Consider the following 57,068-nt stretch of genomic DNA (forward strand, 5'->3'; position numbering starts at 1 on the left):
ATGGCCCGGCAGATGAGCCGCTCGATGCGCGAGCTGCGCACCGCGGCCTTCGCCGTCGCCGAGCAGCGCCTGCCGATGCTGGTCGACCAGCTCTCCCGGACCGAGCCGGGCCGCGTGGACACCCGCGTCCAGCCGATCCCGATCGACACCCAGGACGAGATCGGCGAAGTCGCCCGCGCCTTCGACCAGGTCCACCGCGAGGCCGTCCGGCTCGCCGCCGAGCAGGCCATGCTCCGGGGCAACGTCAACGCGATCTTCACCAACCTCTCGCGCCGCAACCAGTCGCTGATCGAGGGCCAGCTGACCCTCATCACCGACCTGGAGAACAACGAGGCCGACCCGGACCAGCTGGAGAACCTCTTCAAGCTGGACCACCTGGCCACCCGTATGCGCCGCAACGGCGAGAACCTCCTGGTCCTCGCCGGCGAGGAGCCGGGCCGCCGCTGGGACCAGCCGGTCCCGCTCGTCGACGTGATGCGCGCCGCTTCCTCCGAGGTGGAGCAGTACGAGCGCATCGAGCTGGCCGGTGTCCCTGAGGCCGAGATCCACGGCCAGGCCGTGACCGACCTCGTGCACCTGCTCGCCGAGCTCCTGGAGAACGCCACCACGTTCTCCTCCCCGCAGACCAAGGTCCGAGTCACCGCGACCCGTCTGCCCGACGGCCGCGTGATGGTCGAGATCCACGACAAGGGCATCGGCCTCACCGCCGAGGACTTCGCGGACATCAACCACAAGCTGGCCAACCCGCCGACCGTGGACGCCGCCGTCTCGCAGCGCATGGGCCTGTTCGTGGTCGGCCGTCTTGCCGACCGGCACGGCGTCCGGGTCCAGCTGCGCCCCTCGGGCGAGCAGGCCGGTACGACCTCGCTCGTCATGCTGCCGGACGCGATCACCCACGGTGGTGGTGGCGAGCAGCTGCCCGAGAACGACTTCACGGTCTCGCAGATCATCCCGCACCAGCAGCAGCACGCCTTCGAGCCGGTGCAGCCGCAGATGCGGACCGCCGCGGAGCTCGGCTTCGACGACTCCCGCTACGAGCAGCCGGGGGACGAGCGCCAGCTCGACCCGGTGAACCGTTCGCTGCAGCGCGAGGAGCGCAGGGCGGCCCTGGAGTCGCAGGCGCACGGCGGTGAGCGTCCGCTGTTCCGTGACGAGGTCGACCCCGCGCACCAGGGCTACGCGCCCCAGGAGCAGGAGTACGGGCAGCAGGGCTACGGGCAGCAGGAGCAGCAGTACGCCCAGGAGTACGCGGGCGACTACGGCCAGCCCCAGCAGCCCCAGCCGCACGAGGGTTACGACTACCCCCAGCAGAGCTACGACGGCTACGGCCAGCCCGCCGGCGGCTACTCCGAGAACGGCTATGCGGAATCCGGCTACCCGGCCCAGGAGGCCGACCAGTCGGCGTACCAGCACGGCTACGAGCCCCAGGGCCAGCAGGCGGAGTGGCCCGGTCAGGGCGCGTACCAGGGTGGCTACGAGCAGAGCTACGGAGCGGAAGCGGAATCTGTTCCCAGCGCTCCCGAACCGGCCGCCGACCGCGTAGGCTTCGACCGTCCGGGTTCGACTCCGAACCCCACCCCGGACGCCGGCCACGCGATGACCGACGCCGGTCTGCCGCGCCGCGGCAGCACCGCCGCGCAGGGCCCGCAGCCCACGCGGCAGACGGCCCAACAGCCGGCGCAGGCTCCGGTCACGGAGCCGGCGCAGGGCCCGCAGAACGAAGCCGACGGTTCCGACGAATGGCGCTCGACGAACGACGAGCGCTGGCAGCGGGCCGAGAAGCTTCGCGACCCGAAGGCCGGCGGAGTCACCTCCTCCGGGCTTCCGAAGCGGGTTCCCAAGGCCAATCTGGTCGAGGGCACGGCGGAGCAGACCCCGCAGGGCGGCCCCCAGGTCTCCCGATCCCCCGAGGACGTCCGGGGCAGGTTGAGCAACCTGCGCCGCGGTGTCCAGCAGGGACGCAGCGCGGGAACGGACACGAACGGATCGGGCCTCGGCCCGGGCAGTACCTACAACCAGGAGCGTTAGTGTGAGCATGAGCCAGGCGGCGCAGAATCTGAACTGGTTGATCACCAACTTCGTGGACAACACCCCCGGGGTGTCCCACACGGTGGTGGTCTCCGCCGACGGTCTGCTCCTTGCCATGTCCGAGGGGTTCCCCCGGGACCGTGCCGACCAGCTGGCGGCCGTCGCCTCCGGGCTGACCTCGCTGACCGCGGGCGCGTCCCGGATCTTCGAGGGCGGTGCGGTCAACCAGACGGTCGTGGAGATGGAGCGTGGCTTCCTCTTCATCATGTCCGTGTCCGACGGCTCCTCGCTGGCCGTGCTCGCGCACCCGGAGGCCGACATCGGTCTCGTGGGTTACGAGATGGCTCTGCTGGTCGATCGTGCGGGCAGTGTCCTGACGCCTGACCTCCGGGCGGAACTGCAGGGAAGTCTTCTCAACTAACAGACAGACAGTGCGTTTCACGCCACCGCCCCGTAAGGTGCGGTGGCGCGGCTCCACAGGGACATGGACCGCGAGGCAGTCGGAGGAGGAGACGTGGGGACACCCCCGGGCGGACACCCGTACAACGGTTTTGACGCGCACGCGCAGGCAGACGGCACGGCGCAGAACCGGTTCAACTTCCCCTCTGCCCCCAGCAGACAGGGCGCCCAGCAGCCCTACCAGCACCCGCAGGCGCAGCAGCCGCCGATGGGTGGGCCCGCTGCCCAGCGGAACTCGGGCGGCGCGCGCGGTGCGGGCGGCGGCCAGAGCGGGAGCGGGAACCACAACCCGCTCGTGCGCCCTTACGCCATGACCGGCGGCCGGACCCGGCCGCGTTACCAGCTCGCCATCGAGGCGCTGGTCAGTACGACGGCCGATCCGTCCCGGCTGCAGGGCCAGTTGCCCGAGCACCAGCGGATCTGCCGGCTGTGCATCGAAATCAAGTCGGTGGCCGAGATCTCGGCACTTCTCTCCATCCCCCTCGGCGTTGCCCGGATCCTCGTCGCCGACCTGGCGGAGGCCGGACTTGTCGCCATTCACCAGCCCGGCGGCGACGAGTCCGCCGGCGGCCAGCCGGCCGTGACACTGCTCGAAAGGGTGCTCAGTGGACTTCGCAAGCTCTAGCGGCGGCGCGGCCCGTTCAACCACCAGCGCGAAGATCGTGGTGGCGGGTGGCTTCGGCGTGGGCAAGACCACGTTCGTCGGCGCCGTCTCGGAGATCAACCCGCTGCGTACCGAGGCCGTCATGACGTCTGCGTCCGCGGGCATCGACGACCTCACGCACACCGGCGACAAGACGACGACGACTGTCGCGATGGACTTCGGCCGCATCACCCTGGACCAGGACCTGATCCTGTACCTCTTCGGTACACCCGGTCAGGACCGCTTCTGGTTCATGTGGGACGACCTCGTTCGCGGCGCCATCGGCGCCATCGTGCTGGTCGACACCCGCCGGCTCGCCGACTGCTTCCCGGCCGTCGACTACTTCGAGAACAGCGGCCTGCCGTTCGTCATCGCCCTCAACGGCTTCGAGGGCCACCAGCCCTACAACCCCGAAGAGGTCCGCGAGGCCCTCCAGATCGGTCCGGACACGCCGATCATCACCACCGACGCCCGCCACCGCGCGGACGCCAAGAGCGCGCTGATCACCCTCGTGGAGCACGCGCTGATGGCCCGCCTGCGGTAGGTCACGTACGGACTTGCCGTACGAAAGGGCCCTCCGCACCGTTCAGGTGCGGCGGGCCCTTCGTCGTACCCGGCCCCGGCCGGGAGAGTCCTCGGGCGTACGGCGAAGGCCCCCCGTCCCTTGCGGGAGCGGGGGGCCTTCGGTGGCGCTGAGCGTCAGCCCTGCCAGGAGTGGGAGGGGCGGAAGCCCGACTGGCGCTCCAGGCGGCGCCAGCCGGCCGTGGAGCGGCCGGACGGCGTGGTGTCGTCCGCCGGCTGGGCGGCGGCGCGGGCGAGGAGGACGGCGGTGATCGCGGCCAGTTCCTCGGGGTCGGCGTGGCCCTTCTCGACACGGAGAAGGTTGGCTGTGGCAGGCGTGGTCACGTCGGTGACTCCTCTTACTGAGGCGGGTTGCCGTGCTTGCGGGACGGCAGGTCGGCGTGCTTGGTGCGGAGCATGGCGAGGGACCTGATGAGGACCTCCCGCGTCTCGACCGGGTCGATCACGTCGTCGACCAGTCCGCGCTCCGCCGCGTAGTAGGGGTGCATCAGCTCGGCCTTGTACTCCTTGACCATGCGCGTCCGCATGGCCTCGGAGTCCTCGGCCTCGGCGATCTGCTTGCGGAAGATGACGTTGGCGGCACCTTCGGCGCCCATCACCGCAATCTCGTTGGTCGGCCAGGCGTACGTCAGGTCGGCGCCGATGGACTGGGAGTCCATGACGATGTACGCGCCGCCGTACGCCTTGCGCAGGATCAGGCTGATCCGGGGCACGGTCGCGTTGCAGTACGCGTACAGCAGCTTCGCGCCGTGGCGGATGATTCCACCGTGCTCCTGGTCGACGCCCGGCAGGAAGCCGGGTACGTCCAAAAGGGTGACGATCGGGATATTGAAAGCATCGCACATCTGGACGAAACGGGCGGCCTTCTCCGAGGCCTCGATGTCCAGGACACCCGCGAGGGACTGCGGCTGGTTGGCGACGATGCCGACGACCTGGCCGTCGAGGCGGGCCAGGGCGCAGATGATGTTGCGGGCCCAGCGCTCGTGGATCTCGAGGTAGTCGCCCTCGTCGACGAGCTCCTCGATCACCTTGTGCATGTCGTACGGGCGGTTGCCGTCGGCCGGGACCAGGTCGAGCAGGACGTCCGAGCGGCGGTCCGCCAGGTCCTCGGAGGCCACGGTCGGCGGGTTCTCGCGGTTGTTCTGCGGCAGCATCGACAGGAGGTAGCGCACCTCGGCGATGCAGGTCTCCTCGTCGTCGTACGCGAAGTGCGCGACGCCGCTGGTCTCGGCGTGCACGTCCGCGCCGCCGAGGCCGTTCTGGGTGATCTCCTCGCCGGTGACCGCCTTGACGACGTCCGGTCCGGTGATGAACATCTGCGAGGTCTCGCGGACCATGAAGACGAAGTCCGTGAGGGCCGGGCTGTACGCGGCGCCGCCGGCGCACGGGCCGAGCATCACCGAGATCTGCGGGATGACGCCCGAGGCGCGGGTGTTGCGCTGGAAGATGCCGCCGTAGCCGGCGAGGGCGGAGACGCCCTCCTGGATACGGGCGCCGGCACCGTCGTTCAGCGAGACGAGCGGGGCGCCGGACGCGATCGCCATGTCCATGATCTTGTGGATCTTGGTGGCGTGGGCCTCACCGAGGGCGCCGCCGAAGATCCGGAAGTCGTGCGCGTAGACGAAGACCGTACGGCCCTCGACCGTGCCCCAGCCGGTGATGACACCGTCGGTGTACGGCTTCTTGGCCTCCAGGCCGAAGCCCTGCGCGCGGTGCCGGCGCAGCTGCTCGACCTCGTTGAAGGAACCGGCGTCGAGCAGCAGCTCGATGCGCTCGCGAGCGGTGAGCTTGCCCTTGGCGTGCTGCGCCTCGGTCGCCCGCTCGCTCGGCCCGCGCCGGGCCTCCTCGCGCAGGGCGTGCAGCTCGGCCACACGGCCTCGGGCGTCGGTCGGCTCGCTCGGGATCTGGTCCACAACGGTCATGTACTGACCCTACGAAGTCGACCAAGGAAATCCCGCCGTCGACTCCGTACAGTCTCCCGAGCGGAATCCTGGTGGAGTAAGACAGAACCGGGGTCAGTGAGGACCGAGTCGACAGCCGGAGGGCCCCTCTGGTTGTGGGTTTCCCACATAGCCGCGTGCCTGGCCGTCGGCGGTGAACGTCGGGCGCCCCACCGTACCCGTAGAGGTGCGGTGGGGCGCCCTTCGCCTTCCTCCGGTCAGCCGCCGCAGTGGAAGCGCGCGTTCCCCCAGTCCGCGTGGTCGTTGCCGTTGCCGTCGCCGCCGTCCCCCGCCACCAGCTCGACGTAGGCGGCTCCGGTGACGTCGGCGGTGAGCGACCAGGCCGGGTCGGTCGCCTTCAGGACCGGGGACGCGACCTTCTCCGTGCCGTCGGCGAGGACGCTGAAGCTGACCGTCCCGCGCGTGGTCTGGACGTCGTCCACACCCACCTCGGCGGTGAAGGTGGTGCACTTCCCGCCCAGGTAGTAGCGGACCTTGGCCGGGGCGTGGGTGCCCAGGCCCTTCGCGTACGTCACGCCCCCGACCTTGAGCGGGGCGCCGTCACCGGTGCCCGTCTCGCCGTTGGAGCCGTCGCGTTCGACCGGCCCCCAGCCGTTCGTGGCCGAGGTCCACTCCAGGTCGCTCGCCCAGCTGTCGGCGGTGGGCGCCGGGGGCAGCGTACGGACCGTGGTGGCGGCGGTCAGTTTCCGCGCCTCTCCCCCGACGGTGTACGTGAGCGTCGAGCCGAGGGCGTACGGCTGGTGGGCGGCGTCCGCCGGGGGTGTCACCTGCCAGGTCGCGGTCGCCTTCGCGCCGGCGGCGACCGTGCCCAGGGCCACCGGGGCGGCCGGTTCCGCGGTCCAGCCCTCGGGCAGCTCCAGGGCGGCCGAGGCGCCGGGGACGGCGCCGCTCTCGTCGTTGGTGAAGGTGGCGGTGACCTGGTTCGGACGGCCCGGCTCCAGGGTCTCCGGGGCGGCGATCGCGAGCGTGCCGCAGGCGGCCTTCTCGGGCGCGGGGCCGAGGTCGGTGACGGTGAAGCCGTCGAGGACGAAGTCGGCGCCGTCGGGGGCGTCGGCGCGCTTGCGCAGCCCGGTCCAGGTGTCGCCGCAGCCGGCCGTCACGGTCTCGGAGAACTGCCCGGTGGTCCGCTGCTGCCCGAGGGGCGTACGGCGGGTCTCCACCGAGGTCCCGTCCGCGCGGTCGTAGCCGGTGACCCATTCGTAGGCGCCCGCGTGGCTGGACTGGTGGTCGTACGCGATCCGGTAGCTGTGCCCGTCCTTCATCGGGACCGTCCAGGGCGCGGTGCGGTAGACCAGGCCGCTGTTCTCGTCGTGCGACTTCAGCGACTCGGCGCCGCCGATGACGTCGTCGATCAGCTTCCCGTTCCAGCCTGACTGGGTGTACGGGGCGTGCAGCTGGGCGATGTGGGTGCGGGGGTCGGTCGTACCGCCGGAGTCGCCCTTGAGGAAGGGGCCCCAGCCCTGGTCGACGGCCTCGAAGTCCTCGTACGCGAGGGCGTCCGGCTTGGTGGCGGGGTTGTTGGCGACGATCCGGACGTCGTCGATCCGGACGGTGGCGTCGGAGCCGCTCGCGGCCTGGATCTTGAGGGTGGTGGAGCCGCCGGCGGGCGCGGTGAAGGTGACCTTGGCGCGCTGGAGGCGGGTGCCGTTCCAGTCGGAGGCGGCGACCCGGTCCTCGACGGCCGAGCGCTCCACGGTGACGGCCTTCCCGCCGACGGAGAGCGTGGTCGGGCGGGTCTTCCCGGGCTCGACCTCGATCAGCGCGGAGGCGGTGTAGCGGGCGCCGGGGGTGAGGCCGGTGATCCGCTGGTGGACGGAGGCGGCGGCGGAGCCGGTGAGTGCGGCGCTGTTGCGGCCCTGGTCGTCGGTGTCACGGGCGACCGTGCCGGTCTTCGACCAGGACCGGAGCCGCTCGTCGTTGAAGCCGGGGTCGTCGACCGGGGTGCCCTGGCCCCAGCGCGGGTCGCGGGGCTCGGGGGCGCGGTCGGGGTGGAGGACGTAGGGCTGACCGGCGACGGCGTCGAGCGTGATCGTCCCGTTGACCGGCCGGACGGTGGCGGTCTTCACGCGGCCGTTGTCGGTGAGCTTGTGGACGGTGTACGAGCGGGTGCCGGCGGGCACGGCCCAGGTCGTCTTCCCGCCGCTCTTGTTGTAGTGGTACAGCTTCTTCCCGCCGTCCCAGGGCAGGAGGTAGTTCTCGCCGTCGAGGACCTTGCGGCCGTTCTCGTAGAACGTGCGGCGGCCGTCCTCGACGGTGCCGCGGACACCGCCGGTGAAGGTGAGGTCGTTGCCGTTCCAGCGGGTGATCTTCTGCTGCTGGAGGTACTTGGCGGGCAGGTTCTTCTGCCAGATGTTGGCGTAGAAGTGGTTCCAGTCGGTCTCGCCGGTCCAGCCCTCGAAGTCCTCGAGGGCGGTCTGGCCGAGGACCGGGTGGTTGTTCCAGACGTCCTTCTCGCCGTTGCGGATGAAGCGGACGATCTGGGAGTTGAGGCCCTTGTTGGTGGCGCCGCCGTAGTTCAGGTCGTTGGCCCAGTGGGACCAGAGCGAGGCCCGCTCGAACTTCTCGGACCACTCGGTGGCGACGTTCCAGCCCTGCCCCTGCACGGCCTGCATCGTCTTGTCGGCGATCCAGCCGTGCGTGTAGTAGACGTCGATGTAGAGCATCGACAGGTTGGGGTCGGTCTCCTCGCGGAGCTGCTGGAAGCGGCGGGCGAGGTCGCCGCTGTTGATGTCCCGGCGCTGGTCGATGTAGTAGCTCTGGTTGAGCCAGTTCCAGCCCGGCTTCGTCCTGTCGACGAGCGTCTCGCTGAAGTTCTTCGCCTCCGGGTACGACTCGGTGGCGTTGACGTGGACGCCGAAGCCCGCGCCCCACTTCCTGCCCTCCTTCAGGAGGGTGTTGAGGTCGGCGAGGCCGCCGGCGCGCTTGTTGTAGTTGCCGCCGTAGTCGGGGTGCGCGGAGTCGTGGCCCTCGGAGCCGTACCCCTTGAGCAGCGCGAACTGGCCGAGTCCGTCGGTGGCGAGGGAGATCCGCTTGACGTCGTCGAGGGTGCGCAGGAAGGGGTGGGTGGCGTTGGAGGCGAAGTTGAACGGGATGTGGGCGATCACCCGGTCCGGGGTCTCCTCGCTGCCCGGGGCCTTGATCCCGATGGCGGGGAAGGCGAGCGCGCCGTCCTGCCAGTCGGTCTTCCCGTCGGCGTTGGCGTCGGGGGTGACGACGACCTTGGCCCAGGGGAGGTTGTCGCCGCGCTCGGGGGCGGGGGCGCCCTCGCCCCGGTAGGTCCACTGGCCCGACCAGACGCCGACGCGGGTCTCGGTGCCGTTCTTGCGGGCCTGGTGCCAGAAGCGGGCGCCGTCGCGGGCGCTCTGGCCGGAGGGTTTGTCGTACGAGGAGTTCGACTCGACGGCGGCGGCGAGGGAGCCGGTGTTGACGAGGGCGTAGCTGGCGCCGGTCGCCGTGGGCTCCGCAGGGGTGGCGTCGGTGATGTCGGCGAAGACGTCGGCGGTACGGGTGGAGTCCGGGTCGAGCCGTGTGAAGGCGGTCTCGGCGCCGGCGTCCGAGGAGCCGACGGAGACCAGGTCGTGGCCGGGTATGTCGATCGTGCCGACGCGGAAGGCCTCGGTGTCGCGGACGGCGGTGACCTTGAAGGTGGTGGCCCGGCCGCTGACGCTCAGGCGCGCGTCGATCTCGACGCCCGGCAGGTCCGGGAAGGCAAGGGTGTACGCGGCGGAGGTGCCGGTCAGGACGGGGGCGCCGGTGGCGCGGACGGGGTGGGCGATGCCGTTGAGGACGACCTGGGTGACCGGGGCCGTACTGCCGAGGAGGCGGGCGCCGGTGGCGCGGTCCGTGTACGAGAGGACGCGCGGGAAGTCCTGGGCGACGGCGACGGAGAGCCGGTCGGAGCGGATGAGGCTCTCTGCGGTGGCGTCCGCCGAGCCCTCCTCCTGCGCGAGGGCAGGTCCGGACAGGGCGAACACGGCGGACGACGCTGCGGCGAGCGCGCAGGCGGCACGGATTCTTCGCGACTTGGGGAGGGGCATGGGGACTAGTTGGGCCCGTGCGGCGGGCACCGTCAACGAGATCGCGGCCCGGGGGCTCCGGCAGTCCAAGAACCGCTTGCGGTTAGTCCAAGCGGGTGGACATCCGGCGGACGCGGGTGGACTTCGACCAGAGATGTTGAATGTTGAACGGAATAGCGCTACGGTGGTTCTCGTTGAAGGTTCAACGAACTGGAAACCGGGTCCGGACCCCCTCCGGCACCCCTCCGGAACTCCGTCCCCCAAGGAGCACGTCATGGGCATCTTCGGCCGCAAGACCAACGACACCGCCACCGCCGTCGCCACCCTCCCCGTCGACCCGGCGCTGGCCGCGCTGACCGGTCAGTACGCGATCGACCCGGCGCACAGCAGCATCGGCTTCACCGTCCGTCACGCGATGGTCACCAACGTGCGCGGCTCCTTCGCCGAGCACGAGGGCACCCTGAACCTGGACGGCTCGAACCCGGGCGCCTCCTCCGCCACGATCGACGTCAAGATCGCCTCGATCGACACCGGCATCGGCGACCGTGACGGCCACCTGCGCAGCGGCGACTTCTTCGACGCCGAGCAGTTCCCGCTGATGACCTTCCGCTCGACGGAGGCGGCGCAGCTGGGCGGCGACAAGTACCGCGTGACCGGAGACCTGACGATCAAGGACGTGACGAAGCCGCTCTCCATCGACCTGGAGTTCAACGGCACCGCCACGGACCCCTACGGCAACGAGCGCGTCGGCTTCGAGGGCTCGGCCGAGATCCTCCGCTCCGAGTGGGGCCTGACCTGGAACGCGGCGCTGGAGACCGGCGGTGTGATGGTCAGCGACAAGGTGAAGCTGAACTTCGACATCTCCGCGATCAAGGCCGCCGCCTGACCGTTCGCGACCGCCGCGGCTCTCGCGGCTCCCGCGACTCTCGCGGCCTGTGCATACGAGCGCGCCCGCCTCTCCGTTCCGACGGAGGGCGGGCGCTCGGCGTTCCGGCGGCGCAGGCGTTGCCAGTGGCGGCCGGGCGTTGTCAGTGGCGGCCGCTAGCGTCGAGGGCATGGAATTCCGTATCGACAGCAGTGAGTTGACCGATGCCGTGGCCTGGGCCGCGCGTGTGCTTCCCGCGCGGTCGCCCGTGCCCGTGCTCGGGGGGCTGCTTCTGGAGGTGAGAGACGGGCGGTTGCGGGTCTCCGGGCTCGACTACGAGGCGTCGGCGCGCATCGACGTCGAGGCGGAGACCGTGCGGGAGGGCCGGGCGCTGGTGCTCGGGCGGCGGTTGCTCGACATCTGCAAGGTGCTGCCCAGGGGGCCGGTGGAGGGCGCGATCGAGGGGGCGCGGCTCTCGGTGACCGGCGGGGACGCCCGCTTCGGGCTCTCGCTGCTGCCGCTCGACGACTATCCGGCGCAGCCGGAACTGCCCGCGTTCCGGGGCGTGGTGGAGGCCGAGGCCTTCGCGGCGGCGGTCGGGCAGGTGGCCGTGGCGGCCGGCCGGGACGACTCGCTGCCGGTCCTGACGGGGATCCGGCTGGCCCTGGACGGTACGAGGATGACGCTGGCCGCGACCGACCGGTACCGGTACGCGGTGCGGACGTTGGAGTGGAAGCCGGAGGGCGACGGGGAGGGCGAGGCCGGTGCGGATGTCGTCGTGCCCGCGCGGCGGCTGACCGAGATCGCCCGCTCGCTCGCCTCGGCCGCGGGGACGGTCCGGCTCGCCCTCGACGGCGGCTCGATCGGCTTCGAGAGCGAGGGGACGCGCACGACGACCCGGCTGCTCGACGGGCGACTCCCCCGCCACGACAAGCTGTTCTCGCTCGGCGAGCACGCCGTCGCCGTGACGGAGCGGGCCCCGCTGGTCGAGGCCGTGAAGCGGGTCGCGGTGGTCGCGGAGGGCGACAGCCCGGTCCAGCTCGCCTTCACCGGCGACGCCGTGCACCTCCAGGCCGGGTACGAGGACGACGTGGCGTCGCAGCGGCTCGCGGCGGTCCTGGAAGGGGCGGAGGCGATCACGGTCGCGTTCAACCCGGGGTATCTGCTGGACGCGCTCGGCTCCTTCGACACCGAGTCCGTACGCGTCCATCTGCTCGGCCCCGGCCAGCGCGCCCTGATCACGGACCGGGCGGACGGGATCCACCAGCACCTGTTGATGTCGGTGAAGCCCCTGGTGTGACCCCCGCCGGTCCTGGGCCCGGGTGCCTGGGGCCCGAGTGCCTGGGCCCGGGTGCCTGGGGGTGACGCCGACTGCCCCGACTGGAGTCCACGAGTGGTGGACGTCTCCCCGCGCGCCCAGGCTGGCGTACGCAGTGCCCGCCCCGGCGACACGGGGCGGGCCCAGGACGTCAGGGAGACGGGTTCACATGACGGCACAAGGCGACGGTCCGGGCTGCCCGCCCTCCGTTCACACGAGCGGCGGGAGCGGGACCGGACGAAGGCGGGCGCGCACCACGACGGCGCTCGTCGCGGCGGGACTGGCCTTCCTCGGCACCGCCGGCATGACACCCGGCGGCGCCGCCCCACCGACCGTCCGTGAGGCCGTGTCAGGACCGCCCGGCCGGTTCGTGCCCGGCCCCTGCCCCGCCACACCCGAGCCCGTCCCCGGGCGGTGCGGCGTCCTGGAGGTGCCCGAGAGCCGCACCCACCGGAGCGGGCGGACCGTCCGGCTGGCCGTCGCGATCATCCCGGCCGCGTCGGCGAAACCGGCCGAGGACCCGGTGGTCTTCATGACCGGCGGCCCCGGAGGCGACGCGATCGGGGACATCCCCTTTCTGATCGACGCCGGCGTGAACCGGGACCGCGACCTGATCGTCATGGCCCAGCGCGGAACGCTCCACACCCGGCCGAACCTCGCCTGCCCGGAAGTGGACCGGTTCTACGCCGACGCCGTGGGGCTGCGCTACGACGCGCCGTCGACCGGGCGCCTCCTGGTCCGCGCGACGAAGCAGTGCCGGGACCGTCTGACGGCCGACGGAGTCGACCTCCGCGCCTACAACACCACCGAGAACGCCGCCGACTTCGCCGCCCTGCGCAAGGCGCTCGGCATCCCCCGGTGGAACGTCTACGGCTACTCCTACGGCACCGACCTGGCCCTCACCTTCCTGCGCCGGCACCCCCAGGGCATCCGCTCCGTGGCGATCGACTCCGTCGTGCCCCCGCAGATCGTGAGCCTGCCGTGGACCTGGGACAGCGCCCAGGAGGGGATCGGCGCGATCCTCGACGCGTGCGCGGCCCAGCCCCGCTGCAAGAGCCGCTACCCGGACCTCCCCCTCACGCTGACGGAGCAGGTCCGGCGCCTCGAAGCGCAGCCCCTCACGCTGACCGTGCCCCCGCCGGGCGGCGGCGACCCGGTGAAGGTCGTCCTCGACGGGGGCGCCCTGGTGAACCTGCTGGTCGCCAACGCCGTCCCGGCCGTCGACGTCCCCGCCGCCCTCGACGAACTCGCCCACGGACGCCCGGAGCGCTTCGCGCGGGCCCGCGCCGCCGGAGCGACGCCCGTCATCGGCGAGTTCGCCCACGGGCTGACCCAGTCGGTGGCCTGCGCCGAGTGGGTGCCCGGGTACTCACGCTCCGACCTGCTGAAGGCGGGCCGCAGGGCCTTCCCGGGCTGGCCGGACTCGGTCCTCGCGCAGGCGCCGCAGCTCCCGTTCGAGCACGAGGTCTGCCGCGCCTGGAACGTCCCGGACCGCACCGCCGTCCAGCGCGTGACGACCTCAAGCGAGGTGCCCGCGCTCATCGTCAACGGGACCTTCGACGCCAAGACCGGTGCGAAGTGGGGTCCGTACGCGGGCCGCACGCTGCCCCGCTCGACCGCCGTACGCGTTCCGGGCATCGGCCACTGGGTGGTGCCCCAGTCGCCCTGCGCGCAGAGCGTCCTGGGCTCCTTCCTCGCGCGCCCGACCTCGCCCGACACGAGCTGCGTGGCGGGGCTCGAACCGAAGCCGTTCACCATCACCCCTGAATCGGAGCGCACATGATGTCCCTCGGACCACTCCGACACCGGCGGCGCGCGGCGCGCCGGTTCCCGGCCGCGCTGGCCGGAGCCACGGCCGGTGCCCTCGTCGTCGGCCTGGCCGCGATGCCCGCCCGAGCCGGATCCGGCGACGGAGCGCCGATCGGCACGGTCGCCCGGAAAGCCGGCGACGCCCACTTCAAGCCGGGCCCCTGCCCGAGGACGGCGGACCCGATCCCCGATCTGGAGCGAGCCCGCTGCGGAACGCTCACCGTGCCCGAGAAGCGATCACGGCACAAGGGGCGAAGGATCACCCTCGGGGTCGCGATCATTCCCGCGGTCACCAGCACACCGAAGCCCGACCCGATCGTGTGGTTCGCCGGCGGACCCGGCGACGACGCCGTCTCCGAGATCCCGATGGCGCTCGCCGGCGGCCTGAACCGCGACCGCGACGTGATCTTCATGTCCCAGCGCGGGACCTACTCGGCCGACCCGGAACTCACCTGCCCGAACGTCGACGAGTTCAACGCGAGCGCCCTCGATCTCGTCTTCGGCGCACGGTCCACCGGACGCCTGCACGTCGAGGCGTTGCGGGAATGCCGCGACAGCCTGGTGAGCCGCGGGGCCGATCTCAGCGCCTACAACGGCACCGAGAGCGCGGCCGACTACGACGGCCTGCGCAAGGCACTGGGCCTCAAGCGGTGGAACGTGTTCGGCATCTCCTACGGCACCGACCTGGCGCTCCAGTACATGCGTCTGCACCCGAAGGGCATCAGGTCGGTCGGCATCGACGGCGTCCTGCCACCGTCCCTGGCAGGCGGCGCCGTGACCTGGAAGGCCGCGCGAGAGGGCTTCGACGGCATCTTCAAGGCATGCGCGGAGCAGCCCGCCTGCAACACCCGCTATCCGAACCTCAAGGCCACCTTCGAGCGCCTCGTGGTCGAACTCGAGGCCCGACCGGTCACCACCACCGTCACGGTCCCGGGCCAGCCGGAGCCGGTGAAGGTCGTGCTGGACGGCGGAGTCCTGGTGAACTGGCTGACCTCAGCCAGCCACCTGGCGGCCGGAGTGCCCCGTTCCCTCGACGAACTGGCCCACGGCGACCCACGGCGGATCGCCGAGCAGTGGGCGGGTGGCAAGCTCAGCCCGCAGGCCATCGGCCGGGTGGCCCACGGGCTCTCCTACGGCGTCTTCTGCAGCGAGTGGACACCGTACGAGAGCGAGGCCGACGTGCTCCGGGCAGGGCGGCGCCTGTTCCCGTCGTTCCCCCGCTCCGTGCAGGCCAACGCACCGCAGCTCGCCTGGCTGCACGCGGACTGCCGGGCCTGGAACGTCCCCGCGGCACCGCCCTCGATCCGGGACCTGACCCGCAGCGACATCCCGACGTTCGTCCTGTCCGGAGGGTTCGACTCCCAGACCGCGCCGAGCAACGGACCGTACGCCGCCCGCACACTGAGCCGTTCCATCGCCGTCGAGGTCCCCTACGTCGCGCACGTGGTCTTCGCCGAATCGACGTGCGCGCAGACGATGACCGTCTCGTTCTTCGACCGTCCGGACGCGCCGGACACGAGCTGCCTCGCCGGTCTCCAGCCACCCCGGTTCGAGATCGCACCGTGAGGGTGAGGGGACTCTCGTAGCGCGGGCTGTCTAGAACCCTCCGCCGCCGAAGTCCCCACCACCGCCGAAGTCCCCGAAGCCGCCACCGCCGCCGAAGTCGCCGGAGCTGAAGTCGGCTCCGGAGAAGTCGCCGCCCGCGAACTCCCCGCCGCCGTACTCGCCGGCGTAGGCGGGGGTGGCGAGCATCGAGCCGAGCATGGTGCCGACGAGGAGGCCGGGGAGCATGCCGCCGCCGAAGTAGCCGCCGGCCCAGGGGCCGTAGGCCGGTCCCGCCTCCCAGTACGGGCGGCGGCCGTCGTAGGTCTCGACGGTACGGGCCATGGGCTCCTGCCCGTCGTCGAGACGGGCGGCGTCGGCGGCGCAGACCGGGACCTCGCGGGCGGAGCCGCCCGCCGGGGTCCACGTCCTGTCCTCCAGGGACGGGCCGTGGCGCGGGTCGAAGAAGCAGGGCGGACGGCGCTCGGGCAGCGCCCGGGACTCGCGGCGCGCGGCGAGGACCGCGAGCGAGTAGCGGCCGTCGTCCAGGGCCTGGGTCACCGGCTTGACGTCGTGCGGGCGCGTGGCGGAGCCCATGAGGGACTTGGCCTTGTCGTACGAGTCGAGGGCGCGCTCGTAGTCGCCGCGCTTCGCGTCGTCGGCGCCGGGCTCCGCGGGGTGGAAGTCGAGGCGTTCGAGCTCTTCGCCGAAGGCGGTGATGTCCTCGTCCACGACGACCCGCAGCTTGTCGAGGGCCTCGCGCTCCTCGGCCTCCTTGCGGAGCCGCTTGCGGCGGACGATCGCGTACGCGGACGCGCCGCCCGCTGCGACGACCGCGCCGAGCGTGATCAGGCCGCCCACCGGGACGCCGTCGTCGGCGCCGACCGAGCCCCAGGAGGAGGGGGCGTTGCCGCGCAGGGTCGGCAGGGCCTGGTCCACGAAGTTGTTCAGCTCGGTGGCCGCGTCGACCCCGGGCTGGCGCACGGCGGTGACCAGGTTGTCCACGGCGTTCGCGGACATCACGGTGCGGTCGGCGCCGGCGTCGAATCCGTCACCGAGGCGGACCGCGTAGAGCCCGGTCACCCCGGTCTCGGTGCGCAGATTGCGCAGCAGGTTCTGGGGCGGGTACTCGCTGTTCGCGGGCAGCACGGCGACGAAGAGCGGCTTGTCCGCGTCCTTGATCTTCTGGGCGAGGGCATTCTCCTCGGCCGTGGAGAGCTGGTCGCGCGCGCCCGGATCGACGTACACCGGCCCCTGCTTCAGGGCCGCGCCGGCGTCCGGAATCCCCATGATCCCGGTGGTCCCGGCCCCCGCTGCGGGGGCCAGGACCAGGAGCAGCAGCATTGCCAGCCCGGCAAGGGCCGACAGAAGGTGGAACGGCCTGGTCCTCATACCATCGAAACTACCCCTAAAGGGTGACTACGAGACATTGAGGACCCTCCCGGCTTCCACTCGGCCTTCCACTGAGCTCCACTGAGCTCCACTGAGCTCCACTGGGCCTTCTACTCGGCCGGCTCGATCCCGACCCGCAGCAGCCCGTACGTGAACGCGTCCTCCAGCGCCTGCCAGGACGCGGCGATCACGTTCTCCCCGACGCCGACCGTCGACCACTCGGCGTTGCCGTCGCTGGTGGTGATCAGGACGCGGGTCGTGGACTCCGTGCCGTGGCGGCCCTCCAGGATGCGGACCTTGTAGTCCACCAGCTCGAACTTGGCGAGCTGCGGGTAGATCCGCTCCAGACCGACCCGCATCGCCCGGTCGAGGGCGTTGACGGGGCCGTTGCCCTCGGCGGTGGCGACGATCCGCTCGCCCTTGGCCCAGAGCTTCACGGTGGCCTCGTTGGCGTGGGTGCCGTCGGGCCGGTCCTCGACGATCGCGCGCCAGGACTCCGTACGGAAGTAGCGGCGGGCGCGGCCCTCGGCCTCCTCTCTCAGGAGCAGCTCGAAGGAGGCGTCGGCGGCCTCGTACGTGTAGCCCTTGAGCTCGCGCTCCTTGACCCGGTCGACGACCCGGGCGACAAGCGCGCGGTCGCCGCCCAGGTCGACGCCGAGCTCCTTGCCCTTCAGCTCGATGGAGGCGCGGCCCGCCATGTCGGAGACCAGCATCCGCATGGTGTTGCCGACGAGCTCGGGGTCGATGTGCTGGTAGAGGTCCGGGTCGACCTTGATCGCGGAGGCGTGCAGCCCGGCCTTGTGGGCGAAGGCCGAGACACCCACGTACGGCTGGTGGGTGGAGGGCGTGAGGTTGACGACCTCGGCGATGGCGTGCGAGATCCGGGTCATGTCGGCGAGGGCGCCCTCGGGCAGCACCTTCTTGCCGTACTTGAGCTCCAGGGCGGCGACCACGGGGAAGAGGTTGGCGTTGCCGACCCGCTCGCCGTAGCCGTTGGCGGTGCACTGGACGTGCGTGGCGCCCGCGTCGACGGCGGCGAGGGTGTTGGCGACGGCGCAGCCGGTGTCGTCCTGGGTGTGGATGCCGAGCCGGGCACCGGTGTCGGCGAGGACGGTGGCGACGACGGCCTGGATCTGGGCGGGGAGCATGCCGCCGTTGGTGTCGCAGAGGATCACGACGTCGGCGCCGGACTCGGCGGCGGCGCGGACGACGTCCTTGGCGTACTGCGGGTTGGCCTTGTAGCCGTCGAAGAAGTGCTCGCAGTCGACGAAGACGCGGCGGCCCTGCGAGCGGAGGTAGGAGACGGTGTCGCGGACCATCTCCACGTTCTCGTCCAGGGTGGTGCGCAGGGCGAGCTCGACGTGCCGGTCGTGCGACTTGGCGACCAGGGTGATGACGGGGGCGCCGGAGTCGAGGAGCGCCTTGACCTGCGGGTCTTCGGCGGCCCTGCCGCCGGCCCTGCGGGTCGCGCCGAACGCGACGAGCTGCGCGTTCTTGAACGTGATCTCCTGCTGGGCGCGGGCGAAGAACTCCGTGTCGCGCGGGTTGGCGCCGGGCCAGCCGCCCTCGATGAAGCCGACGCCGAAGTCGTCGAGGTGTCGCGCGATGGTCAGCTTGTCCGCGACGGTGAGGTTGATGCCTTCACGCTGGGCTCCGTCGCGCAGCGTCGTGTCGAAGACGTGGAAGCTGTCGTCGAGACGCGAGCTCTCGTCGTTCTCCGTGGTCATGGCTCTGATGGCTCCTGTCGGATGTGGCTCCGGAAGGTCTGGATCCACTTGCCCCCATTCTCACGCGCTGTCCGTTTCCGGCGGTGGTGGGGCCGGAAAACGAAAAAACCCCTCGCGGGTGCGAGAGGTCTGCGCGCGGGTCTGGGGCACGGTGTCCACTGCCGCGGGGGTGGAGTCGCGGTTCAGCGGCCACTGCGGACCGGCGCGCTGCTGCCGATAATCATGGGGGTAGCGAGCACGCGGGCAGTCTGCCACATCTGTACGGGTGACGGGATGACGGTCTCAGGATGCGGGCGGTGGTGGGGTGGTACGGGTCCCTGTATGAGCACTCAGCCACCTTCCGGCCCCCCGTCCGGCCCGCCGGCGGGACCACCCCCCGGGCCACTCGGCCCGAGCTCGGGCGGCGGCAGCATCCCGCCGCCGGGGTCGGGCGGCGGACACGTCCCCCCTGGCTCGGGCGGCGGAGGCGTCCCCCCTGTTCCCCCCGGCGGCTCGGAGCCCCCTCCCCCGGACGGCGGCCGACGCCGCCGCACTCTCCTGATCGCCGGGGCCGGCGTGGTCGTCGCCCTCGGCCTGGCGGTGGCGCTCGTGGCGATGCTGCAGGGCGGCGGTGACGACGACGGCGGGTCGGCGGCGAGCACGTCCCCGTCGCCCTCCGTCGCGGTGGACGACGAGGCGGCCCGTGCGAGGGCCCACACCCTCGCGGTCGCCGTGGCCCTTCGGCCCGAGGACTGGGGGCCCGCGTACAAGCGGAGCGACCCGTACGAACAGGACCCGGCGAGCGAGTACGAGGTGTCGAAGGACTGCAAGGGGTTCACCCAGGCGGCCCGCTCGGGCACGCTGGCCGCGGTCGCCCGCTCGGTCATCAACAACCAGACGCAGCTCATCGGGACCACCGACGTCCGCGTGTTCGCGGACGTGGCGACGGCCGAGTCGTTCATGGACGACTCGCAGGAGACGACTCGCCGCTGCCCGACGCAGCAGTTCGACAAGGTGCGCTGGGCGGACGTCCGCCAGGCCACGGCGCCGGACGTCGCCGGCCTGGAACAGGTGACGACCGAGGAGGGCACCCAGACGGCGGACGCCACGGGCGCGAAGACCGACCTGCCCTACGTCCTGCACACCGGCCGGCAGGGAGCCACCGTGGTCAGCGTGATCGCCTACGAGACACGGGCCAACGCGGCCACGCTGACCAGGAGCTCGACCGACGTCCTCCAGAAGCTCCAGCAGCGGCTGGGGGCGGCGACGCAGCAGTGACCCCGGTCAGACGGCGGAGGTCGGCGCCGTCTCCCGCGTGCCCTTCGGCTCCGCCGTCTTCCGGCCCACCCTCCCCAGATCGATGTCCCGCGTCTCCCGCATCGCCAGGTACACGACCAGCGACACCGCCGCGCACCCCGCCACGTACCAGTAGTAGCCGGACTCGATGCCCGCGTCCTTGAACCACAGGGCCACGTACTCCGCCGTGCCGCCGAAGAGCGCGTTGGCGATGGCGTACGGGAGGGCGACGCCGAGCGCGCGGATGCCGGTCGGGAAGAGTTCCGCCTTCACGCACGCGTTGATGGAGGTGTAGCCGGTGATGACGACCAGCGCGAGCAGCGAGAGGCCGAACGCCGGCCAGAAGGAGCCCGCGTGCTGGAGCATCGTCATGATCGGCACGGTCAGGAAGGTCGAGCCCAGCGCGAAGGTGATCAGCAGCGGCCGGCGGCCGATCCGGTCCGACAGACGCCCGGCCAGCGGCTGCAGGCAGGCGAAGACGATCAGCGCGCAGAAGGAGACCAGGGTCGCCGTCTGCTTCGGCAGCCCCGCCGAGTTGGAGAGGTACTTCGTCAGATAGGTGGTGTACGTGTAGTAGGCCAGCGTCCCGCCCATGGTGAGCGCGATGACCAGGAACGCCTCCCGCTTGTGCGCCCACAGCGCCTTCATCGTGCCCTTCTCGCCCTCGGCCACGCCGTCGTCGGCGGTCTCCTCGTACACCTCCGTCTCCAGCATGTTCCGCCGCAGGTAGAAGACGACGGCCGCGCCGAGCGCGCCGATGATGAACGGGATGCGCCAGCCCCAGCTGTGCAGCGCCTCCGTCGACATGGTGCGCTGGAGGACGATCTGCAGGCCGAGGCCGAGGATCTGTCCCGCGGTCATCGAGACGTACTGGAAGCTGGAGGCGAAGCCACGGTGCTGCGGCGCCGACGCCTCGGTCAGATAGGTCGCGCTGGCCGCGTACTCGCCGCCGACCGAGAGGCCCTGGAGGAGGCGCGCGATCAGCAGGACCGCCGCGCCGCCGTAGCCCGCGACGGAGTACGTCGGGGCGACGGCGATCAGCAGGGCGGAGGCGGACATCAGCGTCACGGTCAGGGTGAGCGCCGCCTTGCGGCCCTTGCGGTCGCCGACCCGGCCCAGCAGCCAGCCGCCGACGGGGCGCATGAAGAAGCCGACGGCGAAGATGCCGGCGGTGTTCATGAGCTTGGCGGTGTCATTGCCCTCGGGGAAGAACGCCCCCGCGAAGTACGTGGCGAAGCTCGCGTACACGAACCAGTCGAACCACTCGACCATGTTGCCGGCCGACCCGACCCAGATCTTCTTCCAGTGCTCTCGTCCCATGATCCGGAACCGTGCCGGACGTGAAGCGGGCGCAACAAGGGTGGAGGGGGCAACGATCGGGTCTACTTGCGTACGTTACGGTCGCAGCAGCAGGGTTTCGGCCACGAACTCCCGTACGTGGGCGAGGACTTGTTCGCGGCTGGTGCCGGGGATGCCGACCGCGACATGGACGCTGAACCCGTCGAGCAGGGCGCGCATCCGGGTGGCGTACCGGTCGGGGTCGACGGGCCGGAACTCGCCGCGCGAGACGCCCTCGGCGATCAGCGCGACGAGGTCGCGGTGCCAGGCGCCCTCGATGGCGGCCTGCCGGGCGCGGGCGTCGTCGTCGGCGTTCTGGGAGCGGTTCCAGACTTCCAGCCAGAGCGTCCAGTGCGGGTCGCGGGGCCCGTCCGGCACGTAGACGTCGACGTAGCCGTCGAGGCGTTCGGCGCAGCTTCCGGGCCGGGAGAGCAGCGCGCTGCGCTCGGCGCCGAGCCGCCCCTCGCTCCACTCCAGGGTCTGGAGCAGCAGCTCGTCCTTGGTGCGGAAGTAGTAGAGCAGGTGCCCGCTGCTCATCCCGACCTCGCGCCCGAGCCCGGCCATGGTCAGCCCGTCGAGCCCGCGCTCGGCGACGGTGGCCATGGCGGCGGCGAGGACGTCCTCCCGGGGCGGCGCCGCCTGGTTGCGGCGCCGGCGCGAGGCGGAGGAGGACGCCGAGGAAGACGCCGAGGAGGACGCCGGGGTGGGGCCGGAGGAGGAAGCGGAGGAATTCGGGCTGATGCTGCTCACTCGTACGTTCTACCCGATCGTCTCGGCCTCGGTGTCGCGGACCCGTTCCTCCCCGGTGCCGACGAGGCCGCACGCGGTCGCCCCGCGTGCGGCCGTCGCCGACCGGAGCCGCGGGTCAGACCTTCGGCTGCTGCTGCGTGATGCAGTGGATGCCGCCCCCGCCCGCGAAGATCGCGCGCGCGTCGACCAGGGTGACGATCCGCTCCGGGAACAGGCGGCGGAAGATGCCCGCCGCGATCTCGTCGTTCGGGTCGTCGAAGCCGCACAGGACCACACCGCCGTTGCAGAGGTAGTGGTTGATGTACGAGTAGTCGACCCAGTCGCCCTCCTCGTCCTTCAGGACGGTCGGGGCCGGGATCTCCACGACCTCCAGCTGACGGCCCTTGGCGTCCGTCTGACGGCTGAGGATGTCGACGTACAGCCGCGAGCGCTCGTAGTCCGGGTGGGCCGGGTCCTGCTGGCTGTGGACGACCACGGTGCCGGGCCGGGCGAAGGCGGCGACGATGTCGACGTGGCCCTGGGTGCCGTACAGGCCGTAGTCGCCGGTCAGGCCGTGCGGGAGCCAGATCGCCTTGGTCGTGCCGAGCTTGGCGTGGATCTCCGCCTCGACCTCGGCGCGGCTCCACTCGGGGTTGCGGCCCGGGCCGAGCTGGACGGTGTCGGTCAGCAGGACCGTTCCCTCACCGTCGACGTGGATCGCGCCGCCCTCGTTGACGAGGGGGCTGTCGACCACCCGCACGCCCGCGAGGTCGGCGACATGGCGGGCGATCTTGGAGTCGTGCTCCCAGCGGGCCCAGTCCTGGGCGCCCCAGCCGTTGAACACCCAGTTCACGGCGGCGAGGGCGGTGCCGTCGCTGACGAAGGTGGGGCCGATGTCGCGCATCCAGGCGTCGTCCAGCTCACGCTCGACCAGGTCGATCGCGTCGCCGAGCAGGGCGCGCGCGGACTCCAGCTGGCCGGGGCCGACCACCACGGTGACCGGCTCGAAGCGGCGTACGGCGCGGGCGACGGACGCCCACGCGGTGCGGGCCTGGGCCAGCTCCTCGTCGTTGGTGAAGGTCGGGTTGGAGCCGGGCCAGGCCATCCAGGTGCGCTCGTGCGGGGCCCACTCGGCGGGCATTCGGAAGGTCATGGGAGGAGTCCTCAGAGGAAGTAGAGACGGTTCAGGGACATGGATTCGACCGGTTCGGAGCGGATCGGGTCGCCGTCGAGGGACACGAGTCCGGTCCGGCCGTCCACCCCCACCTGGCCGATACGGGTGTTGAGGAGCAGGTCACGGGGGCCGATGCCCCGGGTCCCGCGGACGGCGACGCGACGGCGCCTGGTCGGCAGCCGGTCGGAGCCGAGGTCGACGGCGGCCTGGGCGACGAACGCGACCGAGATGTCGGCCGGGGTCGCTCCGTGGGCTCCGAACAGCGGTCCGAGGACGAGCGGTTCGCAGGTGTCGGTCGCCGCGTTCGGATCGCCCACGACCCCCCACGCGGGGAAGCCGGACTTCAGCACCATCTGGGGCTTGGCCCCGAAGTACTGCGGCCGCCACAGCACGATGTCGGCCATCTTGCCGACCTCGATCGAGCCGATCTCGTGCGCGAGGCCGTGGGCGATCGCCGGGTTGATGGTCAGCTTGGCCATGTAGCGCAGCACGCGCGCGTTGTCGTCGTGCGCGCCGTCGCCCTCCATGGGGCCCAGCTCGGCCTTCATCTTCCCGGCCATGGCGAAGGTCCGGCGTACGGTCTCGCCGGCCCTTCCCATCCCCTGCGCGTCGGAGGAGGTGATCCCGATCGCGCCCAGGTCGTGCAGGACGTCCTCCGCCCCCATCGTCCCGGCCCGGATCCGGTCCCGCGCCATGGCGGCGTCGCCGGGCAGGTCGGTCTTCAGGTCGTGGACGGAGACGATCATCCCGTAGTGCTCGGCGACCGCGTCGCGGCCGAAGGGGAGCGTGGGGTTGGTGGAGGAGCCGATGACGTTCGGTACGCCCGCCATCTTGAGGACGTTCGGTACGTGGCCTCCGCCGCAGCCCTCGATGTGGAAGGCGTGGATCGTCCGGCCGTCCAGGACCTTGAGGGTGTCCTCGACGGACAGGCACTCGTTCAGGCCGTCGCTGTGCAGCGCGACCTGGACGTCGTACTCCTCCGCCACCCGCAGCGCGGTGTCCAGGGCACGCGTGTGGGCGCCCATGTCCTCGTGGACCTTGAAGCCGGAGGCCCCGCCCTCGGCGAGCGCCTCGACCAGCGGCGCCGGGTCGGAGGACGAACCCCGGCCCAGGAAGCCGATGTTGACCGGCCAGGCGTCGAAGGCGCTGAAGGCGTGCTTGAGGGCCCATGGCGAGTTGACGCCAACCCCCCAGACAGGACCGAACTCCTGTCCGATGATGGTGGTGACACCAGAGGCGAGGGAGGCCTCCATGATGCGCGGGGACAGCAGGTGGACATGGGTGTCCACGGCACCGGCGGTGGCGATGAGCCCCTCGCCGGAGACGATGGACGTGCCGGTGCCGACGACCACGTCGACACCGTCGAGGGTGTCCGGGTTGCCCGCGCGCCCGATGGCGTGGATCCGGCCCTCGCGAATACCGATCGACACCTTGCGGATGCCCTGGACGGCGTCGATGACGAGGACGTTGCTGATCACGACGTCACAGGTCTCGCGGACGGCCGCGGCCTTGAGGTGAAGTCCGTCGCGCGCGGTCTTGCCGAAGCCGGCCAGGAACTCGTCGCCGGGCTTCTGGGAGTCGGCCTCCACGCGGACGACGAGCCCGGAGTCGCCCAGGACGATCCGGTCGCCCGCGCGGGGTCCGTGCACCGATGCGTACTCGTACGGGTCCATCACTCGCCCTCCTTCGTGGGCTCCACGCCCAGGTAGCCGCAGGCCGCCGCGCGCCGCAGGGCCTCGTCCTTCGCGCCGGGCGCGTCCAGCGGGCCGTCGACCAGGCCCGCGAAGCCGATGGCGATCCGTGCGCCGCCGATCGGGACGAGACCGATCTCCGCCTCGCCGCCCGGGTCGAAGCGGAACGAGGACCCGGCGGGTACGGCGAGCCGCATGCCGTAGGCGGCGGCGCGGTCGAAGTCCAGGCGTGGGTTGGCCTCGAAGAAGTGGAAGTGGGAGGTGACGCTGACCGGCACGGTCGCGGTGTTGCGGACCGTGAGGACCACCGCCGGGGGCTCCTCGGCCTCGGTGGGGCCCGGCAGCAGCGCGCCGGGGGCGCCGTCGCCCAGGGAGGGACCGCCGATCGGGTCGGAGACGACCGCGAGCCGCGAGCCGTCGTCGAAAACGGCCTCGACATGCACTTCGGTGACGACATCGGCCACACCCGGCAGCACGTCGTCGGGGCCCAGCACGGACCGGGCCGCGGCGATCGCCTCGGCGAGCCGCCGGCCGTCGCGGGCCGCCTCGCAGACGGTGTCCGCGATGAGGGCCGTCGCCTCCGGCACATTGAGCCGAAGGCCCCGGGCCCGGCGGGCCCGCGCGAGCTCGGCGGCGCCGAAGAGCAGCAGCCGGTCGCGTTCCGTGGGGGTCAGTCGCACGTCCACACACCTCCTGTTTGAGTGACACTCTAAACGGTGAACGCGAGGTATCCAAGGATTGACGTACGCGTCAGTAGTGCGTCACATTGAGCGCCACTCTAAAGCTCACCACTCCCGAGCATCCCTGACACTGTCCGCCCGCTTGCCCCGCAGGAGCGCCCATGCCGATCGAACAGCGCGGAGTCGACACCATCCCCGAAGCGGAACGCACCAGCGGCCCGCGTGACCTCCTGGCCATCCTCCTCGGCTCGAACCTCTGCCTCGGAGTGATCGTCTTCGGCTGGCTGCCGGTCTCCTTCGGCCTCGGGCTCTGGGCGTCCGTGAGCGCCGTGGTCACCGGCACGCTCGTCGGCGTCGCCGTGACGGCCCCGCTCGCGCTCGTATCGCTGCGCACCGCGACGAACCTGTCGACGTCCAGCGGCGCCTTCTTCGGCGTGCGCGGCCGGCTCGTCGGCTCGGTGGTGGGGCTGCTGCTCTCCCTCGGCTACACGGCCCTGACGCTGTGGATCGGCGGGGACGTCGTGGTCGGCACTCTCGCCCGGCTGACCGGCCTGCCGACCGGCGGCGCCACGCACGCGGTGGTGTACGCGGTGCTCGCCGCCTGCACGGTCGTCGCCGCGGTGTACGGCTACGGCCTGCTGCTCCGGCTCAGCAAGGCGCTCGCGATCGGCATGACCCTGCTCCTCGGCCTCGGCCTCGTCGCGTATGGGGGCGACCTCACCGTGGCCCCGGTGGCCGACACCCCGTACCTGCTCGGCTCGTTCTGGCCGACGTGGGTGCTCGCGGCGGTGGCGGCCGGACTGAGCGGCCCGGTCGCCTTCATCACGCTGCTCGGCGACTACACCCGCTACATATCCCCCGCGCGGTACAGCTCCAGGACCGTCTGGAGGACCACCTGTATCGGCCTGGTCGCCGGTCTGCTGATCCCTCAGCTCTTCGGTACGTACACGGCGTTGGCCGCGCAGGGCGCCCTCGACTACGCGGGCCCGCTCGTCGCGGCCTCCCCCGCCTGGTACGTGCTGCCGCTGCTGCTCGCCGCGACCGCCGGCACGGTCGGCAACGCGGGCCTGATGCTGTACTCGATGGGCCTCGACCTGGACGCGATCCTGCCCCGGGCGACCCGGGCGCGGGCGACCCTCGTGGTGGCGGCCGTGGCGACGGCCTTCGTCTTCCTCGGCCACTTCGCCTCGGACGCGCAGTCGGCGATGACCTCGTTCGTCCTACTCCTGACGGCGATCGGCACGCCGTGGGCGGTGATCACGCTGATCGGTCACGCGCGTTGCCGGGGCATGTACGACCCGGAGGCGCTCCAGGTCTACAACCGCCGGGCACGGGGCGGCGCGTACTGGTACACGGCCGGCTGGCACCCGCGCGCGACGGTCTCCTGGGCGCTGGGTGCGGGCGTGGGCCTCGCGGCGGTGTCCACGCCGCTGTACGAGGGGCCGCTGCTGGCCCTGACGGGCGGGATCGACTGCAGCTTCGTGCTGTCGGGGCTCGTCGGCGGCGCGCTGTACGCCGTACTGACGCCCGTCTCCGGGGCCGCGCGCGCCGCGCGGACGGCCCCGGAGGTCCTGGTCGACTAGTCGACCACTCGACAGGAGTACGGGCTGCCGACTCGGGCTGCCGACTACTGGCCCAGCTGGTGCGTCCAGCCGTGCACGTCCTCGGACTTGCCGGTCTGGATGGCCAGCAGCGCGTCGCGGAGCTTCATCGTGACCTCGCCGGGCTGCCCGCCCGACTGCTGCCACTCGCCGCGCGCCGACTTCACCGTGCCGACCGGCGTGATGACCGCGGCCGTGCCGCAGGCGAAGACCTCGGTGAGGGTGCCGTTCTCGCTGTCGGCCTGCCACTGGTCGATGGAGACCCGGCCCTCCTCGGAGGTGTAGCCGAGGTCCTTGGCCAGCTGGAGGAGCGAGTCACGGGTGATGCCCGCCAGAAGGGAGCCCGTGAGCGTCGGCGTGACGATCCTGTCCCCGTACACGAAGTACAGGTTCATCCCGCCGAGCTCCTCGACCCACTTGTGCTCCACGGCGTCGAGGTAGGCGACCTGGTCGCAGCCCTTCCCGGCGGCCTCGGCCTGGGCCAGCAGGGAGGCCGCGTAGTTGCCGCCGGTCTTGGCGTCGCCCATGCCGCCAGGGACGGCGCGGACGCGGTCCTCGGAGAGCCAGATAGAGACGGGCTTCACGCCACCGGGGAAGTACGGTCCGGCCGGCGAGGCGATGACGACGAAGAGGTACTCGTTCGCCGGCCGCACACCCAGGCCGATCTCGGTCGCGATCATGAACGGGCGCAGGTAGAGGGAGTCCTCGCCGCCGTGCGCCGGGACCCACGCCTTGTCCTGCTGGACGAGGAGGTCGCACGCCTCGATGAAGGTCTCGACCGGCAGCTCCGGCATGGCGAGCCGGTTCGCGGAGGCCTGGAAGCGCCGGGCGTTGGCGTCCGGGCGGAAGGTCGCGACGGAGCCGTCGGGGCGGCGGTAGGCCTTCAGGCCCTCGAAGATCTCCTGGGCGTAGTGCAGGACGTTCGTCGCCGGGTCGAGGGAGAGCGGGCCGTACGGCACGAGCTGGCCGTCGTGCCAGCCACGGCCCTCGGTCCAGCGGATGGTCACCATGTGATCGGTGAAGTGGCGGCCGAACCCGGGGTTGGCCAGGATCGCCTCGCGCTCCGCGTCGGACAGCGGGCTGGAGGAGGGCTTGAGCTCGATCGTGGGCGTCGTCGTCATCAGTGGTAGTCCTTCACCGGTTGTGTGTGACGGACCGCGCTCACGCCGCTATCAGTGCTCTGCTAGGACGTCCGAGCTTCCCCGCATGCCGCGGCCCCACGTTCGATTATCGCCCGTGGAGAGCCGTGCGGGAAACGGTGTGATGCGGTCCAGGGTTGATGGTGGCACCCCGCGACCGCATAGGTACAGCCGCCGGGTGCTCGATGCGACCCGGCGGCTGTGTGTCGTTCAGTCGGCGGATCAGCTCGCTACGCGTACCGCGAGCGCGTCGCCGATCTCGTCCGTCGTACGGACGGAGTCGCCGCGCTCGGTCAGGTCGGCGGCGACGGCGGCCTCGATGCGGCCGGCCTCGGTCTCGTAGCCGAGGTGGCGCAGGAGGAGGGCGACGGAGAGCACGGTGGCCGTCGGGTCGGCCTTGCCCTGGCCCGCGATGTCGGGCGCGGAGCCGTGGACGGGCTCGAACATGGACGGGAACTCGCCGCTCGGGTTGATGTTGCCGGAGGCGGCGACGCCGATGCCGCCGGAGACGGCCGCGGCGAGGTCGGTGATGATGTCGCCGAAGAGGTTGTCGGTGACGATCACGTCGAACCGCTCGGGCTGCGTGACGAGGAAGATCGTCGCCGCGTCCACGTGCAGGTAGTCCGTGGTGACCTCGGGGAACTCCTCGGCCACCTTGTTGAAGATGTTGGTCCAGAGGTGACCCGCGTACGCCAGGACGTTGTTCTTGTGGACCAGCGTCAGCTTCTTGCGCGGGCGGGCCTGGGCGCGGGCGAAGGCGTCACGGACGACGCGCTCGACACCGAAGGCCGTGTTGACGGAGACCTCGGTGGCGACCTCGTGCGGGGTGCCGGTGCGGATCGAGCCGCCGTTGCCGGTGTACGGGCCCTCGGTGCCCTCGCGGACCACGATGAAGTCGATCTCGGGCGCGCCCTTGAGCGGGGTCGAGACGCCCGGGAGCAGCTTCGACGGCCGCAGGTTGACGTGGTGGTCGAAGAGGAAGCGGAGCTTCAGCAGGAAGCCGCGCTCCAGCACACCGGACGGCACCGACGGGTCGCCGATCGCGCCGAGCAGGATCGCGTCGTGGCGCTTGAGGTTCTCGACGTCGGCGTCGGTGAGGGTCTCACCGGTCGCGTGGTAGCGCTTGGCGCCGAAGTCGTACTCCTCCGTCTCCAGCTTCACGTCCTGCGGGAGCGCGGCAGCGAGGACCTTGAGCCCCTGGGCCACGACCTCCTGGCCGATGCCGTCGCCGGGAATGACTGCGAGATTGATGCTGTGAGACATGTCGGCACCCTACTCCTCGTCCCATCGACTGACACTCATCGTCCACGATGCGGACGGCGGGCGCGGCGTGGCGCGTAGCGCACGCCGGGAGCGGCGGGCGCTACGCGCGCGACGGTCTCGGACGGATGTCCGTTCGGTCAGTGGCCCGTGGACCCGCCGTTGTCACGGCGGTCGAGGGCGCGCTGGAGGGCGGCGGCGGCGTTCTTGCGGGCGTCGTCGGCGCTCGGGCGGGCGACGGAGTGGCGGACTCGACGTGCGGTCTCAGCGGCCATGGGGGATCGACTCCTTGAGATCAGTGGTGATCCGAGATCAGTGGTGATCGAAGGCGCCGGAAGGGGCGGGGAGCGGGCCCGCAGGGGTTGCCTGCACGAGGGGCAGCGCGCTCACGACCGCCATTCGCTGATGGAGCGAGACGTTCGGCTCCTACAAAGCTAGGACAGCCGGGCGCATCTGTCTCCACAGTTACTCGGACTTCCTACTATCTGAGACGGCTCCGGGGCGGCGATCAGCTCGCACCGGCGCGCAGCTCCCGGATGAGCGCCCGTACGGCACGGGATTTCGCCAGCTCAGGGGTGGTGACATAGCCGACGGACCGAGTCGGGCGCTCCGGACCGAGATCGGTGATCTCCACCGAGGGCGGTGCTCCGATCAGGGAGAGTTCCGGCATCACGGCCATGCCGAAACCACTGCTCACCATCGAGAGCACCGCTCCGTCGTCCTCGGCCTCGACGGTCGCCGCGGGCAGCCACTCCTGTGCGGCCCACCACTGGCGCGTGTACGAGGTGCAGTTCTCCGCCCAGTCGACCAGCGGCAGCGAGCGCGGCGCCCCGTGCCCGGCCGGGTGCACCAGCGCGTACCCCTCCTCGACCAGCACGCCCCCGACGAGCTCGGGCGGTACGGGAGACGTCGTCCCGATCGTCGCGATGCCCAGGTCCGCCCGCCCGTCGAGAACCTCGCCGGCCGTCCCGCGCCCCACCTCCCGCACGATCCGCACCTCCGGGACGACGCCCGGATGACGGGCCGCGAGCCTCTCCAGGGCGGGCGGCAGCAGCCGCAGCGCGGCGCTGCGGAAGGCGGCGATCCGCAACGGCCCGACGACAGCATCCTCGTCAGTCGCGTCTCCAGCGGCCCCCCGCACCTCCGCCCGCATCACCTCAAGCAGCCGCAGCACCCGCCGCGCATGGGCGAGGGCCACCTCCCCCGCGGCGGTCGGCGTGGCTCCGGTACGCCCCCGCTCGAAGAGGACCGCGCCCAGCTTCCGCTCGCTCGTCCGCACCGAGTGGGAGACGGCGGACTGCGTCATGCCGAGCGCCGAGGCCGCCGCGGAGAAGCCGTGCTCGCTCCCGACGGCGACGAGGATGCGCAGTTCGTGCGGCGCAAGGTCGGTCATGGCAGCTCTCACCTCGGACTATGAGCAGTTTCGATGGATCGGCGGGATCCATCGAAGCAACCTACTGCCCGGCCTCCGGATTCCTTCCTACGGTCTCCCCCATGACGCACGACGCCACCATGATCACCGTCCACCAGACCGCCCGCCCCGAGGGCTTCCCCACCCCGGCCCACTTCGCCTTCGTCGAGGCCCCGGTGCCCGACCCGGCGCCCGGCACCGCGCTGGTCGAGAACCTCCTCTGGTCCGTGGACCCGTACCACCGCGAGGCGATGGACGGGGACTTCCTGTGGACCCTGAACAGCCCCATGGAGGGCCGCACCCTGGGCCGGGTCCTCGACTCCCGCACCCCCGCGCTCTCCCCGGGCGACCTCGTCATGCACCGCAAGGGCTGGCGTACGCACTCCGTCGTCGCGCCGGACGAGGTGCGCGCCGTACCGGACTTCGACGGGGTGCCGCTCGCCGCGCACCTGAGCGTCCTGGGCGGTACGGGCCTCTCGGCGTACGTCGGCCTGACCCGGATCGCGCGCCTCCAGCGGGGCGAGGACCTGTTCGTCTCGGCCGCGGCGGGCGGGGTCGGCACGGCGGCGGGCCGCTTCGCGCGGCTGCTCGGCGCCGGACGGCTCGTCGGCAGCGCGGGTTCGGCGCGGAAGGTCGCGTACCTGACGGAGGAGGTCGGCTTCGACGCCGCCTTCGACTACCACGACGGGCCGGTGACGGAGCTGCTGGCGAAGGTGGCCCCGACCGGGGTCGACGCCGTGCTCGACGGGGTGGGCGGGGATCACCTGGAGGCCGCGATCGCCGCGCTCCGCGAGCACGGCCGGATCGCCTGGGTCGGCGCCGTCGCCCAGTACCACTCGCTCTCCACTCCCCCGCCGGCCCCGCGGAACCTCTTCGACCTGGTCGAGAAGAGCATCCGGCTCGAAGGGTTCCTGGTGAGCAACCACGCGGACGCGCATGAGGAGTTGTACGCGTTCGCCGTCCCGCACCTGCGCAGCGGACGGCTCCCGCTGGACGTGACGGTCGTCGACGGCTTCGAGCACATCGTGGACGCCTTCCTCGGGATGCTGCGCGGCGAGAACACCGGAAAGATGCTGGTGGCCCGATCCAGCTAGCTGACCCACCTAGATTGCATTCCTACCTAGGTGGTGATGGAATGCAGCCATGGCCGCAGACCGCAGATCCAGCTGGCTCAAGGGAGTCCTCGACCTGCTCGTCCTCTCCTGCCTGACCGACGGCGAGAGTTACGGGTACGAGATCGCCAAGGCGCTCGACCGGGCGGGACTCGGCGAGATCAAGGGCGGGACGCTCTATCCGGTACTGAACCGGCTGGAGGAAGCCGGCTTCGTCGAGGCCGAGTTCCGCGCCGCCGAGCGCGGGCCCGGGCGCCGCTACTACCGGCTCACCGACCGGGGCCGCGAGGAGCTCGCGACCGAGAGCGGGGCCTGGCTGGGCTTCCACCGCGCCGTACAGACCATGCTGCACCCAGGGGGAACGAGATCATGACGACCGACACCTACTTCGAGGAGCTGGCCGAGGCCCTGCGCACGGCGGAGGTGCCCGAGGAGCAGATCGCCTCGACCGTGGCCGACCTTCGCGCGCACCTCGCGGAGACGGGGACGGCCGCCGAGGACGAGTTCGGCCCGGCCGCCGCCTTCGCGGCGCAGCTCGGCGGAGTCGTACCGCCGCCCGGCGAGCCCGAGGAGGAGGCCGAGAGCTGGACGTGGACGGCCGACCTGTTCAACGACCGGCGGATGCTGGCGGTCCACGGCGACCAGGGCTGGGAGGTCGAGTCGCTCGACTCCCTCGGCCGGTTCGTCTGCCGCCGCGCTCCGGGTCAAGCGCTGCGCTGGGAGTACCGGCGCGAGGTGATCAGGGGCCGGCGCAAGGACCAGGTGCTCGCCGAACTCTCGCCCGAGGGCTGGGAGTTGTGCGGCGAGTGGATGGTGTACGGCTACTTCAAGCGACCGAAGGCGGCGAGCGCGGGCCCGGCGGGCGCGCTGGACACCCTGCCGGCGACGCCCGCGCAGTGGCTCTTCCTGAGCCGCCGCGGCAAGGCGCTGCTCGGCGTCTGGACGCTGATCTCGGCCGCCGCCTGCGTGACCCTCGGACTGCCGGGGTACGTCATGCTGCTCATGGGCCTCGGCGCCCTGGTGTCGAGCCTGGTCACGTCGAAGCTGGAGACGGCGCGGGGCCACGTCGCCGCGGCGGGCGCCACGGACGGCACGGACGCCACGGACGGCACGGACGGCACGCCCCCGAACGTGTAACGGTCCCCTCAGAGCACGTCGCCGTCGCGCCAGTCGAAGACGAGCGCGGCGGCCCGGCCGGGCAGCCTCCGGCCGCCCGCCGGCCGGACGTAGGTCGAGCCCTCCTCCTCGGGCAGGTGGACGATCCCCTCCGGCCCGAGCGCCTCGATCCGGCCCTCCCACAAGCGCCACCCGCGCGCCGCGTAGAGCGCGGCCCCGTCGTCCGACGCGGAGAGCGCGCCGAACGGGTACGCCCCGTCGATCACCCGCTCCAGCTCGGCCATGACGAGCCCGCCGAGCCCCTCCCGGCGCCGGTCGCCGCGCACCCCTACACCCTCGACGTAGCCGACGCGGTACGACCGGCCGTCGTGGAGCACGCGCCGCATGATCACGCTGCCGTGGGCGGCGACGCCGCGCTCGTCCTCGATCCAGGCGTGGACGCCACCGAGGGCGTGGTCCCAGTCCTCGTCGGAGAACCCGCCACCGAAGGCGGCGTCGAGCATCTCCCGTACGGCCCGGAGCCGTTCAGGCCCGAGTTCATGGGTGGGGGCGGTGTGGAGTGAGTCGGTCATGCCCCCAGTGTGCCGCGTCAAGACCACTCCACCTCTAACCTCTCTAAGCCACTTGACAGGTTAGATAGGAATCGCTTGACTCCTTCCATAACCACTCACGTCACATCAAGGGGTTAGAGATGTCGAGCGCCGAGCAGCAGGTCCACCACCGCACCATCACCGTCCGGGGCCACGAGATCTTCTACCGGGAGGCGGGCCCCGCCGACGCGCCCGTCCTGCTCCTGCTGCACGGCTTCCCTACCAGCTCGCACATGTTCCGCGACCTGATCCCGCGCCTCGCCCACCGGTTCCGGCTCATCGCCCCCGACCACCTGGGCTTCGGCCGCAGCGCGGCACCGTCGGCCACCGACTTCGACTACACCTTCGCCGAACTGGCCGCCCTCACCGCCAAGTTCACCGAGGCCCTCGGCCTCGACCGGTTCGCGCTCTACATCCAGGACTACGGCGCCCCCATCGGCCTCCGCCTCGCCCTCGCCCACCCCGAGCGCGTCACCGCGATCGTCACGCAGAACGGGAACGCGTACGAGGAGGGCCTCGGCGCCGACGCCTGGGCGCCGGTCCTCGCCCTGATCGCCGAGCGCACCCCCGAGACCGAGGAGCCGGTCCGCGCGATCCGCTCCCTCGACGGCATCAAGTGGCAGTACGAGACGGGCGTCCCGGCCGAGTTCCGCGACCTGCTCAGCCCCGACGCCTGGCACCACGACGCCGCCCTGATGGCCCGCGACGGCCAGGACGCCGTCCAGCTGGGCCTGATCGCCGACTACGGCTCCAACTTCGCGCTGTACCCGGCCTTCCAGGAGTACTTCCGCACCACCGGGGTCCCGCTGCTCGCCGTCTGGGGCGAGGGGGACGAGGTGTTCGTCCCCGCGGGCGCGAAGACTTTCCTCCGCGACCTCCCGGACGCGGAGGTCCATCTCCTCCCCACCGGGCACTTCGCCCTGGAGACCCACGCGCCGGTGATCGCCGAGCTGATCGGCGACTTCCTCGCGCGGCGCGCGGGCGCCAGGCCGTAGTCAGGCGGTAGTCAGGCCGTAGCCTTCTCCAGGTCGCGGGCCATGCGCTCCACCCAGTCGGTGAAGCCCTCTCGATGGTGCCCCTCGGCCTCACGCAGGGTCGCGATCTGCGCGTCCGTGAGCCGGTCGGGCCCCGGCTCGGTCAGCAGCCGGTGCAGCTCCTTCATCAGGGACGTCATCCGCTGCGCGTCGAGGTGCTCGATCGCGTCGACCCCGTGGCCGGCCTTGAGCGTCGTCGAACCGGGCATGTCGTGCCTCCTCGTCGAGCCGCTCCCCCTCCCAGCAGCGTAAGCCCGCGCAATGAGAACCGCCCCCGTCCTGGGTTGGGGGTCCAGGAGGGGGGCGGTGATCAGGGGTGGGCCTCAGGCAGGCCCGGGGGCCTCAGCGAGGCCGGGGGGGCATCAGCCCATGTGGGGGTAGCCGTACTCGGTCGGCGGGACCAGGGTCTCCTTGATCGCGCGGGTCAGCGTCCAGCGCATCAGGTTCTGCGGGGCGCCGGCCTTGTCGTTCGTGCCGGAGGCGCGGCCGCCGCCGAAGGGCTGCTGGCCGACGACGGCGCCGGTCGACTTGTCGTTGATGTAGAAGTTGCCCGCCGCGAAGCGGAGCTTCTCCATCGCGTCGGCCGCGGCGGCGCGGTCACCGGCGATGATCGAGCCGGTCAGCGCGTACGCCGACACCGACTCCATCTGCGCCAGCATCTCCTCGTACTTGTCGTCCTCGTAGACGTGGACGGCGAGGATCGGGCCGAAGTACTCGGTCGTGAAGACCTCGTTCTCCGGGTCGGTGCACGCGATGACGGTCGGACGGACGAAGTAGCCCTCCGAGTCGTCGTACGTGCCACCGGCGACGATCGTGCAGGTCGCGTCGGTCTTCGCGCGGTCGATCGCGGCCTTGTTCTTGGCGAACGAACGCTCGTCGATGACGGCGCCGATGAAGTTCGACAGGTCGGTGACGTCACCCATCTTGATGCCGTCGACCTCGGCCGCGAACTCCTCCTTGAAGCCCGAGTTCCAGATGGAGGCCGGGACGTACGCACGCGAGGACGCGGAGCACTTCTGGCCCTGGAACTCGAAGGAACCGCGGGTCAGCGCGGTCTTCAGGATCGCGCGGTCGGCGCTCGGGTGGGCGACGACGAAGTCCTTGCCGCCGGTCTCGCCGACGATCCGCGGGTACGAGCGGTACGACTCGATGTTGTTGCCGACCGTCTTCCACAGGTGCTGGAAGGTCTTGGTCGAACCGGTGAAGTGGATGCCGGCCAGGTCGCGGTGGTTCAGGGCCACCTCGGAGACGGCGATGCCGTCGCCCGTGACCAGGTTGATGACGCCCTTCGGCAGACCGGCCTCCTCCAGGAGCTCCATCAGGAGCACGGCGGAGTGGGTCTGGGTCGGGGACGGCTTCCAGATCACCACGTTGCCCATGAGGGCGGGGGCGGTGGGCAGGTTGCCCGCGATGGCCGTGAAGTTGAACGGCGTGATCGCGTAGACGAAGCCCTCGAGCGGGCGGTGGTCCATGCGGTTCCACACGCCCGGGGAGTTCGCCGGCGGCTGCTCGGCGAGGATCTGGCGGGCGTAGGCGACGTTGAAGCGCCAGAAGTCGACGAGCTCGCAGGGGGTGTCGATCTCGGCCTGCTGCGCGGTCTTCGACTGGCCCAGCATCGTGGAGGCGGCCAGCGTCTCGCGCCAGGGGCCGGAGAGCAGCTCGGCGGCGCGCAGGATGATCGCGGCGCGGTCGTCGAAGGCCATCGCGCGCCAGGCCGGAGCGGCGGCCAGGGCGGCGTCGATGGCGTCCTGGGCGTCCTGCCGGGTGGCGCCGGCGAAGGTGCCGATGACGGCCTTGTGGTTGTGCGGCTGCACGACGTCGACGCGCTCGCCGCCGCCCATGCGCTTGACGCCACCGATGGTCATCGGGAGGTCGCGCGGGTTGTCGGCCAGCTCCTTGAGCTTGACCTCAAGACGGGCGCGCTCGGCGGAACCGGGGGCGTAGCTGTGCACCGGCTCGTTGACCGGAGCGGGGACCTGGGTCACTGCGTCCATGAGTCTCGTAACTCCTTTTGAGGGGTGGGCTCAGCCCTTGGTGAGGATGGAGCGGGCGAAGAAGAGGAGGTTGGCCGGCTTCTCCGCGAGGCGGCGCATGAAGTAGCCGTACCAGTCGGTGCCGTACGCGGTGTAGACACGCATGCGGTGGCCCTCGGCGGCGAGACGGTTCTGCTCCTCGCTGCGGATGCCGTACAGCATCTGGAACTCGTACTCGTCCAGCTTGCGCCCCGCGCGGCGGGCGAGCTCCTGGCCGATCGAGATCAGGCGCGGGTCGTGGGAGCCGATCATCGGGTAGCCCTCGCCCTCCATCAGGATCTTCATGATCCGGACGTAGGCCTTGTCGATCTCGGGCTTGTCCTGGACGGCGACGGACGCGGGCTCCTTGTAGGCGCCCTTCACGATCCGGACGCGGGAGCCGTTCGCGGCGAGGCGGCGGGCGTCGTCCTCGGTGCGGAAGAGGTACGCCTGGATGACGCAGCCGGTCTGCGGGAAGTCCTTCCGCAGCTCCTCGTGGATGGCGAACATCGAGTCGAGGGTGGTGTGGTCCTCGGCGTCCAGGGTGACCGTGGTGCCGATCTCGGCGGCGGCCGCGACGACCGGGCGGACATTGGCGAGGGCCAGCTCGTGGCCGCCCTCGAGCGCTTGTCCGAACATCGAGAGCTTCACGGACATCTCGGCGCGCTCGCCGAGGCCCAGCTCCTTCAGGCGGCCGACGAGCTCCAGGTACGCGTCGCGCGCGGCGTGGGACTGCTCGACGGTGGTGATGTCCTCGCCGACGACGTCGAGGGTGACCTCAAGACCGCGGCCGGTGATGTCCTGGACGATCGGGATGACGTGGTCGACCGTCTCGCCGGCGATGAACCGGTCGACGACCTGCTTGGTCCCCGGGGCGGCCGACACGAAACGGCGCATCTTGTCGCTGCGGGACGCGGCGAGGATCACGGGACCCAGCACGGGGACCTCCAGGAAGGCAGGGTGACGAAGGGTGCCTACCCGATCTTTCGTAAGCAATCGGGAAGAGCACGGAGAACCACCGTGAAACCTAAGGATCGCTCCGATCCTCTGCCATCGACAGCTGTCACGCATCCGTGGGCGGCATCTCATACATATGTCTGAAGGGGTGCGAGAATGGCGCCGTGAAGGGCGATTACCAAGAGTTGGTGGACGAGATCTCCGCGCTGCTCGGGGCTCCCGCGACGCTGGAGAACCGTGACTTCGGGCTGATCGCCTTCGGCGCCCACGACAGCGACGACGACACCGCGATGGACCCCGTCCGGACGCGCTCGATCCTGACCCGGAAGTCGACCCCGGCGGTCCGCTCCTGGTTCGAGGGCTTCGGCATCACCCGGGCGACGGGCCCGGTCCGTATCCCGGCGGCCCCGGACGCGGGCGTGTTCCGGGACCGCATCTGCCTTCCGGTACGCCACCGGGGCGTCGTCCTCGGCTACGTCTGGCTGCTCGACGCCGAGCCCGGCCCCACCCACGCCCAGCTCACCGCCGCCATGGACGTCGCCACCCGGATCGGCGGCCTCCTCGCCGACGAGGAGCGCGCGGGCACCGACCTCTCGCGCGAGCTGCGGACCGCCCTGACGGCGGAGCGCGGCTGGCAGTACGACATGGCCCTCACCGCCCTGCGGACGGCCCTGGGCGCGGACGCGGAGGGTCTGCACGCCCTGGTGTGCCTCGCGCCGTGGCCCGACGAGGACAGCCCCTCCTCCCGTACGGTCCCGGGGGCAGCGGTCCTCTGCACGGTGCCGTGGCGCGCTCCGGCGGGCGGACTCGGGGCGGCTCCCGCGCCCGGGCCGGGCGCTGCGGGCGGGCGAGGGCCGGGCGCGGCGGGCGGGCTCGGGCCGGGCGTGGCGGGCGGGCTCGGGGCGGGCGCGGGAGCCGGGGCTGCCGCCGGACGCGCCCTCGCCGTTCTCGTGCGCCTCCGGGCCGCCGACAACCTCGCGCCCGCCGTGGCCGCCGCCGAGCGGCTCCGGGGCGCGGCGGCCGAGGGCGGCGTCACCGGGATCGCCGAGCCCCGCCGGGGCCTCGCGGACCTGGACGTCTCGTGGCGCGAGGCCACCGCGGCCGCCCGCACGGCGAGCGCCCAGCCGCACCTGGGGCCGCTCGCGGAGTGGGCCGCCATCGGCCCGTACCGTCTCCTGACCGCCCTCCCCCCGGCCGAGCCCGACCCCGCGGTGCGCGTCCTGCTCACCCCCGCGCACCACGAACTGGCCCGCACCGCCGAGGTGTTCCTCGACCACGCGGGCCAGGCGGGCCGCGCCGCGACCGCCCTCGGCATCCACCGCCAGACCCTCTACTACCGCCTCTCCCGCGTGGAGCAGCTGACGGGCCTCGACCTGGACGCGGGCGAGGACCGGCTGCTGCTGCACATGGCCCTCAAGGCGGCCAGACTCTGAACGCGGGCCCCCTCGGGCCGGTTTATAGGATCTCCCCATGACCACGGGGACTTGGGCACCGCCGACGCACACCGAGCAACTGCTGTACGAGGCCGGTGAGCGCGGAGACCGGGCGGCCGTCCTGGCCGCCCTCGGGCGGACTCGCCTGTACGTACTCCTCCCCCGGCTGCACGCCGACGTGCCCGGCCACACCCCGCCGCTCCCCAGCCGCCGCGACAAGGCCGCCCGGCGCACCGTCGTACCGGTGCTGACCGAGGGCATGCTGCCGCCGTGGCACCCGGAGTGGGTGTTCAAGCAGACGACGATCGGCAAGCTCGCCGCCGCCTGGCCGAACGACCGGTGGTGGCTCGCGGTCAACCCGGACACCCCGTTCGCAGCCGCCCTGCCGGCCCGGGCCGCCGACCGGCGGGCCTGGCAGGAGGCCGACTCCCACGGCGGCGGACCCGCGCGGCTGCGCCTGCTCACCCACGCGGGCGAGCACCTGCACGGGCCTGTCGCCCACGCCCTCGCCCTCGGTGCGCACCTCGCCGTCCTCAACGGCCTGGTGTGGAACGCGCTCGGCGCCCAGTACGAGGACTACGCCACCGACGTCGCCCGGCTGCGCAGACCCTGGGCCGTCCACCACCGCGCGGACTTCCGGGACAAGCTGCGGACCCTGATCGCCACCCGGCTCGTCGGCCGGGTCCCCGAGGCCGTCCTCGGGGTCCGGCGCCGCCTCACGGCGCGGCTCGGCGTCGCGCCCACCGACGAGCAGTGGTCGGCGGCGGTCACCGAGACCTTCGAGCGGGACGACCCCTACGGGGAGGACCGGGCCGAGGCAGTGGAGTTCCTGCGCCGGATCACCCACTACGAAGGGCGGTTCCGCGTCGACGGCCTCCTCCCGCCGGGCGGCCGGGTCGACACCCTCGCCGCCTTCGACCACGGCCGCGCCGTGAACGTCGTACGCCTTGCCCTCGGCGCCCGCTACTGCGACCCGCAGGAGGCGGAGCAGTCCGTCCTGAGCGTCCTCGAAGCCGCCCGGCGGGCGTACGGCTCCTGGGAGGAGTTCTCGCTCGGCTACGTGCTGGCCCGGCTGATCCACTTCGACGAGGGCGACCCCGAGCCGATGTACCAGGAATCCCTCACCCTCCACCGCACGCTCACGCAGGACGCGTCGAGCCCCTACCGGAACATCCCGTGGTCATGAGCCCTCGCCGCCCGCCCGCTCCCCAGAGCGCCCCCTGGATCCCGCCGTCCGAGACCGAGCAGCTGCTGTACGAGGCGGGGCAGCGCGGCGACTTCGCGGGACAGCTCCGTGTCCTGGCCGGGGCCGAGCTCTTCATCGCCGCCCCCAAGGCCGAGGTGGACGCCGACCCGGACACCGTCTGGTGGCGCCCCCAGCAGGCGGCCAAGGGTCTCGTCGTCCGGCCGGTCCTGACGCGCGGGATGCTGCCGCCCTGGCATCCGGAGTGGGTGTTCCACCAGGTCACCCTGCGCTGGGTCGCCGAGTTCACCTGGCGCGACCCCCGGGTTCTCCTCTCGGTCAACGGCGGCACCCCCGGCCAGTTGCTGCTGCCCACCACGCCCGAGCACCGCGCGGGGTGGCTGCGGGTGTACGCCGAGAAGGAGCGGGGTTCGGGCGACCGGTTCGTCGCCCTGCGGCACGGCCCCCTGCACGGCCCGCTCGCCTTCGGCCTCGCCTGCGGCACGCATCTGGCGTTCGGCAACGGCGTCCCGTGGAACGACGTCGGCTCGGCCTACACGGGGTACTCGGACGAGCTCGAAACGCTCCGCGACTCGTGGGACATCACCGACCACGACGGCTGGCGCAAGGAGTTGGACGCGCTGCTCGACGGGCGCAACAGCCCGCCGGAACCGGACTTCGCCCTCCGGGTCCGCGAGCAGCTGCGGGCCGCCCGCGGCGCGGTCCCTTCGCCGGACGAGTGGCGCGAGACGGCCGCCGGGCACGCCCAGGACCTGGGCGCGAGCCCGGTGACGGTGCGCCACATCGAGGAGCTGGTACGCCGCATCCTCAGGTACGAGGCCCGGTTCCGGGCCGACGGGCTGCTCCCGCCGGACGGGCGGGTGGGCAAGACGGTCGCGTACGACTACGGCCGGGCGGTGAACCTGGCGCGCTGGGGCCTCTCGGCCCGCTTCTGCGCGCCCCCGGAGGCCGAGCAGGCGATCGTCCACGCGGGGGCCCTCGCCCGGTCGGCCTACGGTTCCTGGCAGGAGTACTCGACCGGGTACGCGCTGGGGCGGGTGCTGCGCTTCGACGGGGAGGAGTACGGCCGGTTCCACGAACAGAACGTGGCCGCCCACCGCGTCCTGACGGAGCACGAGGGCAGCCCGTGGCGGAACATCCCCTGGCGCTGAGTCGCGGCGCCGACTCCGCCTGAATCCGGCGCTATTGCTCCCCCATCAGCACCTTGAGCCCGGCCGTCAGGTCGTCCGCCGTCGGCGCCGTCTCGCGGTCCACCATCCACTGGATCATCACGCCGGTCGCGAGGGCCTGGCACAGCAGCCCCGCCACCCGGGCCTTCTCCGGGTCCGCCTCGGGGTCGATGCCGAGGAGGGACTCCGCCATGCCGAGCCGGCCCTCGCGCTGGGGCTCCTTGATGGCCTCGCGGAGCTTCTCGTCGTCGTCGAGGCGGGTGACGACCTCCGTCTGGAGCTTCCAGACCGGGCGGCTGGCGTCGGCGGCCTCGATGACCTGCGCCCAGACCGCGTGGAAGCGTGCGTACGGGTCGGCCGGCAGCGCCGCCCGCTCCTCCTCGCCGCCCCCGGGGCTGACCCGCTCGCCCCACTCCTCGGTCAGCGCGAGGAACGCCTGCTGGAGCAGAGCGTCCTTGGAGCCGTAGTGGTAGCCGATCGAGGCGAGGTTGGTGCCCGAGGCGGCGACGATGTCGCGGGCCGTGGTGCGGGCGTACCCCTTCTCCAGGAGGCAGCTCTTGGCGCCTTCGAGCAGGTCTTCCTTGTGTCCCATGACAGCACTGTACCCGGCCACTAGACAACCGTGTAAGACGGTTGTCTAGTGGCCGGGTACGGGCACTTCGGAGGCGGGAGCCCGGGATCAGACCAGGTTGACCGAGCGGGCCGAGGCCGCGCCGATCTCCTCCGCGATCTCCGCGAGCACCGCGGCCGGAACCGTGTCGTCCACGGTGAGCACGACGAGGGCCTCGCCGCCCTCCTCCGCGCGCGCCACCTGCATGCCCGCGATGTTCAGACCGGCCTCGCCGAGGATGCGGCCGACGGTGCCGACGACACCCGGGCGGTCCTCGTAGCGCAGCACCACCATGTGGTCGGCGAGCGCCACGTCCACGTCGTAGTCGCCGACGGCGACGATCTTCTGGAGGTGCTTGGGGCCGGCCAGCGTGCCGGAGACCGCGACCTCCTCGCCGCTGGAGAGCGTGCCGCGCACCGTGACCACGTTGCGGTGGTCCGGGGACTCGCTGGAGGTCGTGAGCCGGACCTCGACACCGCGCTCCTGCGCGAACAGCGGGGCGTTGACGTACGACACGGTCTCGTCGACGACGTCCTCGAACACGCCCTTGAGCGCGGAGAGTTCGAGCACCTTCACGTCGTGCTGGGTGATCTCGCCGTACACCTCGACGTCGAGCCGCGCCGCGACCTCGCCCGCGAGCGCGGTGAAGATCCGGCCGAGCTTCTCGGCGAGCGGCAGACCCGGCTTGACGTCCTCGGCGATGACACCGCCCTGGACGTTGACCGCGTCCGGGACCAGCTCACCGGCGAGCGCGAGCCGCACGGAGCGGGCGACCGCGATACCGGCCTTCTCCTGCGCCTCGTCCGTGGACGCGCCGAGGTGCGGGGTGCAGACGACCTGGTCGAGCTCGAAGAGCGGGGAGTCCACGCAGGGCTCCTTCGCGTACACGTCGAGGCCCGCGCCCGCGACCCGGCCCTCCTTGAGGGCGGTGTACAGCGCCGCCTCGTCGACGATGCCGCCGCGCGCGGCGTTGACGATCCGGACGGACGGCTTGACCTTGTGCAGCGCCTCGTCGCCGATGAGACCGAGGGTCTCGGGCGTCTTCGGCAGGTGGACGGTGATGAAGTCGGCGACCTCGAGGAGCTCGTCCAGGGTCAGCAGCTTCACCCCCATCTGGGCGGCGCGGGCCGGCTGCACGTAGGGGTCGTACGCGACGATCTTCATGCCGAACGCGGACATCCGCTGGGCGACCAGGACGCCGATCCGGCCGAGGCCGACGACGCCGAGGGTCTTCTCGCTGAGCTCGACGCCCGTGTACTTCGACCGCTGCCATTCGCCGTTCTTCAGCGCGGTGTTGGCCTGCGGGATGTTGCGCGCGGTGGCGACGAGGAGGCCGCAGGCGAGCTCGGCGGCGGTGACGATGTTGGAGGTCGGGGCGTTCACGACCATCACGCCCGCCTTGGTGGCGGAGGAGACGTCGACGTTGTCCAGGCCGACACCGGCACGGGCGACGACGCGCAGCTTCTTGGCTGCGGCGATGGCCTCGGCGTCGACCTTGGTCGCGGAGCGGACCAGGATCGCGTCCACGTCGGCGACGGCGGGGATCAGCTCGGCGCGGTCCGCGCCGTTGCAGTGCCGGATCTCGAAGTCCGGGCCCAGTGCGTCGACGGTGGCGGGCGACAGCTCTTCAGCGATGAGTACGACGGGTTTCGAGCTCACGTGAGTCCTCACAGATCCAGTGCGGACGGCCGTCCCGACGGCCGCAGGCGGTGGAGGGGGCTTGCCGCGTGAAAGCGCACGACGCTGTGGGCCTGAACGCGAATGTTGTTGAGCAGTGTAGTGGTGCATTGGCGCGATCCATGCGCCTCGTTGGCAGGATCACCCGTCCGTGGTTGGACGGCCTGTCCAACGAAGTGGAGCGGGCCGGACAGTGTGTCCGGCCCGCGCCCGAAGGCTTACGCCTCCTCGTCGTTCACCCAGCTCATGAGCTTGCGCAGCTCCTTGCCGGTGGTCTCCAGGAGGTGCTTCTCGTCCTGGGTCTTGTACTCGTTGTACTTCTTCAGACCGCCGTGGTACTCGTCCATCCAGTTCTTGGCGAAGGTGCCGTCCTGGATCTCGGTGAGGACCTGCTTCATCTCGGCCTTGGTGGCGTCCGTGATGATGCGCGGGCCGGTGATGTAGTCGCCCCACTCGGCGGTCTCGGAGACGGACCAGCGCATCTTCTCCAGGCCGCCCTCGTACATGAGGTCGACGATGAGCTTCAGCTCGTGCAGGCACTCGAAGTAGGCGATCTCCGGCTGGTAGCCGGCCTCGACCAGGGTCTCGAAGCCCGCCTTGACGAGGGCGCTGGCGCCACCGCACAGGACGGCCTGCTCACCGAACAGGTCGGTCTCGGTCTCCTCGGTGAAGGTCGTCTTGATGACGCCCGCACGCGTGCCGCCGATGGCCTTGGCGTACGAGAGCGCCAGGGCGAAGGCGCCGCCCGTGGCGTCCTGCTCGACCGCGGCGATCGCGGGGACGCCGCGGCCCTCCTCGTACTGACGGCGGACCAGGTGGCCGGGGCCCTTGGGGGCGACGAGCGCGACGTCGACGCCGGCCGGGGGCTTGATGAAGCCGAAGCGGACGTTGAAGCCGTGCGCGAAGAAGAGGGCCTTGCCGTCCTTCAGGTTCGGCGCGATGGACTCCTCGTAGACCTTGGCCTGGATCGGGTCCGGGATCAGGATCATGATGACGTCGGCCTCGGCCGCGGCCTCGGCGGGCGTGACCACGCGCAGGCCCTGCTCCTCGGCCTTGGCCTTGGACTTGGAGCCCTCGTGCAGGCCGACGCGGACGTCGACACCCGAGTCACGGAGCGACAGCGCGTGGGCGTGCCCCTGGCTGCCGTAACCGATCACCGCGACCTTGCGGCCCTGGATGATGGACAGGTCGGCGTCGGCGTCGTAGAACAGCTCGGCCACTGGGAATCTCCTTGAGGTGCTGGTGTTGCGTCCCACCGTACGGCGGGGAGCGGCGGATACGTTGTCGGGTCTCGCCTGGCGGACCGCCGCAGTGGACGGCGGCCGGCCGGGGTCGACGGTCAGGCGCTGCGGTCGAGGGCCCGCAGGGAGCGGTCGGTGATGGACCGCGCACCACGCCCTATGGCGATCGTGCCGGACTGCACGAGCTCCTTGATGCCGAACTGCTCCAGCATCTTCAGCATGGCGTCGAGCTTGTCACTCGAACCGGTGGCCTCGATGGTGACCGCCTCGGGCGAGACGTCCACGGTCTTGGCGCGGAACAGCTGGACGATCTCGACGATCTGGGAGCGGGTCTCGTTGTCGGCGCGGACCTTCACCAGGACGAGCTCGCGCTGGATCGCGGCGCTGGGCTCGAGTTCGACGATCTTCAGGACGTTGACCAGCTTGTTGAGCTGCTTGGTCACCTGCTCGAGCGGCAGGTCCTCGACGTTCACCACGATGGTGATGCGGGAGATGTCGGGGTGCTCGGTGACACCGACGGCGAGGGAGTCGATGTTGAACCCGCGCCGGGAGAACAGCGCGGCGATCCGGGCGAGGATGCCGGGGGTGTTCTCCACCAGGACGGAGAGCGTGTGCCTAGTCATGTGCGTCGTTCCTCTTCCTACGGCTCTCGGTCTCGGTCTCAGTCGTCTTCGTTGTCGCCGAAGTCGGGGCGGACGCCCCGGGCGGCCATGACCTCGTCGTTGGAGGTGCCGGCGGCGACCATCGGCCAGACCTGGGCGTCCTCGTGGACGATGAAGTCGATCACGACCGGGCGGTCGTTGATGGCGTTGGCCTCTTCGATGACCTTGTCCAGGTCGGCCGGGTCCTCGCAGCGCAGCGCGACACAGCCCATGGCCTCCGACAGCTTGACGAAGTCGGGGACTCGGGTGCCCTTGCGGGGCGTCGAGCTGGCGCCGACCTGGGAACCGGTCGCCTGGCCCGTCTCGTCGGCGTGCAGGACCGTGCTGGAGTAGCGCTGGTTGTAGAAGAGGGTCTGCCACTGGCGGACCATCCCGAGGGCGCCGTTGTTGATGATGGCGACCTTGATCGGGATGTTGTTGAGCGCACAGGTGACCAGTTCCTGGTTGGTCATCTGGAAGCAGCCGTCGCCGTCGATCGCCCAGACCGGGCGGTCCGGCATGCCGGCCTTGGCGCCCATGGCGGCAGGGACCGCGTAGCCCATCGTTCCGGCGCCGCCGGAGTTCAGCCAGGTGGCCGGCTTCTCGTAGTCGATGAAGTGGGCGGCCCACATCTGGTGCTGGCCGACGCCGGCCGCGTAGATGGTGTCGGCGGGGGCGAGCTGGCCGATGCGCTGGATGACCTGCTGCGGCGAGAGGCTGCCGTCCTCCGGCAGGTCGTAGCCGAGCGGGTAGGTCTCGCGCCAGCGGTTCAGGTCGCTCCACCAGGCGGTGTAGTCGCCCTTGTTGCCCTCGCCGGCCTCGGCCTGGACGGCCTGGACCAGGTCGGCGATGACCTCGCGGGCGTCACCGACGATCGGGACGTCGGCGGCGCGGTTCTTGCCGATCTCGGCCGGGTCGATGTCGGCGTGGACGATCTTGGCGAACGGGGCGAAGCTGTCCAGCTTGCCGGTGACGCGGTCGTCGAAGCGGGCTCCGAGGGCGACGATCAGGTCGGCCTTCTGCAGCGCGGTGACGGCGGTGACCGCACCGTGCATGCCCGGCATTCCCACGTGCAGCGGGTGGCTGTCGGGGAACGCGCCCAGCGCCATCAGGGTGGTGGTGACGGGGGCGCCGGTGAGCTCGGCGAGGACCTTCAGCTCGGCGGTGGCACCGGCCTTCAGGACACCGCCGCCGACGTACAGGACGGGGCGCTTGGCGGCGGCCATGAGCTTGGCGGCCTCGCGGATCTGCTTGGCGTGCGGCTTGGTCACCGGGCGGTAGCCGGGCAGGTCGGTCTGCGGCGGCCAGCTGAAGACCGTCTTCGCCTGCAGGGCGTCCTTGGCGATGTCGACCAGGACCGGTCCGGGACGGCCGGTGGAGGCGATGTGGAAGGCCTCGGCGATCGTCTTCGGGATGTCCTCGGCCTTGGTGACCAGGAAGTTGTGCTTGGTGATGGGCATCGTGATGCCGCAGATGTCCGCCTCCTGGAAGGCGTCCGTGCCGATGGCCTTCGAGGCGACCTGACCGGTGATCGCGACCAGCGGGACGGAGTCCATGTGGGCGTCGGCGATCGGGGTGACCAGGTTGGTGGCGCCGGGTCCCGAAGTCGCCATGCACACGCCGACCTTGCCGGTGGCCTGGGCGTAGCCGGTGGCCGCGTGGCCCGCGCCCTGCTCGTGCCGGACCAGGATGTGGCGGACCCTCTTCGAGTCCATCATCGGGTCGTAGGCCGGCAGGATCGCGCCGCCCGGGATGCCGAAGACGGTGTCGGCCCCCACTTCCTCGAGAGAACGGATGAGGGACTGCGCACCCGTGACGTGCTCGACGATGGTGGCGGACTGTCCGCCGTTACGGGTCCGCGGCTGCGGATGGTGCCCGGTGGCCTGCTCGGTCATCAGCATTCTCTTCTCGAAGCAGAGGGTCTTTGCGGGGGTTTTGCCAGGGTTTGGCGTGAGCCGGTGCAACAAAAAACCCCTCGTGCCGGGAGGCAAGCGAGGGGAGCGCGTCGGGTGCGTTCAAGCGGGGCCTTCAGTGCCCTGCTTCAGCCGACGCGCTTTCCAAGTACGAGAATTCGGGTGCGCATGGCACTGACCCTCCCTCCGACCCACTACCAGTGTCAAGTGGGTGGGACAGGCGTCTCATTATTTGAGCGGATCGGGGGACGCGGGGAGCCTCTCCCCGACCGGAACGGCCGCCCCACCAGGGAGTGGATACGCCTCCCGCACGAGCGCGCGGCGCAGCCGGTACTCGTCGAGCGGGCCCGAGAACGCCATTCCCTGGCCATGGGTGCAGCCCATCGCGCGCAGCGCGAGGACCTGCTCGGGGACGTCCACGCCGTCGGCCACGGACTGGAGCCCGAGGTCCGAGGCGATGCGGAGCAGCCCGCTCGTGATCTTACGGAGCCGGGCGGACTCGACCACCCCCTCGACGAGCCCTCTGTCCAGTTTCAGTACGTCGACGGGGAGGCGGCGGAGCGCGTTGATCGCCGCGTAGCCGCTGCCGAAGCCGTCGAGGGCGATCCGTACGCCGAGCCGGCGCAGGGCCACCAGGCGCTGCTCCAGGTCGTCGAAGGAGACCCGGGGGTCGTTGTCGGCGAGCTCGATCATCAGGGAGCCGGAGGGGAGCCCGTGGCGGGTCAGCAGCGCCTCGACGGAGCCGAGGGGCAGCGAGCGGTCGAGCAGTCTGCGGGCGGGGAGCCGGACGGAGACCGGGGTCCGGTGGCCGAGCGCGGCCCGCTCGGCGGCCTGCTCGACGGCGTGCTCCAGGAGCCAGCGGCCGAGCTCGGCGATCCGCTCGCCGTCGTCGGCGACCCGCAGGAACTCGGCGGGGGTGAAGAGGATGCCCTGCGCGGAGCGCCAGCGGGCCTGGGCGGCGACGGCGGTGATCCGGCCGGTGGCGAGGTCCACGACGGGCTGGTGGAGCAGGGCGAACTCGCCGTCGTCGAGCGCCGTGCGCAGCCGGGTGGCCAGTTCGGTCCTGCGCACGACCTCGGCCTGCATCTGCGGGGCGTACATCTCGACCCGGTCCTTGCCCGCGGCCTTGGCGCGGTACATGGCCAGGTCGGCGTTGCGCAGCAGCTCTCCGGCGCTGATGCCGGGTTCGGCGAAGGCGACGCCGATGGAGGCGGCGACCCGCACCTCGTTCCCGCCCTCGAGGCGGTACGGCTGGGAGAGCGTGAGGCGCAGCCGGTCGGCGATCTCGTGGACCTGGCACTCCCGGGCCACGCGGTCCCGTGAGCCGTCGCCGAGGATGAGCGCGGCGAACTCGTCGCCGCCGAGCCGGGCGGCGGTGTCCCCGGCCCGTACGGAGTCCTGGAGGCGGCGGGCGGCCTGGATCAGCAGTTCGTCCCCGGCCTGGTGGCCGAGGCGGTCGTTGACGCCCTTGAAGCCGTCGAGGTCGATGAAGAGCACGGCGGTGCCGGGGTCGGAGGCGCGGCGTCCGGCCAGCGCCTTGCGGACGCGCCGGGTGAACAGCGCACGGTTGGGCAGGTCAGTGAGCGGGTCGTGCTCCGCGTTGTGCTGCAACTGGGCCTGGAGGCGGACCCGTTCGGTGACGTCCCGGCTGTTGAAGATGAGGCCGCCCTGGTGGCGGTTGACGGTGGACTCGACGTTGAGCCAGTCGCCCCGGCCGGAGCGGAAGCGGCACTCGATCCGGGTCGTCGGCTCCTCCGAAGGAGGAGTGGCGAGGAAGCGCCGGACCTCGTGGACGACCCCGCCGAGGTCCTCGGGGTGGATGAGCGAGGCGAGTTCCTCGCCGATCAGGTCCTCGGCCTCCCGCCCGTAGACCCCCGACGCGGCGGGGCTGACGTACCGGAGTATGCCGGTCGGCGCGGCGATCATGATGACGTCGCTGGAGCCCTGCACCAGGGACCTGAAGTGGTTCTCCTGCTGGGCCAGTTCATGGGTGAGGGCGATGTTGTCGAGGAGCATGATGCCCTGGCGGACGACCAGGGCGAGCACGACCGTGCAGCCGGTGAGGACGACCACGCGGTCCACCCTGCGTCCCTCGACGACGTTGTACAGGATGCCGAGCGTGCAGACTGCGGCGGCGAGGTACGGCGTGAGGGCGGCCAGCGAGCCCGCGATCGGCCGGCTGTGGTGGCGGGCCGCGCGCGCCGCCGCGGTGCCCGCGACGGGCGCGGTACGGCTCGCTCCCCAGGGGGCGTACGCGAGCAGCAGCGAGCCCGCGAACCAGCCGGCGTCGAGGAGCTGGCCCGAGGTGTAGTTCTCGCGGAGCAGCGGGGAGGTGAAGAGGGCGTCGCACAGCACGGTGAGGGCGAGGGCGGCGATGGCGGTGTTGATCGCCGAGCGGTTCGGCTGCGAGCGGCGGAAGTGCAGGGCCAGGACCATGCTGACGAGAACGATGTCAAGCAGCGGGTACGCGAGGGTGAGCGCGGCCCGGGCGACGCTCTCGCCCTCGAACTGGGCGGTGTGCGCGAGGGCGAGGCTCCAGGAGAGCGTGAGCAGCGAGCCGCCGATGAGCCAGGCGTCGAGGGCGAGGCAGACCCAGCCTGCCCGGGTGACGGGCTTCTTGGCGAGGACGAGCAGGCCGACGATCGCGGGCGGCGCGAAGAGCAGGAAGAAGACGTCGGCGAGGGACGGGCTCGGCACCGCCTGGCGGAGCACGACTTCGTACCACCCCCAGATCGCGTTCCCCGCGGCGGCCATCCCCGAGGAGAAGGCGAAGAGCAGCCAGGCGGGGCGGAAGCGGCTCTCGTGCACGCGCGCGTAGAGGAAGCAGGAGACGGTGGCGGCCAGGGCTGCGGCGCTGAGGCCGAAGTCGCCCATGACCAGGGCGAGTCGCTCGGAGCCCCAGCCGAGGGCGGCGCCGGTCGCGTACCCCGCGCAGATGAGCCCGAGGAGGACCTGGGTGAGGATCACGGGGACCCCGGAGCGCGCGGGTCCCGGCCGGGTCAGCCCCGGCCCGGGGGCGGCGCCGCCCCCGCCCGTGACGCGACCGCGCTCGATCAGCGCGCCGGGGGCGTTCATCGCCCCCGCCGGCCTTCCGTGCGCGCGGTCACGTGCGGGGGCGGCGCCGGTGTTCCGGTGGTCGTCGGCACGCGCGGGTCCGGTAACGCGATCGGTGCCCGGGTCGGCGTCGGCGCCGCGCCGGTCGGTCTGGGTGGGCAGGGCGGTGGTGCCGCCCGGCCCGCGGAGGCGGGCGCCGTGCGAGGGCGGCCCGGTGTCGTCGTCGCGGGCGAGGGTCGTCGACGGCGGCCCCGCCGCGTCGGATCGTCGGTCCATCGGCCGTACATCACCCGTCGCCCCCCTCGGAATCTGATGACCCGTCACTTTGCTCCCCGGCGTCAGCTCGTACTCGACGCAGTCCCCCGCTTCGGGACGATACACCAGGACCGTCACTCAGGGACAGGGTCGCTGTACTCTCCGTGACGGCCCGGGGGCTCGCGACAGGCGCACCGAGGGGGCGCGTGGGCCCGGGCGCCTGCTCAGGTGGTCAGCACCACGTTGGCCGGCCGCTCCCCCGCCGCGAAGCGGGTGACCTGGGCGGCGATCAGCCGCTTGGCCCGCGGCATGAACGCCGAAGTGGAACCGCCGACATGGGGGCTCACCAGAACACCGGGAGCGTGCCACAACGGGTGGCCCGGCGGCAGGGGTTCGGGGTCGGTCACGTCCAGGGCCGCGGTGATCCGGCCCGACTCGACCTCCTTGAGCAGCGCGGCGGTGTCCACCACCGGACCTCGGGCGACGTTCACCAGAAGGGCGTCGTCCTTCATCCTGGCGAGGAAGCCCGCGTCGACGAGATGCCGGGTGTCGGGCGTGAGCGGAGTGGACAGCACGACCACGTCGGCCTGCGGCAACAGGGCCGGAAGCTCCGCCAGGGGGTGCACGGGACCGCGCTCCGTGGTGCGGGCGGAGCGCGCGACGCGCACCACCCGCGCGCACTCGAACGGAGCGAGCCGGTCCTCGATGGCGGCGCCGATGGATCCGTACCCCACGATCAGTACGGACTTGTCGGCGAGCGCCGGGTAGAAGCCGGCCCGCCACTCCTCCTTGTCCTGACCGCGCACGAAGCCGGGGATGCCGCGCAGCGAGGCGAGGATCAGGGCGAGGGTGAGTTCGGCGGTGCTCGCCTCGTGGACGCCCCTGGCGTTGCACAGGTCGACGCCCGGACCCAACGAGCCGATCCCGGGCGTCACATGGTCCGTTCCGGCCGACAGGGTCTGTACGACACGGACCGAGCTCATCTCGGCGAGCGGCCGGACGGCGATCTCCGTGCCCTTCATGTACGGCACCACGTAGAAGGCGCACCGCGCCGGGTCGGCGGGAAAGTCGGGACCACCGTCCCAGAAGCGGTAGTTCAGCCCCGACGCGCCCGGGTCGGGAAGCCCTTCGATCTCGTCCGCGGGAATCGGAAGCCACACGTCACGGGTCGTCTCATCGAGTGTCATGACCGGGAGGCTATGCGAAGGATCCCGGCCGGCATTGGTTACTTTGGGGGACGGCACAGGGAGGGGTACCGGCAGGTGGAGCGCAGGACTATCGGGGCGGCGGCGCTCGACGTGGGCGCGGTCGGCCTGGGCTGTATGCCGATGAACTGGGCCTACAGCTGCTCGGAGCAGCGCGGGGACCGGTCGCTGCGCACGGTGCACGCGGCGCTCGACGCCGGGGTGAGCCTGCTCGACACCGCCGACATGTACGGACCGTTCACCAACGAGCTGCTGGTGGGGCGGGCGTTGAAGGAGCGCCGGGCGGAGGCGTTCGTCTCGACGAAGTGCGGCCTGCTGGTGGGCGATCAGCACATCGTGGCCAACGGGCGACCCGGGTACGTGCGCCGGGCCTGCCACGCCTCGCTGCGGCGGCTGCAGACGGACGTGATCGATCTCTACCAGCTGCATCGGGCGGACCCGGAGGTCCCGATCGAGGAGACCTGGGGCGCGATGGCTGACCTGGTGTCCGCGGGCAAGGTGCGGGCGCTCGGGTTCTGCGCGGTCGGGGCGCGGGCGACTCGGCGCGGGTCGGCGGCCGATGTGTTCGAGGGAACGATCCGGCAGCTGGAGCGGGTCCAGCAGGTGTTCCCGGTCAGCGCGGTGGAGGCCGAGCTGTCGGTGTGGTCGCGGGAGGCGCTGGCGCGGCTGCTGCCCTGGTGCGAGGCACGGGGTGTGGGGTTTCTGGCCGCGATGCCGCTGGGGAACGGGTTCCTGACCGGGACGCTGACCCCGGGCGGCGGTTTCGAGCCGGAGGACCCGCGGGCCCGGCACCCGCGGTTCACGGCCGAGATGATGGCCGCGAACCAGCCGCTGGTGGCGGGGCTGCGGCGGGTGGCGGCGCGGCACGGGGAGGACGTCACCCCGGCGCAGGTCGCCCTGGCGTGGGCGCTGGCGCAGGGGCCGCACGTGGTGCCGATCCCGGGCGCCAAGCGGGAGCGCTGGGCGGTGGAGAACGCGCGGGCGGCGGAGCTGGCCCTGACGGCCGGGGACCTGGCCGAGATCGCGGGGCTGCCGCGGCCGCGCGGATCGTGGGACTGAGGGCGCGGGCGGAACGCCGCCGGGGAGCGGGACGCCGGGGATCAGGAATCCGGGGAGCGGGAATCCGGCGGGTGGGAACCTGATCGGGCCGAGCGGTGTATCAAGGGTAGTGATCGCCGTTCGAAGGGATCGGGACCGTGGGCCGAGCTTATGTGGGTGCCGTGGGGGCCATGGGGGCCGTGGGAGTCGCCGCCGTTCTGGGGCTGCTGACCGGGTGCGCGTCGGACGAGGACGGGGAAGGGGCCTCGCCTCCCTCCCCTTCCGCGACCGTGTCCGCGTCCTCGTCCGCCTCGGAATCGGGGTCGCGGGGCGCCCCTGGCTCCGTGCGCGTCGCCGGGACGCTGACCGAGGACCTGGAGTCGCCGTGGGGTGTGGCCGCGCTGCCGGACGGTGACCTGCTGGTCGCCTCGCGCGACGAGCGGACGATCACCCGGGTCGACGCGGACACCGGGAGAAAGACGCCGCTCGGAGAGGTGCCGGGGGTGGTTCCCGGCGGCGAGGGCGGGCTGCTGGGCCTCGCCGTGCGGGACGGCATGGTGTACGCGTACTTCACGGCGGAGTCGGACAACCGCATCGTCCGCATGCCGTACGGAGGCGGGGCCGGGGACCGCCTCGGCGCGCCCGAGGTGGTCCTCGCGGGCATCCCGAAGGGGAACGTGCACAACGGCGGGCGGATCGCGTTCGGCCCGGACGGGATGCTGTACGCGGGGACGGGTGAGCGCGGGGAGACGGGGCTCGCGCAGAACCCGGAATCGCTGGGCGGCAAGATCCTGCGCATGACGCCGGAGGGCAGGCCGGCGCCGGGCAATCCGTTCCCGGGCTCGGTGGTCTATTCGATCGGCCACCGCAATGTGCAGGGCCTGGCCTGGGACGGGGACGGGCGGCTGTGGGCGGCGGAGTTCGGCCAGAACACCTGGGACGAGTTGAACCTGATCGAGGCGGGGAAGAACTACGGCTGGCCCAAGGTTGAGGGCGTTGCGAACGTGTCCGACTTCGTGGACCCGGTCGCCCAGTGGAGAACGGACGAGGCCTCGCCGAGCGGCATCGCGTACACCGATGGCGCGATCTGGATGGCTGGGCTGCGCGGCGAGCGCCTCTGGCGAATCCCGGTGTCCGGAGCGGAACGCTCCGGGGACCCCGAGGCGTTCCTCGTTGAGGAGTACGGCCGGCTGCGCACGGTCCTGGCGGCGGGTGACGGTCGGCTGTGGCTGACGACGAGCGAGACGGACACCCGGGGCACGCCCGGGCCCGGCGACGACAAGATCCTCCGGTTGGAGGTGAAATAGGAGGCGGAGACAATGTTCAACATGATGGAAGACCTGTTCGCGCCCGGCCGTCAGCACACCGAGGACGAGCGGCAGCGGCTGGGGCAGACCCGGGAGGACCCGGGCGACGCGGACCCCGCGCGCGGGCCCATCGACCTCAGCTCCGGCGCCGTGCTGATACGCCTGCCGCAGACGGTGACCGTCCGCGACGAGGACGGGGACGGCGACGGCGACGGCGACGGCAGCGGCGGGGACGGCGACGACGAGACTCCCTAGGGCGGGAGCGTCCGGCCTAGTGCGTCGGTTCCAGGAGGCGGAGGCGGTGGGCCAGGGCGGCGGCCTCGCCCCGGCTGGAGACGCCGAGCTTGGCGAGGATGTTGGAGACGTGGACGCTCGCGGTCTTCGGTGAGATGAAGAGTTCCTCGGCGATCTGGCGGTTGGTGCGGCCGGCGGCGACCAGCCGCAGGACGTCCTGCTCCCGGGGGGTCAGGCCGAAGGCGTCGTCGCCCGGCCCCGGTTCCGGGGCGCGGTCCGGGGCGGTCAGCGGGAGGCGGGCGCGGGCGGCCAGGAGCTCGACGTCCTCGCGGAGCGGCTGGGCGCCGAGGCGGACGGCCGTGGCGTGGGCCTCGCGGAGCAGCGCGGCGGCCTCCTCGCGCCGGCCACCCTCGGCCAGGAGGGCGTCGGCGAGGCGGTGCCGGGCGAGGGCCAGGACGTAGGGGCGCTCCAGGGCCTCGTAGGCGGCGACGGTCTCGGTCCAGCGATCGACCGGGTGGCGGCCCTCGGCGCGGTCCAGCTCGGCCGAGGTGTGGCCGGCGTACGCCTCCCAGACGGGCGCCGCGGTCGCCATCTGCCGGGCGGTGCGCCGGAGCAGGGCGAGTGACTCCGCCCGGCCCTCCTCGGCGGCGGGCAGCCCCCGGGCGTCGGCCTCGGCGGTGGCGGCGGCAAGGAGGAGCGGCCAGGCGTCGCGGTGGGTGCCGGGCGGGAACCCGGTCTCCGCGGCGGCGGCGAGTTCGGCCCGGGCCTCGTGGATCCGCCCGCTTCCGGCGGCGATGCTCACGGCCACGTACTGCATCGGGATCGTGTACTGCGGCATCGGGTCGGCCTTGCCGAAGTGCTCGGCGGCATTGGCCAACTGGGTGGCGGCCACGGTCAGTTCACCTCGGGCGACGGCGAGCTGGGCCAGCCGGAGGGCGGCGGAGCCGCGCGGCTTGGAACTCCGTCCGGCGCGCTCCAGCCACTCGCCGTTGCGCTGGGTCTCGTCCCAGAGGCCGAGGGAGAACTGCGACTCGGCCTGGTTGGCGCGGATCCAGCCCTGGCTGTCGAGGAGGCCATGGGCTCCGGCGAGGCGGAGGCCGTCCTCGGTGATGTCGAGGGCCTCACGGGAGCGGCCGAGGCTCTCCAGGCTGGACGAGAGGTTGACGTGGGTGCGGGAACACTCGTGATAGAGGCCGAGGGCGAGGGTGCGGTCGCGCACCTCGTGCATCGAGGCGAGCCCTTCCTCCAGGGAGCCGGCCGCGACCTGCAGCGTGCCGAGGGTGCCCCGGGCGCCGAGTTCGATGGCCTCGGCCTTGACCAACCGGGCGTATTCGACGGCACGTTCGGCGGCGGCGAGGCTCTCGGGACCGGGCCGGTGGAGCATGCCCCAGCCTGCTGCCACGGTGAGCACGACGGCGTGGACGGCGGACGGCGACAGCCCCTTGACGAGATTCTGGGCGGTGGCGATCTCGGCCCAGCCGTCGGACCGTCCGAGGCTCGACATGATGCGGGAGCGCTCGGTCCAGAACCAGGCGCTCCGCAGCGGGTCGCGGTCCTCGCCCTCCTCTTCGAGGAGCCGCAGCGCCATCTTGCCGATCTTCAGGGCGCGTTCGCGTTCCCCGGAGAAGCGGGCGGCGATGGCGGCCTCGGCGAGGAGGTCGAGGTAGCGCAGTGGGGTGGTCGCCGGGTCGCAGCCGCACGCGGGGTAGGCCTCGACGTAGTCGATGGGCCGCAGCGAGTCGCGGACCTCGGCGGGGACCTCGTCCCACAGCTCCATGGCCCGTTCGAGGAGGCTCAATTGCTCGGCGTGGGCATAGCGCTTGCGGGTCTCCACGGAGGCGCGGAGCACGGCGGGCAGCGCCTTGGCGGGGTCGTGGGCGTGGTACCAGTACGTGGCGACCCTGGTCACGCGCTCGTCGGCGCGGACGAGGGTGGGGTCGGCCTCCAGCGCCTCGGCGTAGCGCCGGTTGAGCCGGGAGCGTTCGCCGGGCAGCAGGTCGTCGCTGACGGCCTCGCGGACCAGGGAGTGCCGGAAGCGGTAGCCGTCGCCGTCGGGGACGGCGAGCAGGATGTTGGCGCCGACGGCGGCCCTGAGCGCCTCGATCAGGTCGTCCTCGGAGAGCCGTGCGACGGCGGCGAGCAGCGCGTACTCGACGGTGGAGCCGCCCTCGGCGACGGTCCGGGCGACCCGCTGGGCGTCCTCGGGCAGCGTCTCGACGCGGACGAGCAGCAGGTCGCGCAGGGAGTCGCTGAGGGAGCCGACGGCGCAGCCGGCCTCGTGGGAGACGACGAGCTCCTCGACGAAGAAGGCGTTGCCGTCGGAGCGGTCGAAGACCTCGTCGACGAGTCCGGCGTCCGGTTCGGCGGCCAGGATGCCGGTGAGCTGGCGGCGCACCTCGGCGCGGGTGAAGCGGGCGAGTTCGATGCGGCGGATGGTCCGCAGCCGGTCGAGTTCGGCCAGCAGGGGGCGCATCGGGTGGCGGCGGTGGATGTCGTCGGAGCGGTAGGTGGCGACGACCACGATCCGGCCCCGGCGCAGCGTGCGCAGGAGGTACGAGAGGAGGTGCCGGGTGGACGCGTCGGCCCAGTGCAGGTCCTCCAGGACGAGCACGATCGTCCGGTCGTC

The 57,068-nt window shown here is 71.8% G+C and carries 45 protein-coding genes and 1 pseudogene (2 of these 46 cut by a window edge); 20 read left to right on the plus strand and 26 right to left on the minus strand.

Annotated features, from left to right (window positions below; genetic code table 11):
• The 4 genes from ACFWRO_RS22785 to ACFWRO_RS22800 all read left to right on the plus strand — a co-directional run.
• Positions 1-2,028: the 3' portion of a nitrate- and nitrite sensing domain-containing protein gene (locus ACFWRO_RS22785; RefSeq protein ID WP_384512889.1), read on the plus strand. 1,206 nt of this gene lie to the left of the window's left edge; the window shows 2,028 of its 3,234 coding nt (coding positions 1,207-3,234); its start codon lies beyond the left edge, outside the window; the stop codon is at positions 2,026-2,028.
• Positions 2,029-2,035: 7 nt separating this feature from the next.
• Entirely contained in the window at positions 2,036-2,449 is a 414-nt protein-coding gene (locus ACFWRO_RS22790) for a roadblock/LC7 domain-containing protein (protein ID WP_053725133.1), read from the plus strand.
• Positions 2,450-2,542: 93 nt separating this feature from the next.
• Entirely contained in the window at positions 2,543-3,112 is a 570-nt protein-coding gene (locus ACFWRO_RS22795) for a DUF742 domain-containing protein (RefSeq protein ID WP_384512890.1), read from the plus strand.
• Positions 3,093-3,674, plus strand: coding sequence for an ATP/GTP-binding protein (locus tag ACFWRO_RS22800; RefSeq protein WP_108152792.1), 582 nt, complete (start codon positions 3,093-3,095; stop codon positions 3,672-3,674). Before ACFWRO_RS22795 ends, ACFWRO_RS22800 begins: the two co-directional genes overlap by 20 nt.
• A gap of 155 nt (positions 3,675-3,829) precedes the next feature.
• Here the strand turns inward: ACFWRO_RS22800 and ACFWRO_RS22805 are convergent, their stop codons facing one another.
• The 3 genes from ACFWRO_RS22805 to ACFWRO_RS22815 all read right to left on the minus strand — a co-directional run bounded on the left by ACFWRO_RS22805 (position 3,830) and on the right by ACFWRO_RS22815 (position 9,710).
• Positions 3,830-4,036, minus strand: a complete 207-nt coding sequence (locus ACFWRO_RS22805; RefSeq protein ID WP_384512891.1) for an acyl-CoA carboxylase subunit epsilon — start codon at positions 4,034-4,036, stop codon at positions 3,830-3,832.
• 14 nt (positions 4,037-4,050) lie between these two features.
• Positions 4,051-5,634, minus strand: a complete 1,584-nt coding sequence (locus ACFWRO_RS22810) for an acyl-CoA carboxylase subunit beta (RefSeq protein ID WP_384512892.1) — start codon at positions 5,632-5,634, stop codon at positions 4,051-4,053.
• Between the two features lie 236 nt (positions 5,635-5,870).
• A complete protein-coding gene (locus tag ACFWRO_RS22815) occupies positions 5,871-9,710 on the minus strand; it encodes an endo-alpha-N-acetylgalactosaminidase family protein (protein ID WP_384512893.1) in 3,840 nt (1,279 codons plus the stop codon).
• Positions 9,711-9,963: 253 nt separating this feature from the next.
• Here ACFWRO_RS22815 and ACFWRO_RS22820 point away from each other — a divergent pair, with 253 nt between their 5' ends.
• From ACFWRO_RS22820 to ACFWRO_RS22835, 4 genes are all read left to right on the plus strand, one after another.
• The gene (locus ACFWRO_RS22820; RefSeq protein WP_384512894.1) at positions 9,964-10,575 is read left to right on the plus strand and encodes a YceI family protein; all 612 of its coding nucleotides are present in this window, start codon (positions 9,964-9,966) and stop codon (positions 10,573-10,575) included.
• A gap of 169 nt (positions 10,576-10,744) precedes the next feature.
• The gene (gene dnaN, locus ACFWRO_RS22825; RefSeq protein ID WP_384512895.1) at positions 10,745-11,854 is read left to right on the plus strand and encodes a DNA polymerase III subunit beta; all 1,110 of its coding nucleotides are present in this window, start codon (positions 10,745-10,747) and stop codon (positions 11,852-11,854) included.
• 187 nt (positions 11,855-12,041) lie between these two features.
• On the plus strand, positions 12,042-13,655 hold the full coding sequence (locus ACFWRO_RS22830; RefSeq protein WP_384512896.1) for an alpha/beta fold hydrolase: 1,614 nt from the start codon (positions 12,042-12,044) through the stop codon (positions 13,653-13,655).
• Positions 13,655-15,247, plus strand: a complete 1,593-nt coding sequence (locus ACFWRO_RS22835; RefSeq protein ID WP_384512897.1) for an alpha/beta fold hydrolase — start codon at positions 13,655-13,657, stop codon at positions 15,245-15,247. Before ACFWRO_RS22830 ends, ACFWRO_RS22835 begins: the two co-directional genes overlap by 1 nt.
• A gap of 30 nt (positions 15,248-15,277) precedes the next feature.
• Here ACFWRO_RS22835 and ACFWRO_RS22840 read toward each other — a convergent pair whose 3' ends face one another.
• Positions 15,278-16,615, minus strand: coding sequence for a hypothetical protein (locus tag ACFWRO_RS22840; RefSeq protein ID WP_384512898.1), 1,338 nt, complete (start codon positions 16,613-16,615; stop codon positions 15,278-15,280).
• A gap of 110 nt (positions 16,616-16,725) precedes the next feature.
• Positions 16,726-18,342 carry a citramalate synthase gene (gene cimA / locus ACFWRO_RS22845; protein WP_384512899.1) on the minus strand — a complete coding sequence of 539 codons (1,617 nt, stop codon included), beginning with the start codon at positions 18,340-18,342 and terminating at the stop codon, positions 16,726-16,728.
• A 555-nt stretch (positions 18,343-18,897) separates the two neighbouring features.
• Here cimA and ACFWRO_RS22850 point away from each other — a divergent pair.
• A complete protein-coding gene (locus ACFWRO_RS22850) occupies positions 18,898-19,599 on the plus strand; it encodes a hypothetical protein (RefSeq protein WP_384512900.1) in 702 nt (233 codons plus the stop codon).
• Positions 19,600-19,605: 6 nt separating this feature from the next.
• Here the strand turns inward: ACFWRO_RS22850 and ACFWRO_RS22855 are convergent, their stop codons facing one another.
• From ACFWRO_RS22855 to ureA, 5 genes are all read right to left on the minus strand, one after another.
• Entirely contained in the window at positions 19,606-20,937 is a 1,332-nt protein-coding gene (locus ACFWRO_RS22855) for an MFS transporter (RefSeq protein WP_384512901.1), read from the minus strand.
• Positions 20,938-21,012: 75 nt separating this feature from the next.
• The gene (locus ACFWRO_RS22860) at positions 21,013-21,558 is read right to left on the minus strand and encodes a TetR/AcrR family transcriptional regulator (protein ID WP_384512941.1); all 546 of its coding nucleotides are present in this window, start codon (positions 21,556-21,558) and stop codon (positions 21,013-21,015) included.
• A 262-nt stretch (positions 21,559-21,820) separates the two neighbouring features.
• Positions 21,821-22,837, minus strand: coding sequence for an agmatine/peptidylarginine deiminase (locus ACFWRO_RS22865; protein WP_384512902.1), 1,017 nt, complete (start codon positions 22,835-22,837; stop codon positions 21,821-21,823).
• 11 nt (positions 22,838-22,848) lie between these two features.
• On the minus strand, positions 22,849-24,531 hold the full coding sequence (locus ACFWRO_RS22870) for an urease subunit alpha (protein ID WP_384512903.1): 1,683 nt from the start codon (positions 24,529-24,531) through the stop codon (positions 22,849-22,851).
• Positions 24,531-25,229 (minus strand): urease subunit gamma, encoded by a 699-nt coding sequence (gene ureA / locus ACFWRO_RS22875; RefSeq protein ID WP_384512904.1) that lies wholly within the window; start codon positions 25,227-25,229, stop codon positions 24,531-24,533. Before ureA ends, ACFWRO_RS22870 begins: the two co-directional genes overlap by 1 nt.
• Before the next feature lie 161 nt (positions 25,230-25,390).
• Here ureA and ACFWRO_RS22880 point away from each other — a divergent pair, with 161 nt between their 5' ends.
• Positions 25,391-26,812 carry a cytosine permease gene (locus ACFWRO_RS22880; protein WP_384512905.1) on the plus strand — a complete coding sequence of 474 codons (1,422 nt, stop codon included), beginning with the start codon at positions 25,391-25,393 and terminating at the stop codon, positions 26,810-26,812.
• 44 nt (positions 26,813-26,856) lie between these two features.
• On the opposite strand, the gene ACFWRO_RS22885 is transcribed toward ACFWRO_RS22880, so the two are convergent.
• The 4 genes from ACFWRO_RS22885 to ACFWRO_RS22900 all read right to left on the minus strand — a co-directional run bounded on the left by ACFWRO_RS22885 (position 26,857) and on the right by ACFWRO_RS22900 (position 30,622).
• A complete protein-coding gene (locus tag ACFWRO_RS22885) occupies positions 26,857-27,951 on the minus strand; it encodes a branched-chain amino acid aminotransferase (RefSeq protein ID WP_384512906.1) in 1,095 nt (364 codons plus the stop codon).
• Between the two features lie 240 nt (positions 27,952-28,191).
• On the minus strand, positions 28,192-29,232 hold the full coding sequence (locus tag ACFWRO_RS22890) for a 3-isopropylmalate dehydrogenase (protein ID WP_362003519.1): 1,041 nt from the start codon (positions 29,230-29,232) through the stop codon (positions 28,192-28,194).
• Between the two features lie 137 nt (positions 29,233-29,369).
• Positions 29,370-29,504 carry a hypothetical protein gene (locus tag ACFWRO_RS22895; protein ID WP_362003521.1) on the minus strand — a complete coding sequence of 45 codons (135 nt, stop codon included), beginning with the start codon at positions 29,502-29,504 and terminating at the stop codon, positions 29,370-29,372.
• A gap of 233 nt (positions 29,505-29,737) precedes the next feature.
• Positions 29,738-30,622 (minus strand): LysR family transcriptional regulator, encoded by an 885-nt coding sequence (locus tag ACFWRO_RS22900; protein ID WP_384512907.1) that lies wholly within the window; start codon positions 30,620-30,622, stop codon positions 29,738-29,740.
• Between the two features lie 101 nt (positions 30,623-30,723).
• On the opposite strand from ACFWRO_RS22900, the gene ACFWRO_RS22905 reads away from it, so the two are divergent.
• Genes ACFWRO_RS22905 through ACFWRO_RS22915 form a run of 3 tightly spaced genes read left to right on the plus strand, consistent with a single transcriptional unit; the run spans position 30,724 to position 32,889 of the window.
• Positions 30,724-31,734, plus strand: a complete 1,011-nt coding sequence (locus tag ACFWRO_RS22905) for a zinc-binding dehydrogenase (protein ID WP_384512908.1) — start codon at positions 30,724-30,726, stop codon at positions 31,732-31,734.
• A 49-nt stretch (positions 31,735-31,783) separates the two neighbouring features.
• On the plus strand, positions 31,784-32,125 hold the full coding sequence (locus ACFWRO_RS22910; RefSeq protein ID WP_384512909.1) for a PadR family transcriptional regulator: 342 nt from the start codon (positions 31,784-31,786) through the stop codon (positions 32,123-32,125).
• The gene (locus ACFWRO_RS22915; RefSeq protein WP_384512910.1) at positions 32,122-32,889 is read left to right on the plus strand and encodes a hypothetical protein; all 768 of its coding nucleotides are present in this window, start codon (positions 32,122-32,124) and stop codon (positions 32,887-32,889) included. The genes ACFWRO_RS22910 and ACFWRO_RS22915 overlap by 4 nt, the downstream gene beginning before the upstream one ends.
• 8 nt (positions 32,890-32,897) lie before the next feature.
• Here ACFWRO_RS22915 and ACFWRO_RS22920 read toward each other — a convergent pair whose 3' ends face one another.
• Positions 32,898-33,440 carry a GNAT family N-acetyltransferase gene (locus ACFWRO_RS22920; RefSeq protein WP_384512911.1) on the minus strand — a complete coding sequence of 181 codons (543 nt, stop codon included), beginning with the start codon at positions 33,438-33,440 and terminating at the stop codon, positions 32,898-32,900.
• A gap of 119 nt (positions 33,441-33,559) precedes the next feature.
• On the opposite strand from ACFWRO_RS22920, the gene ACFWRO_RS22925 reads away from it, so the two are divergent.
• Positions 33,560-34,453: an alpha/beta fold hydrolase gene (locus ACFWRO_RS22925; protein ID WP_384512912.1), complete on the plus strand. Its 894-nt coding sequence runs from the start codon at positions 33,560-33,562 to the stop codon at positions 34,451-34,453.
• Between the two features lie 11 nt (positions 34,454-34,464).
• Here ACFWRO_RS22925 and ACFWRO_RS22930 read toward each other — a convergent pair whose 3' ends face one another.
• From ACFWRO_RS22930 to ACFWRO_RS22940, 3 genes are all read right to left on the minus strand, one after another.
• The gene (locus ACFWRO_RS22930; RefSeq protein ID WP_384512913.1) at positions 34,465-34,701 is read right to left on the minus strand and encodes a hypothetical protein; all 237 of its coding nucleotides are present in this window, start codon (positions 34,699-34,701) and stop codon (positions 34,465-34,467) included.
• 153 nt (positions 34,702-34,854) lie between these two features.
• Positions 34,855-36,486 (minus strand): L-glutamate gamma-semialdehyde dehydrogenase, encoded by a 1,632-nt coding sequence (gene pruA, locus ACFWRO_RS22935; RefSeq protein WP_384512914.1) that lies wholly within the window; start codon positions 36,484-36,486, stop codon positions 34,855-34,857.
• A 30-nt stretch (positions 36,487-36,516) separates the two neighbouring features.
• A complete protein-coding gene (locus ACFWRO_RS22940) occupies positions 36,517-37,443 on the minus strand; it encodes a proline dehydrogenase family protein (RefSeq protein WP_384512915.1) in 927 nt (308 codons plus the stop codon).
• Between the two features lie 182 nt (positions 37,444-37,625).
• Here ACFWRO_RS22940 and ACFWRO_RS22945 point away from each other — a divergent pair, with 182 nt between their 5' ends.
• Genes ACFWRO_RS22945 through ACFWRO_RS22955 form a run of 3 tightly spaced genes read left to right on the plus strand, consistent with a single transcriptional unit; the run spans position 37,626 to position 41,249 of the window.
• On the plus strand, positions 37,626-38,894 hold the full coding sequence (locus tag ACFWRO_RS22945; RefSeq protein ID WP_384512916.1) for a PucR family transcriptional regulator: 1,269 nt from the start codon (positions 37,626-37,628) through the stop codon (positions 38,892-38,894).
• A gap of 37 nt (positions 38,895-38,931) precedes the next feature.
• The gene (locus ACFWRO_RS22950; RefSeq protein ID WP_384512917.1) at positions 38,932-40,080 is read left to right on the plus strand and encodes a DUF1266 domain-containing protein; all 1,149 of its coding nucleotides are present in this window, start codon (positions 38,932-38,934) and stop codon (positions 40,078-40,080) included.
• The gene (locus ACFWRO_RS22955; RefSeq protein WP_384512918.1) at positions 40,077-41,249 is read left to right on the plus strand and encodes a DUF1266 domain-containing protein; all 1,173 of its coding nucleotides are present in this window, start codon (positions 40,077-40,079) and stop codon (positions 41,247-41,249) included. Before ACFWRO_RS22950 ends, ACFWRO_RS22955 begins: the two co-directional genes overlap by 4 nt.
• Before the next feature lie 31 nt (positions 41,250-41,280).
• Here ACFWRO_RS22955 and ACFWRO_RS22960 read toward each other — a convergent pair whose 3' ends face one another.
• The 7 genes and pseudogenes from ACFWRO_RS22960 to ACFWRO_RS22990 all read right to left on the minus strand — a co-directional run bounded on the left by ACFWRO_RS22960 (position 41,281) and on the right by ACFWRO_RS22990 (position 51,845).
• Positions 41,281-41,859: a TetR/AcrR family transcriptional regulator gene (locus ACFWRO_RS22960; protein WP_384512919.1), complete on the minus strand. Its 579-nt coding sequence runs from the start codon at positions 41,857-41,859 to the stop codon at positions 41,281-41,283.
• An 87-nt stretch (positions 41,860-41,946) separates the two neighbouring features.
• The gene (serA, locus tag ACFWRO_RS22965) at positions 41,947-43,536 is read right to left on the minus strand and encodes a phosphoglycerate dehydrogenase (protein WP_384512920.1); all 1,590 of its coding nucleotides are present in this window, start codon (positions 43,534-43,536) and stop codon (positions 41,947-41,949) included.
• A gap of 236 nt (positions 43,537-43,772) precedes the next feature.
• Positions 43,773-44,774: a ketol-acid reductoisomerase gene (ilvC, locus tag ACFWRO_RS22970; protein ID WP_384512921.1), complete on the minus strand. Its 1,002-nt coding sequence runs from the start codon at positions 44,772-44,774 to the stop codon at positions 43,773-43,775.
• Positions 44,775-44,893: 119 nt separating this feature from the next.
• On the minus strand, positions 44,894-45,418 hold the full coding sequence (gene ilvN, locus ACFWRO_RS22975) for an acetolactate synthase small subunit (RefSeq protein ID WP_215065241.1): 525 nt from the start codon (positions 45,416-45,418) through the stop codon (positions 44,894-44,896).
• A gap of 38 nt (positions 45,419-45,456) precedes the next feature.
• A complete protein-coding gene (locus ACFWRO_RS22980) occupies positions 45,457-47,331 on the minus strand; it encodes an acetolactate synthase large subunit (RefSeq protein WP_384512922.1) in 1,875 nt (624 codons plus the stop codon).
• Positions 47,332-47,552: 221 nt separating this feature from the next.
• Positions 47,553-50,424: pseudogene (locus ACFWRO_RS22985) on the minus strand (putative bifunctional diguanylate cyclase/phosphodiesterase).
• 458 nt (positions 50,425-50,882) lie between these two features.
• Positions 50,883-51,845: a 2-hydroxyacid dehydrogenase gene (locus ACFWRO_RS22990; RefSeq protein WP_384512923.1), complete on the minus strand. Its 963-nt coding sequence runs from the start codon at positions 51,843-51,845 to the stop codon at positions 50,883-50,885.
• A gap of 75 nt (positions 51,846-51,920) precedes the next feature.
• Between ACFWRO_RS22990 and ACFWRO_RS22995 the strand changes: the two genes are divergently transcribed.
• The 3 genes from ACFWRO_RS22995 to ACFWRO_RS23005 all read left to right on the plus strand — a co-directional run bounded on the left by ACFWRO_RS22995 (position 51,921) and on the right by ACFWRO_RS23005 (position 54,463).
• Positions 51,921-52,922: an aldo/keto reductase gene (locus tag ACFWRO_RS22995; RefSeq protein WP_384512924.1), complete on the plus strand. Its 1,002-nt coding sequence runs from the start codon at positions 51,921-51,923 to the stop codon at positions 52,920-52,922.
• Positions 52,923-53,092: 170 nt separating this feature from the next.
• Entirely contained in the window at positions 53,093-54,208 is a 1,116-nt protein-coding gene (locus tag ACFWRO_RS23000) for a PQQ-dependent sugar dehydrogenase (protein ID WP_384512925.1), read from the plus strand.
• A gap of 21 nt (positions 54,209-54,229) precedes the next feature.
• Positions 54,230-54,463 carry a DUF6191 domain-containing protein gene (locus ACFWRO_RS23005; protein WP_384512926.1) on the plus strand — a complete coding sequence of 78 codons (234 nt, stop codon included), beginning with the start codon at positions 54,230-54,232 and terminating at the stop codon, positions 54,461-54,463.
• Between the two features lie 16 nt (positions 54,464-54,479).
• Here the strand turns inward: ACFWRO_RS23005 and ACFWRO_RS23010 are convergent, their stop codons facing one another.
• On the minus strand, positions 54,480-57,068 hold the 3' portion of the coding sequence (locus tag ACFWRO_RS23010) for an AAA family ATPase (protein WP_384512927.1). Its footprint extends 441 nt past the window's final position; the window shows 2,589 of its 3,030 coding nt (coding positions 442-3,030); its start codon lies off the right edge, out of view; it ends in the stop codon at positions 54,480-54,482.

Source organism: Streptomyces sp. NPDC058579 (assembly GCF_042718575.1).
Classification (GTDB): domain Bacteria; phylum Actinomycetota; class Actinomycetes; order Streptomycetales; family Streptomycetaceae; genus Streptomyces.

Excerpts from the sequence above, each read along its gene's own strand:
- ACFWRO_RS22905 (WP_384512908.1), top strand. The coding sequence starts at position 30,724 with ATGACGCACGACGCCACCATGATCACCGTCCACCAGACCGCCCGCCCC.
- ACFWRO_RS22820 (WP_384512894.1), top strand. The coding sequence starts at position 9,964 with ATGGGCATCTTCGGCCGCAAGACCAACGACACCGCCACCGCCGTCGCC.
- ACFWRO_RS22930 (WP_384512913.1), bottom strand. The coding sequence starts at position 34,701 with ATGCCCGGTTCGACGACGCTCAAGGCCGGCCACGGGGTCGACGCGATC.
- dnaN (WP_384512895.1), top strand. The coding sequence starts at position 10,745 with ATGGAATTCCGTATCGACAGCAGTGAGTTGACCGATGCCGTGGCCTGG.
- ACFWRO_RS22915 (WP_384512910.1), top strand. The coding sequence starts at position 32,122 with ATGACGACCGACACCTACTTCGAGGAGCTGGCCGAGGCCCTGCGCACG.
- ACFWRO_RS22885 (WP_384512906.1), bottom strand. The coding sequence starts at position 27,951 with ATGACGACGACGCCCACGATCGAGCTCAAGCCCTCCTCCAGCCCGCTG.
- ACFWRO_RS22860 (WP_384512941.1), bottom strand. The coding sequence starts at position 21,558 with ATGGCCACCGTCGCCGAGCGCGGGCTCGACGGGCTGACCATGGCCGGG.
- ACFWRO_RS22910 (WP_384512909.1), top strand. The coding sequence starts at position 31,784 with ATGGCCGCAGACCGCAGATCCAGCTGGCTCAAGGGAGTCCTCGACCTG.
- ACFWRO_RS22855 (WP_384512901.1), bottom strand. The coding sequence starts at position 20,937 with ATGGGACGAGAGCACTGGAAGAAGATCTGGGTCGGGTCGGCCGGCAAC.
- ACFWRO_RS22920 (WP_384512911.1), bottom strand. The coding sequence starts at position 33,440 with ATGACCGACTCACTCCACACCGCCCCCACCCATGAACTCGGGCCTGAA.
- ACFWRO_RS22900 (WP_384512907.1), bottom strand. The coding sequence starts at position 30,622 with ATGACCGACCTTGCGCCGCACGAACTGCGCATCCTCGTCGCCGTCGGG.
- ACFWRO_RS22835 (WP_384512897.1), top strand. The coding sequence starts at position 13,655 with ATGTCCCTCGGACCACTCCGACACCGGCGGCGCGCGGCGCGCCGGTTC.
- ACFWRO_RS22990 (WP_384512923.1), bottom strand. The coding sequence starts at position 51,845 with ATGACACTCGATGAGACGACCCGTGACGTGTGGCTTCCGATTCCCGCG.
- ACFWRO_RS22840 (WP_384512898.1), bottom strand. The coding sequence starts at position 16,615 with ATGAGGACCAGGCCGTTCCACCTTCTGTCGGCCCTTGCCGGGCTGGCA.
- ACFWRO_RS22890 (WP_362003519.1), bottom strand. The coding sequence starts at position 29,232 with ATGTCTCACAGCATCAATCTCGCAGTCATTCCCGGCGACGGCATCGGC.
- cimA (WP_384512899.1), bottom strand. The coding sequence starts at position 18,342 with ATGACCACGGAGAACGACGAGAGCTCGCGTCTCGACGACAGCTTCCAC.
- ACFWRO_RS22950 (WP_384512917.1), top strand. The coding sequence starts at position 38,932 with ATGACCACGGGGACTTGGGCACCGCCGACGCACACCGAGCAACTGCTG.
- ACFWRO_RS22880 (WP_384512905.1), top strand. The coding sequence starts at position 25,391 with ATGCCGATCGAACAGCGCGGAGTCGACACCATCCCCGAAGCGGAACGC.
- ACFWRO_RS22895 (WP_362003521.1), bottom strand. The coding sequence starts at position 29,504 with ATGGCCGCTGAGACCGCACGTCGAGTCCGCCACTCCGTCGCCCGCCCG.
- ACFWRO_RS22980 (WP_384512922.1), bottom strand. The coding sequence starts at position 47,331 with ATGACCGAGCAGGCCACCGGGCACCATCCGCAGCCGCGGACCCGTAAC.
- ACFWRO_RS22960 (WP_384512919.1), bottom strand. The coding sequence starts at position 41,859 with ATGGGACACAAGGAAGACCTGCTCGAAGGCGCCAAGAGCTGCCTCCTG.
- ACFWRO_RS22790 (WP_053725133.1), top strand. The coding sequence starts at position 2,036 with ATGAGCCAGGCGGCGCAGAATCTGAACTGGTTGATCACCAACTTCGTG.
- ACFWRO_RS22925 (WP_384512912.1), top strand. The coding sequence starts at position 33,560 with ATGTCGAGCGCCGAGCAGCAGGTCCACCACCGCACCATCACCGTCCGG.
- ilvN (WP_215065241.1), bottom strand. The coding sequence starts at position 45,418 with ATGACTAGGCACACGCTCTCCGTCCTGGTGGAGAACACCCCCGGCATC.
- ACFWRO_RS22815 (WP_384512893.1), bottom strand. The coding sequence starts at position 9,710 with ATGCCCCTCCCCAAGTCGCGAAGAATCCGTGCCGCCTGCGCGCTCGCC.
- ACFWRO_RS22865 (WP_384512902.1), bottom strand. The coding sequence starts at position 22,837 with ATGACCTTCCGAATGCCCGCCGAGTGGGCCCCGCACGAGCGCACCTGG.
- ACFWRO_RS23000 (WP_384512925.1), top strand. The coding sequence starts at position 53,093 with ATGGGGGCCGTGGGAGTCGCCGCCGTTCTGGGGCTGCTGACCGGGTGC.
- ACFWRO_RS22810 (WP_384512892.1), bottom strand. The coding sequence starts at position 5,634 with ATGACCGTTGTGGACCAGATCCCGAGCGAGCCGACCGACGCCCGAGGC.
- ACFWRO_RS22830 (WP_384512896.1), top strand. The coding sequence starts at position 12,042 with ATGACGGCACAAGGCGACGGTCCGGGCTGCCCGCCCTCCGTTCACACG.
- pruA (WP_384512914.1), bottom strand. The coding sequence starts at position 36,486 with ATGGACGCAGTGACCCAGGTCCCCGCTCCGGTCAACGAGCCGGTGCAC.
- ACFWRO_RS22955 (WP_384512918.1), top strand. The coding sequence starts at position 40,077 with ATGAGCCCTCGCCGCCCGCCCGCTCCCCAGAGCGCCCCCTGGATCCCG.
- ACFWRO_RS23005 (WP_384512926.1), top strand. The coding sequence starts at position 54,230 with ATGATGGAAGACCTGTTCGCGCCCGGCCGTCAGCACACCGAGGACGAG.
- ACFWRO_RS22870 (WP_384512903.1), bottom strand. The coding sequence starts at position 24,531 with ATGGACCCGTACGAGTACGCATCGGTGCACGGACCCCGCGCGGGCGAC.